55 protein-coding genes and 1 pseudogene (1 of these 56 cut by a window edge) are annotated in these 54,949 nt (G+C 70.0%); 12 read left to right on the top strand and 44 right to left on the bottom strand.

Going from position 1 to position 54,949, the window contains the following annotated elements:
• Positions 1–1,830: the start of an excinuclease ABC subunit UvrA gene (gene uvrA / locus EZ242_RS10180; protein ID WP_135285059.1), read on the bottom strand. 4,071 nt of this gene lie to the left of the window's left edge; the window shows 1,830 of its 5,901 coding nt (coding positions 1–1,830); the start codon lies at positions 1,828–1,830; its stop codon lies off the left edge, out of view.
• 231 nt (positions 1,831–2,061) lie between these two features.
• On the opposite strand from uvrA, the gene EZ242_RS10175 reads away from it, so the two are divergent.
• Positions 2,062–4,941, top strand: a complete 2,880-nt coding sequence (locus tag EZ242_RS10175) for an ATP-binding protein (protein WP_135285058.1) — start codon at positions 2,062–2,064, stop codon at positions 4,939–4,941.
• 64 nt (positions 4,942–5,005) lie between these two features.
• Positions 5,006–5,917: pseudogene (locus EZ242_RS10170) on the top strand (methyl-accepting chemotaxis protein); the annotation flags it as partial.
• Positions 5,918–6,094: 177 nt separating this feature from the next.
• On the opposite strand, the gene EZ242_RS10165 reads toward EZ242_RS10170, so the two are convergent.
• The 4 genes from EZ242_RS10165 to EZ242_RS10150 all read right to left on the bottom strand — a co-directional run bounded on the left by EZ242_RS10165 (position 6,095) and on the right by EZ242_RS10150 (position 9,477).
• Complete coding sequence (locus tag EZ242_RS10165) at positions 6,095–8,212, bottom strand: sodium:solute symporter family protein (RefSeq protein ID WP_135285057.1); 2,118 nt, start codon at positions 8,210–8,212, stop codon at positions 6,095–6,097.
• Between the two features lie 4 nt (positions 8,213–8,216).
• Positions 8,217–8,474, bottom strand: a complete 258-nt coding sequence (locus EZ242_RS10160) for a DUF4212 domain-containing protein (protein WP_135285056.1) — start codon at positions 8,472–8,474, stop codon at positions 8,217–8,219.
• Between the two features lie 131 nt (positions 8,475–8,605).
• Entirely contained in the window at positions 8,606–9,181 is a 576-nt protein-coding gene (locus EZ242_RS10155) for a tetratricopeptide repeat protein (RefSeq protein ID WP_135285055.1), read from the bottom strand.
• Positions 9,181–9,477 carry a hypothetical protein gene (locus EZ242_RS10150; RefSeq protein WP_135285054.1) on the bottom strand — a complete coding sequence of 99 codons (297 nt, stop codon included), beginning with the start codon at positions 9,475–9,477 and terminating at the stop codon, positions 9,181–9,183. The genes EZ242_RS10155 and EZ242_RS10150 overlap by 1 nt, the downstream gene beginning before the upstream one ends.
• Before the next feature lie 135 nt (positions 9,478–9,612).
• Here EZ242_RS10150 and EZ242_RS10145 point away from each other — a divergent pair, with 135 nt between their 5' ends.
• Both EZ242_RS10145 and EZ242_RS10140 read left to right on the top strand, forming a co-directional pair.
• Entirely contained in the window at positions 9,613–11,508 is a 1,896-nt protein-coding gene (locus EZ242_RS10145) for a DUF294 nucleotidyltransferase-like domain-containing protein (RefSeq protein WP_135285053.1), read from the top strand.
• Positions 11,505–12,149 (top strand): 3'-5' exonuclease, encoded by a 645-nt coding sequence (locus tag EZ242_RS10140; protein WP_135285052.1) that lies wholly within the window; start codon positions 11,505–11,507, stop codon positions 12,147–12,149. Before EZ242_RS10145 ends, EZ242_RS10140 begins: the two co-directional genes overlap by 4 nt.
• Positions 12,150–12,282: 133 nt before the next feature.
• Here the strand turns inward: EZ242_RS10140 and EZ242_RS10135 are convergent, their stop codons facing one another.
• The 12 genes from EZ242_RS10135 to EZ242_RS10080 are packed head-to-tail and all read right to left on the bottom strand — an operon-like array spanning position 12,283 to position 21,798.
• Complete coding sequence (locus tag EZ242_RS10135) at positions 12,283–12,921, bottom strand: 2-hydroxychromene-2-carboxylate isomerase (protein ID WP_135285051.1); 639 nt, start codon at positions 12,919–12,921, stop codon at positions 12,283–12,285.
• Positions 12,918–13,157, bottom strand: coding sequence for a DUF1289 domain-containing protein (locus tag EZ242_RS10130; RefSeq protein WP_135285050.1), 240 nt, complete (start codon positions 13,155–13,157; stop codon positions 12,918–12,920). Before EZ242_RS10130 ends, EZ242_RS10135 begins: the two co-directional genes overlap by 4 nt.
• Positions 13,154–13,654 carry a YbaK/EbsC family protein gene (locus tag EZ242_RS10125; RefSeq protein WP_135285049.1) on the bottom strand — a complete coding sequence of 167 codons (501 nt, stop codon included), beginning with the start codon at positions 13,652–13,654 and terminating at the stop codon, positions 13,154–13,156. The genes EZ242_RS10130 and EZ242_RS10125 overlap by 4 nt, the downstream gene beginning before the upstream one ends.
• Positions 13,655–13,662: 8 nt before the next feature.
• On the bottom strand, positions 13,663–14,568 hold the full coding sequence (locus EZ242_RS10120; RefSeq protein ID WP_135285048.1) for a hydroxymethylglutaryl-CoA lyase: 906 nt from the start codon (positions 14,566–14,568) through the stop codon (positions 13,663–13,665).
• Positions 14,569–14,581: 13 nt separating this feature from the next.
• Positions 14,582–15,502, bottom strand: coding sequence for a 2-hydroxyacid dehydrogenase (locus EZ242_RS10115; protein ID WP_135285047.1), 921 nt, complete (start codon positions 15,500–15,502; stop codon positions 14,582–14,584).
• Between the two features lie 21 nt (positions 15,503–15,523).
• Complete coding sequence (locus EZ242_RS10110) at positions 15,524–17,518, bottom strand: acetyl/propionyl/methylcrotonyl-CoA carboxylase subunit alpha (protein WP_135285046.1); 1,995 nt, start codon at positions 17,516–17,518, stop codon at positions 15,524–15,526.
• Complete coding sequence (locus EZ242_RS10105) at positions 17,519–18,163, bottom strand: DUF4126 domain-containing protein (RefSeq protein WP_135285045.1); 645 nt, start codon at positions 18,161–18,163, stop codon at positions 17,519–17,521.
• Between the two features lie 8 nt (positions 18,164–18,171).
• Entirely contained in the window at positions 18,172–18,948 is a 777-nt protein-coding gene (locus EZ242_RS10100) for an enoyl-CoA hydratase/isomerase family protein (RefSeq protein WP_135285044.1), read from the bottom strand.
• The gene (locus EZ242_RS10095; protein WP_135285043.1) at positions 18,945–19,481 is read right to left on the bottom strand and encodes a DinB family protein; all 537 of its coding nucleotides are present in this window, start codon (positions 19,479–19,481) and stop codon (positions 18,945–18,947) included. The genes EZ242_RS10100 and EZ242_RS10095 overlap by 4 nt, the downstream gene beginning before the upstream one ends.
• 18 nt (positions 19,482–19,499) lie before the next feature.
• Positions 19,500–19,901 (bottom strand): type II toxin-antitoxin system VapC family toxin, encoded by a 402-nt coding sequence (gene vapC / locus EZ242_RS10090; RefSeq protein WP_135285042.1) that lies wholly within the window; start codon positions 19,899–19,901, stop codon positions 19,500–19,502.
• On the bottom strand, positions 19,888–20,151 hold the full coding sequence (locus EZ242_RS10085; RefSeq protein WP_135285041.1) for a type II toxin-antitoxin system VapB family antitoxin: 264 nt from the start codon (positions 20,149–20,151) through the stop codon (positions 19,888–19,890). Before EZ242_RS10085 ends, vapC begins: the two co-directional genes overlap by 14 nt.
• Before the next feature lie 39 nt (positions 20,152–20,190).
• Positions 20,191–21,798, bottom strand: coding sequence for a carboxyl transferase domain-containing protein (locus EZ242_RS10080; RefSeq protein WP_135285040.1), 1,608 nt, complete (start codon positions 21,796–21,798; stop codon positions 20,191–20,193).
• A gap of 107 nt (positions 21,799–21,905) precedes the next feature.
• Here EZ242_RS10080 and EZ242_RS10075 point away from each other — a divergent pair, with 107 nt between their 5' ends.
• Complete coding sequence (locus EZ242_RS10075) at positions 21,906–22,964, top strand: AraC family transcriptional regulator (protein WP_240787044.1); 1,059 nt, start codon at positions 21,906–21,908, stop codon at positions 22,962–22,964.
• Positions 22,965–22,975: 11 nt separating this feature from the next.
• On the opposite strand, the gene EZ242_RS10070 is transcribed toward EZ242_RS10075, so the two are convergent.
• Positions 22,976–23,335 carry a four-helix bundle copper-binding protein gene (locus EZ242_RS10070; RefSeq protein ID WP_135285039.1) on the bottom strand — a complete coding sequence of 120 codons (360 nt, stop codon included), beginning with the start codon at positions 23,333–23,335 and terminating at the stop codon, positions 22,976–22,978.
• A gap of 158 nt (positions 23,336–23,493) precedes the next feature.
• On the opposite strand from EZ242_RS10070, the gene EZ242_RS10065 reads away from it, so the two are divergent.
• Positions 23,494–23,895, top strand: coding sequence for a cupin domain-containing protein (locus tag EZ242_RS10065; RefSeq protein ID WP_135285038.1), 402 nt, complete (start codon positions 23,494–23,496; stop codon positions 23,893–23,895).
• Here EZ242_RS10065 and EZ242_RS10060 read toward each other — a convergent pair.
• On the bottom strand, positions 23,862–24,440 hold the full coding sequence (locus EZ242_RS10060) for a restriction endonuclease (protein WP_135285037.1): 579 nt from the start codon (positions 24,438–24,440) through the stop codon (positions 23,862–23,864). The genes EZ242_RS10065 and EZ242_RS10060 overlap by 34 nt on opposite strands.
• A 45-nt stretch (positions 24,441–24,485) precedes the next feature.
• On the opposite strand from EZ242_RS10060, the gene EZ242_RS10055 reads away from it, so the two are divergent.
• The gene (locus EZ242_RS10055; RefSeq protein WP_135285036.1) at positions 24,486–24,791 is read left to right on the top strand and encodes a SemiSWEET transporter; all 306 of its coding nucleotides are present in this window, start codon (positions 24,486–24,488) and stop codon (positions 24,789–24,791) included.
• Here the strand turns inward: EZ242_RS10055 and EZ242_RS10050 are convergent.
• Positions 24,754–25,011, bottom strand: coding sequence for a hypothetical protein (locus EZ242_RS10050; RefSeq protein ID WP_135285035.1), 258 nt, complete (start codon positions 25,009–25,011; stop codon positions 24,754–24,756). The two genes, EZ242_RS10055 and EZ242_RS10050, sit on opposite strands and share 38 nt — an antisense overlap.
• Before the next feature lie 135 nt (positions 25,012–25,146).
• Here EZ242_RS10050 and EZ242_RS10045 point away from each other — a divergent pair, with 135 nt between their 5' ends.
• Entirely contained in the window at positions 25,147–26,964 is a 1,818-nt protein-coding gene (locus EZ242_RS10045; protein ID WP_167784706.1) for a sensor histidine kinase, read from the top strand.
• Positions 26,965–27,017: 53 nt separating this feature from the next.
• Here the strand turns inward: EZ242_RS10045 and EZ242_RS10040 are convergent, their stop codons facing one another.
• The 14 genes from EZ242_RS10040 to EZ242_RS09975 are packed head-to-tail and all read right to left on the bottom strand — an operon-like array spanning position 27,018 to position 39,521.
• Entirely contained in the window at positions 27,018–27,434 is a 417-nt protein-coding gene (locus tag EZ242_RS10040) for a YkvA family protein (protein ID WP_135285033.1), read from the bottom strand.
• A 2-nt stretch (positions 27,435–27,436) separates the two neighbouring features.
• Positions 27,437–28,108, bottom strand: a complete 672-nt coding sequence (locus EZ242_RS10035) for an HAD family hydrolase (protein WP_135285032.1) — start codon at positions 28,106–28,108, stop codon at positions 27,437–27,439.
• A complete protein-coding gene (locus EZ242_RS10030; RefSeq protein ID WP_135285031.1) occupies positions 28,105–28,512 on the bottom strand; it encodes a YchJ family protein in 408 nt (135 codons plus the stop codon). The genes EZ242_RS10035 and EZ242_RS10030 overlap by 4 nt, the downstream gene beginning before the upstream one ends.
• Before the next feature lie 3 nt (positions 28,513–28,515).
• Positions 28,516–29,976 (bottom strand): TrkH family potassium uptake protein, encoded by a 1,461-nt coding sequence (locus EZ242_RS10025; RefSeq protein WP_135285030.1) that lies wholly within the window; start codon positions 29,974–29,976, stop codon positions 28,516–28,518.
• 9 nt (positions 29,977–29,985) lie between these two features.
• Positions 29,986–31,380 carry a Trk system potassium transporter TrkA gene (trkA, locus tag EZ242_RS10020; protein WP_135285029.1) on the bottom strand — a complete coding sequence of 465 codons (1,395 nt, stop codon included), beginning with the start codon at positions 31,378–31,380 and terminating at the stop codon, positions 29,986–29,988.
• Complete coding sequence (locus tag EZ242_RS10015) at positions 31,377–32,504, bottom strand: acyl-CoA dehydrogenase family protein (RefSeq protein WP_135285028.1); 1,128 nt, start codon at positions 32,502–32,504, stop codon at positions 31,377–31,379. Before EZ242_RS10015 ends, trkA begins: the two co-directional genes overlap by 4 nt.
• A 3-nt stretch (positions 32,505–32,507) precedes the next feature.
• Positions 32,508–33,176 carry an SDR family oxidoreductase gene (locus EZ242_RS10010; protein ID WP_135285027.1) on the bottom strand — a complete coding sequence of 223 codons (669 nt, stop codon included), beginning with the start codon at positions 33,174–33,176 and terminating at the stop codon, positions 32,508–32,510.
• A gap of 8 nt (positions 33,177–33,184) precedes the next feature.
• Positions 33,185–34,366: an acetyl-CoA C-acyltransferase gene (locus EZ242_RS10005; protein ID WP_135285026.1), complete on the bottom strand. Its 1,182-nt coding sequence runs from the start codon at positions 34,364–34,366 to the stop codon at positions 33,185–33,187.
• Positions 34,359–34,880, bottom strand: coding sequence for a hypothetical protein (locus EZ242_RS10000; RefSeq protein WP_135285025.1), 522 nt, complete (start codon positions 34,878–34,880; stop codon positions 34,359–34,361). Before EZ242_RS10000 ends, EZ242_RS10005 begins: the two co-directional genes overlap by 8 nt.
• Positions 34,877–36,697: a bifunctional isocitrate dehydrogenase kinase/phosphatase gene (aceK, locus tag EZ242_RS09995; RefSeq protein WP_135285024.1), complete on the bottom strand. Its 1,821-nt coding sequence runs from the start codon at positions 36,695–36,697 to the stop codon at positions 34,877–34,879. Before aceK ends, EZ242_RS10000 begins: the two co-directional genes overlap by 4 nt.
• 10 nt (positions 36,698–36,707) lie before the next feature.
• On the bottom strand, positions 36,708–37,358 hold the full coding sequence (can, locus tag EZ242_RS09990; RefSeq protein ID WP_135285554.1) for a carbonate dehydratase: 651 nt from the start codon (positions 37,356–37,358) through the stop codon (positions 36,708–36,710).
• A gap of 21 nt (positions 37,359–37,379) precedes the next feature.
• On the bottom strand, positions 37,380–38,558 hold the full coding sequence (locus EZ242_RS09985) for an isovaleryl-CoA dehydrogenase (protein WP_135285023.1): 1,179 nt from the start codon (positions 38,556–38,558) through the stop codon (positions 37,380–37,382).
• Between the two features lie 24 nt (positions 38,559–38,582).
• A complete protein-coding gene (locus tag EZ242_RS09980) occupies positions 38,583–39,047 on the bottom strand; it encodes a PaaI family thioesterase (RefSeq protein ID WP_135285022.1) in 465 nt (154 codons plus the stop codon).
• 45 nt (positions 39,048–39,092) lie between these two features.
• Positions 39,093–39,521 (bottom strand): MerR family transcriptional regulator, encoded by a 429-nt coding sequence (locus EZ242_RS09975; RefSeq protein WP_135285021.1) that lies wholly within the window; start codon positions 39,519–39,521, stop codon positions 39,093–39,095.
• A gap of 117 nt (positions 39,522–39,638) precedes the next feature.
• Here EZ242_RS09975 and EZ242_RS09970 point away from each other — a divergent pair, with 117 nt between their 5' ends.
• Entirely contained in the window at positions 39,639–40,694 is a 1,056-nt protein-coding gene (locus EZ242_RS09970; protein ID WP_135285020.1) for an MBL fold metallo-hydrolase, read from the top strand.
• Positions 40,695–40,709: 15 nt separating this feature from the next.
• Here EZ242_RS09970 and EZ242_RS09965 read toward each other — a convergent pair whose 3' ends face one another.
• The 9 genes from EZ242_RS09965 to EZ242_RS09925 all read right to left on the bottom strand — a co-directional run bounded on the left by EZ242_RS09965 (position 40,710) and on the right by EZ242_RS09925 (position 49,804).
• The gene (locus EZ242_RS09965; RefSeq protein WP_135285019.1) at positions 40,710–41,612 is read right to left on the bottom strand and encodes a M48 family metallopeptidase; all 903 of its coding nucleotides are present in this window, start codon (positions 41,610–41,612) and stop codon (positions 40,710–40,712) included.
• Positions 41,584–42,357, bottom strand: coding sequence for a lysophospholipid acyltransferase family protein (locus tag EZ242_RS09960; RefSeq protein WP_135285553.1), 774 nt, complete (start codon positions 42,355–42,357; stop codon positions 41,584–41,586). The genes EZ242_RS09965 and EZ242_RS09960 overlap by 29 nt, the downstream gene beginning before the upstream one ends.
• Positions 42,358–42,379: 22 nt before the next feature.
• A complete protein-coding gene (gmhB, locus tag EZ242_RS09955) occupies positions 42,380–42,940 on the bottom strand; it encodes a D-glycero-beta-D-manno-heptose 1,7-bisphosphate 7-phosphatase (protein ID WP_135285018.1) in 561 nt (186 codons plus the stop codon).
• A 101-nt stretch (positions 42,941–43,041) separates the two neighbouring features.
• Positions 43,042–45,153, bottom strand: coding sequence for a glycine--tRNA ligase subunit beta (gene glyS, locus EZ242_RS09950; RefSeq protein ID WP_135285017.1), 2,112 nt, complete (start codon positions 45,151–45,153; stop codon positions 43,042–43,044).
• Between the two features lie 4 nt (positions 45,154–45,157).
• Positions 45,158–46,063 carry a glycine--tRNA ligase subunit alpha gene (gene glyQ / locus EZ242_RS09945; protein ID WP_135285016.1) on the bottom strand — a complete coding sequence of 302 codons (906 nt, stop codon included), beginning with the start codon at positions 46,061–46,063 and terminating at the stop codon, positions 45,158–45,160.
• A 75-nt stretch (positions 46,064–46,138) separates the two neighbouring features.
• On the bottom strand, positions 46,139–47,665 hold the full coding sequence (gene lnt, locus EZ242_RS09940) for an apolipoprotein N-acyltransferase (protein ID WP_135285015.1): 1,527 nt from the start codon (positions 47,663–47,665) through the stop codon (positions 46,139–46,141).
• Positions 47,665–48,564 carry an HlyC/CorC family transporter gene (locus EZ242_RS09935; RefSeq protein ID WP_135285014.1) on the bottom strand — a complete coding sequence of 300 codons (900 nt, stop codon included), beginning with the start codon at positions 48,562–48,564 and terminating at the stop codon, positions 47,665–47,667. Before EZ242_RS09935 ends, lnt begins: the two co-directional genes overlap by 1 nt.
• Before the next feature lie 90 nt (positions 48,565–48,654).
• The gene (locus EZ242_RS09930; protein ID WP_135285013.1) at positions 48,655–49,311 is read right to left on the bottom strand and encodes a GNAT family N-acetyltransferase; all 657 of its coding nucleotides are present in this window, start codon (positions 49,309–49,311) and stop codon (positions 48,655–48,657) included.
• A gap of 13 nt (positions 49,312–49,324) precedes the next feature.
• Positions 49,325–49,804, bottom strand: a complete 480-nt coding sequence (locus EZ242_RS09925) for an Lrp/AsnC family transcriptional regulator (RefSeq protein ID WP_135285012.1) — start codon at positions 49,802–49,804, stop codon at positions 49,325–49,327.
• 156 nt (positions 49,805–49,960) lie between these two features.
• On the opposite strand from EZ242_RS09925, the gene hppD reads away from it, so the two are divergent.
• Entirely contained in the window at positions 49,961–51,118 is a 1,158-nt protein-coding gene (gene hppD, locus EZ242_RS09920) for a 4-hydroxyphenylpyruvate dioxygenase (RefSeq protein ID WP_135285011.1), read from the top strand.
• Between the two features lie 22 nt (positions 51,119–51,140).
• Here the strand turns inward: hppD and EZ242_RS09915 are convergent, their stop codons facing one another.
• Complete coding sequence (locus EZ242_RS09915) at positions 51,141–52,061, bottom strand: esterase/lipase family protein (RefSeq protein WP_135285010.1); 921 nt, start codon at positions 52,059–52,061, stop codon at positions 51,141–51,143.
• Between the two features lie 122 nt (positions 52,062–52,183).
• Between EZ242_RS09915 and EZ242_RS09910 the strand changes: the two genes are divergently transcribed.
• On the top strand, positions 52,184–53,869 hold the full coding sequence (locus tag EZ242_RS09910) for an AMP-binding protein (RefSeq protein ID WP_135285009.1): 1,686 nt from the start codon (positions 52,184–52,186) through the stop codon (positions 53,867–53,869).
• 16 nt (positions 53,870–53,885) lie between these two features.
• Positions 53,886–54,809: an MBL fold metallo-hydrolase gene (locus EZ242_RS09905; protein ID WP_135285008.1), complete on the top strand. Its 924-nt coding sequence runs from the start codon at positions 53,886–53,888 to the stop codon at positions 54,807–54,809.
• The last annotated feature ends 140 nt before the right edge of the window (positions 54,810–54,949 follow it).

Raw genomic sequence — 54,949 nt, 5'->3', positions numbered from 1 at the left:
GTCACCCGTGAGGGTCTCGGCCTCGCGCAGCGCGTCGGTCGTGCCGTCGAAGACCACCTGCCCGCCCCGCTCGCCGGGACCCGGTCCCATGTCGATCATGCGGTCGGCGGCCAGCATGACGGCCGGGTCGTGCTCCACCACCACCAGCGTGTTGCCCGCGTCGCGCAGGCGCTTCATGGCCTCGGTGATGCGGTGGATGTCGCGCGGGTGCAGGCCGATGCTGGGTTCGTCCAGCACGAAGAGGGTGTTGACCAGCGAGGTGCCCAGGGCCGTGGTGAGGTTGATGCGCTGCACCTCGCCGCCGGAGAGCGTGCGGCTCTGCCGGTCCAGCGTGAGGTAGCCGATGCCGACATCCACCAGGTACTTCAAGCGCGTATTGATCTCCTCGTACAGCAGCCTGAGCGCCTGCTGCTCCCCCTCTCCCCCGGGGAGGGACAGGCGCGCGAAGAAGCTGCGCAGCCTGTCGATCGGCATCAGCATCAGGTCGTGCAGGCACAGCCCCGGCAGGGTTTCGAGCTGCTCGCGAGACCAGTCCACCCCGCGCGGCAGGAAGCGCTGCGCCGGCTCCAGCACGGCGTCCGCGTCGTCCTTGCTGCCCAGGCGCCACAGCAGCGGCTCGGTCTTCAGGCGCGCGCCGCCGCAGACCTCGCAGGGCGTGTAGCTGCGGTACTTGGACAGCAGCACCCGGATGTGCATCTTGTAGGCCTTGCTTTCCAGGTACTGGAAGAAGCGCTTGATGCCGTACCACTGCTTGTTCCAGTTGCCCTCCTTGAAGTGGGGCGTGCCGTCCAGGACCCAGGCCTTGTGCTCGGCGCTGAGCTTGTACCAGGGCGTGTCGCGCGGGATGCCGGCGGCCTCGGCGTGGCGCAGCAGGTCGTCCTGGGCCTCGGACCAGGCGGGGGTCTGGATCGGCTTGATGGCGCCGGAGCGCAGCGTGAGCTTCTCGTCCGGAATGACCAGGCCCCAGTCCACCCCGATCACGCGCCCGAAGCCGCGGCAGGTCTCGCAGGCACCCACCGCGGAGTTGAAGGAGAACATGGACGGGATCGGCTCCGCATAGCGCAGCTCGCTGTCCGGGCAGTGCAGGCCGGTGGAAAAGCGCCAGATCTCGTGCCCGTCCTCCGACACCTGGGCGTAGACCGACAGCCGCCCTGCCCCGCGCTTGAGCCCCACCTCGATGGCCTCGATGGCGCGCACCTTCTCGACGTTCTGGATCCGAAATCGGTCCGCCACGATGTCCAGGACCTTGCGAGGCCCCGTGGGCGTGGCGACCTCGCGCTCGGCCTGGATGCGCGTGAAACCGCTCGCCGCCAGCCACTGGTCGATCTGCTCGGCGCTGGTGTCGGCGGGCAGTTCCACCGGGAAGGTGAGCACCAGGCGCGGGTCGCCTGCCTGCGTGCGCGCCATCAGCTCGGCGTAGATGGATTCCGGCGAGTCGTGCCGCACGCGCTGGCCGGTCTTGCGGTCGAACAGCTCCGTGGCGCGCGCGAAGAGCAGCTTGAGGTGGTCGTTCAGCTCCGTCATGGTGCCGACGGTGGAACGGGAGGACCGGACCGGGTTGGTCTGGTCGATGGCAATGGCCGGCGGCACGCCCTCGATGCGATCCACCGCGGGCTTGTCCATGCGGTCCAGGAACTGCCGGGCGTAGGCCGAGAAGGTCTCCACGTAACGCCGCTGGCCCTCCGCATAGAGCGTGTCGAAGACCAGGCTGGACTTGCCCGAGCCGCTCGGCCCGGTGACCACGGTCAGCTCGCCGGTGCGCAGGTCGAGGTCGAGGTTCTTGAGGTTGTGCTGCCTGGCGCCGCGGATGCGGATCAAACCCTGGGTCATGTGGGGGAGCGGTAGGGGGTGGGGGAAAGGGGCCAAGCATTCTAAGAACGCCGGCCTGCCGGCTCAGGCGTGGGGCCAAGCCCACGCCCGGCAGCGCCTCGGACCGGGAATAGTTCGCCAGCCGCACGATTAGGGAAACGCCCTGCGAGCTCTGACAGGGGCCCGGCCAAAGCTCATCAGTATCCTGTCAGGCTTCGCCCGGCGCATCGCGCATGCGCGCGGCTCCCTTGCATGAAACGCCTCACTCGCCTTCGTCTTTCCGCCCGCATCACGCGCTTGCGCACCGTGGCCGCCCTGTCGGGCGGGCTGGCGCTGCTGCTGGTGGCGGTCTGGAGCCTGACCCTGGAGCGCGTGGTGTACGAAGCCCGCGAGGCCGAGGAAGCGGAGGTCACCCAGGTCGGGCGCCTGTCGCTCGCCTACGAACAGCAGGTGCGGCAGCTGCTCGCCGGCCCGACGGCCGCCTTGCGCCTGCTGACCGCGGACCCGGCCTCGTGGCGCGACCTGCTGGCCCAGACCCGGCCCGTGCCCCCCGCATTCGCGGCCGCCGGTCTGCCGGTGTCACTGGCCGACGCCACGGGCACGCCGGTCGGCGCGGCGCCGGCGCTGCCACCGGACTGGGCGCAGGGGCTGATCGCCCTGCACCAGCAGCACCCGCAGGCGGCGGCATTGATCCAGCAGCCGATCATGGACGCGCAGGGCCGCTGGGTCACCACGCTCTCGCGGGGGCTCTGGGACCAAGGTCGCCTGCAGGGGGTGGCCTACACGCCGGTCGATCCCGGCGCGCTGCTGGCCTTCTTCGCGCTCGGTGGCCTGGCGCCCCAGGACACCGTGACCCTGTTCGACCCGAGCGGTATCGTCCTGGCGCGCCGCAGCGGCGCCGGGCAGGACCGCTTCGGTCTCGACGTCGGCCAGTCGGCCTTGGCGAAAGCAGCCGCCCAGGGCCTGCGCCGTACGCTGTTCACGACCAGCCCGGTGGACGGGATCGAACGCGCCTACAGCCTGCGGCCGCTGCCCGAGCACGGACTCACGGTGGCCGTGGGCCTGGGACGCGCCCAGGCCATGGCGCCGGTGCGGGACCGCGCCCAGCGCTACCTGGTGCTGGCGAGCCTGCTCACGGTGCTGGGCGTGGTCGCGGTGGTGGGGCTCGGCGCCGCCTGGCTGCGCCACCAGCGCAGCGTGGCGCGCCTGCGGCGCAGCGAACGGCATTACCGGGCGCTTACGCAGCTTTCGGCCGACTGGTTCTGGGAGACCGACGCCCAGCACCGCTTCACGCACCAGACCGCGGCGCCGCGCCACGCCGGCGCCCAGGTGCCGGTGCATTTCGGCCTGACGCGCTGGGAGCAGCCGGGCGTGCTGGGCAGCGCCGAGGACTGGACGCGCCATCGCGAGGACCTGGACCGGCACCGCGCCTTCTTCGACTTCGAAGTGCGGCGAATCGACGCCGCCGGACGGCTTCGCGTCGCGCTGATCAGCGGCATGCCGGTCTTTGATGCCGAGCAGCGCTTCCTCGGCTATCGCGGCATCGGCCACGAGATCACCGCCCAGCACGAGGCGCGCGAGGCGCTGCGCGAAAGCGAGGAAGGCTATCGCCTGGTGTTCGAGAACACGCGCGACGGCCTGATGATCGGCCGCAGCTTCGGCCAGGTCGACCAGGTGAACCCCGCCGCCTGCCAGCTGCTGGGCCGCAGCGAAGCGGAACTGTTGCAACTGGGGCTCTCGGTGCTCGACGGACCGGACAGCCCGCTGCGCCAGGTGCTGGAAGAGGCGCGCCGCACGGGCCACGCCCAGGCCACGTTCACCGTGCGGCGGCCGGACGGCCTGCAGGCACACCTGCAGGCCAGCTTCGCGCACTACCTCGACAGCGGCGATCGGCGCCGCAGCAGCGTGCTGCTGCACGACCTGACCGAGCGCCACCAGGCCCAGCGCAGCCAGGCGGAGCTGGCCGAACAGCTGCGCCAGTCGCAGAAGATGGAAGCGCTGGGCAGCATCGCCGGCGGCATCGCGCACGATTTCAACAATGTGATCGCCGCGATCATGGGCAATGCGCGCCTGGCCACGTCGGCGCTCGCCGGGTCCGGGCCGGCGGCTCGCTACCTGGACGAGATCGCGCGGGCCGGCCTGCGAGCCCGCGAACTCGTGCGCCGGATCCTGACCTTCACGCGCCAGCAGCCGGCGGTGTTCGAGCGCCAGCCGCTCGGGCCCGTGGTGCGCGAGGCGGTGGACCTGCTGCGCGCCACCCTGCCCTCGGGGGTGCGCATCACGCTGCAGGGCGACGAGGAGCCCTTCGAGGTCATGGCCGACGCCAACCAGATCCACCAGGTGGTGATGAACCTGGGCACGAACGCCTGGCAGGCCATGTCCGGCCGCGGCGGTCGCATCGACATCCGGCTGGCCGCGCCCCCGGGCTCGGGCTGGGTGGTGCTGTCGGTGCAGGACGACGGCGCCGGCATGGACGCGGGCACGCAGGCCCGCATGTTCGAGCCCTTCTTCACCACCAAGCGCGAGGGCGAAGGCACCGGCCTGGGACTGGCCGTGGTGCAGAACATCGTGCGAGCCCACTTCGGCGAGATCGCGGTGGACAGCCGGCCGGGCCAGGGCACGCGCATGGAGGTGCGCCTGCCCGTGGCCTGCGAAGCGGAAAACACCGGCTTCGCGCCCCTGCCCGCCCGCGAGGTTCCGGTGGCTGAAACGCAGCCCGTCCCGCTGCCGTCCGGCGCCGGCGGCGGGCGGCACATCGTCTATGTGGACGACTACGAGGCCATGGTGGTCATGGTCAGCGCCGTGCTGCAGGCGCAGGGATTCCGCGTCGCGGGCTTCCACCGCAGCCTGGAGGCACTGGCCTACGTGCGGCGCCAGGGCAGCGCCGTGGACCTGCTGATCACCGACTACAACATGCCGGACCTCTCCGGCCTGGACCTCGCCCGCGAGCTGCGCGCCCTGCGCCCGCAGCTGCCGATCATCGTGGCTTCTGGGCATGTGACCGACACGCTGCGAGAAGGCGCGCTGTCGGCCGGCGTGAGCTGCCTGTTCGACAAGCCCGCCGGCATCGACGCGCTGTGCCGCCGGGTGCACGAGCAGCTGGCGCAGGACGACCCGCTCACCGGCTTCTGAGGCCACTCCGGCACCCGCCCGGATGACACGAAGCGGCAACAAACGACCGGAACGCACCGGCTTTGTGCGCGGCAACGCCGAGGGCGTGGCCACCGCGTCGGGCCAGATCTCCCAAGGCACGACCGACCTGTCCAGCCGCACCGAGGAACAGGCCTCGGCGCTGGAGCAGACCGCCGCCTCCATGAAGGAGCTGGCCGGCACCGTGAACCAGAACACCGCCAGCGCCCAGGACGGCAACCGCCTGGCGACCGAGGCCTCGGCCGTCGCCGAGCGGGGCGGCGAGGTGGTCAGCCGCGTGGTGGACACCATGAAGGGCATCAACGACAGCTCGCGCCGCATCGCCGACATCATCAGCGTGATCGACGGCATCGCCTTCCAGACCAACATCCTGGCGCTCAATGCGGCCGTGGAAGCGGCGCGGGCCGGCGAGCAGAGACGCGGCTTCGCGGTCGTGGCCGGCGAGGTGCGCACGCTCGCCCAGCGCAGCGCCGACGCGGCCAAGGAAATCAAGTCCCTCATCACCGACAGCGTGGAACGCGTCAGCCAGGGCAGCGCCCTGGTGGACGAGGCCGGTGCCACCATGAGCCAGGTGGTGGCCTCGATCCAGCAGGTGGCGCAGATCATGGGCCGCATCAGCGCCGCGAGCGTCGAGCAGAGCGCCGGGGTGGCGCAGATCGGCGAAGCCGTCACGCAGATGGACCAGGCCACGCAGCAGAACGCCGCCCTTGTCGAGGAAAGCGCCGCGGCCGCCGACAGCCTGCGGCAGCAGGCTCAGCAGCTGGTCGAGGCCGTGGCGGTGTTCAAGCTGGAGGCCGGCTCGGCGCGCATGGCGCCGGCCGTCCTGTCGGCACCCGACATCGCACCGCGCCAGGACGTGCCCACGCTGCGGGCCGTCCCTGCACCGGCACGGGCTGCCCGGACGACCGATTCCTCCCGTCCCGTGGCGACGGGTACCGACGACTGGAACAGCTTCTAGCCCCCGGGGCGCGTCAACCGGGTGGCGTTCCTGCCCGGCCCACGCGCCAGGCAGACCGACAAGCAAGAAGGCGGGCCGAGGCCCGCCTTCTTGCTTTTGCGGGAGTCGTGGAGACCCCCTTCACGATCCGGGTCGGCGGTTCACCACCGACCCGCTCGCCTCATGCCGACCCGAGGCTCAAGCCGCCTTCAGGTTGGGATAGCGCACGTGCTCGACCAGCTCCTGCACCCGGGCGCTGGGCGCAGGGGTGATGAGGCTCACGAGGATGATCACGGCAAAGCCCACCGGCACGCCGAAGAGGCCGGCCGAGATGGGCTGGATGCCCCACCACAGCTCGATCGGCCCGGTCACGCCGAAGATGCCGCGCAGCCAGGGTTGCGTGGTGACCATGTAGTAGAAGGTCACGCCCAGGCCGAGGGCCATGCCCAGGGAGGCCGCGATGCCGGTGGCGCGCTTCCAGAAGATGCCCAGGACCAGCGCCGGGAAGAACGCCGCCGCCGCGAACGAGAACGCCGCCGACACCAGGAACAGGATGTCCGCCGGTTTCTGCGCCGCCACGTAGGCCGCGCACAGCGCCACGATCAGCAGCAGCACCTTGGAGATGGTCACCCGGCGCGCCGTGGAGGCGTTGGGGTCCAGCATCTTGTAGTACAGGTCGTGCGAGAGCGCGTTGGCGATCGTCAGCAGCAGGCCGTCGGCGGTGGAGAGCGCGGCGGCCAGGCCGCCGGCGGCCACCAGGCCCGAGATGACGTAGGGCAGCCCACCGATCTCCGGCGTGGCCAGCACGATGATGTCGCCGCCGATGCTCATCTCGTTGAGCTGGAAGACGCCGTCCCGGTTCACGTCCGTCACCGACAGCAGGCTCGGATCGACACGGTTCCAGGCGTTGATCCAGTTGGGCAACTGGTCGAAGGGCGTGCCCACCAGCACGTTGAAGACCTCGTACTTGACCAGCACGGCCAGGGCCGGCGCGGTGAAGTACAGCAGGAAGATGAAGAACAGCGACCAGCTCACCGACTCGCGCGCTTCCCTCACGCTGGGCGTGGTGTAGTAGCGCATGAGGATGTGCGGCAGGGCGGCCGTTCCCACCATCAGGCAGAAGATCAGCGCGAGGAAGTTGCGGCGCGACTCGTTGAAGGTCTTCTGCGCCGCCGCGTCGCCGTCCGGGTTGCCCGAGAACTGCTGCGCGTGCGGCGGCATGCCGTTGAGCGGCTTGGCCTTGTTGTCCGCGGCCGTCTTGGCCGACGTCCAGGCGCGGCGCGCGGCATCCGGGTCCTTGGGCAGGGCGGCCAGCTCGCGCTCGGCGGCATCCAGCTCGGCGGCCGGTGCGTTGGAGGCGCGCAGGTCGCTCACTCGCTTGGTGAGCGCGTCGCGGTCGGCGGCCAGGGCGGCAGCCGGATCCTTCAGCTTCTCGGCCAGGGCGGCCGAACGCTGCGAGAAGATCTGGCGGACTTCCAGTTCCTTGGGGTCGTTGGCCAGGCGCCTTTCGGCTTCCGTGACCTTCTGCAGCTGCGCGCCGTAGATGGCCTGCGGCACCGGCACGCTGGTCTGCTTGACCGACAGCCACACGACCGGAATGAGGTAGGCCACGATCAGCACGATGTACTGCGCCACCTGGGTCCAGGTCACCGCGCGCATGCCGCCCAGGAAGGAGCACACCAGGATGCCGCCCAGGCCCAGGAAGATCCCCAGCTCGAAGGCCACGCCGGTCAGGCGCGAGGTGATGAGGCCCACGCCGTAGATCTGCGCCACCACGTAGGTGAAGGAGCAGAGGATGGCCGCGCAGATGCCCAGGAAGCGGGGCAGGTTGCCGCCGTAGCGCTCACCCAGGAAGTCGGGAATGGTGAACTGCCCGAACTTGCGCAGGTAGGGCGCGAGGAACAGCGCCACCAGGCAGTACCCACCCGTCCAGCCCATGATGAAGGCCAGGCCCGAGTAGCCGGTGAGGTAGAGCGTGCCCGCCATGCCGATGAAGGAGGCCGCGGACATCCAGTCGGCGCCGGTGGCCATGCCGTTGTAGACGGCAGGCACGCGGCGGCCGGCGACGTAGTACTCGGCCGCGTCGCTGGTGCGGCTCATGATGCCGATGCCGGCATACAGGCCGATGGTGGCCAGCAGAAAGGTGTAGCCGATCCAGCGCCGTGGCAGGCCCATGAATTCGAGTACGGCCAGCACCAGCACGAAGGCGAGGAAGCCGCCGACGTACCAGGTGTAGACCTTGTTCAGGTTGGCCTTGAAGGCCCGGTTCGATTCGGCCGTGGCGACGCTGCCATCGGCTCCGAAGATTCCAGCCATGGTGTCACTCCTCCTCGGCCACGCCGTGCTCGATATCCAGCTTCGCCATGTAGCGGGCGTAGTACCAGATGATCAGGCAGTAGATGATCAACGCCCCCTGCGCGCCCATCCAGAAACTGAAAGGCCAGCCGAAGAAGTTGAAGTTCAGGTCGCGCGCGAAGTAGCTCACGACGAAGGTCACCACGAACCAGATTGCAAGCAATATGGCCGTGATGTTGAGGTTTTTCCGCCAGTAGTGGCGGTGTGTTTCCGATAGCTGCATGTCTCCTGCCTCAAGTGCTCGCCCGGGGGGCGGATCGCGACCGCCTGCGATTGCTCGCGGGCCTGCCACCGGTCGCGGCTGTGCGGCAGCCGCCCGGCCCCCGCCGGTACGGCGCTCCCCCCGCTCTCGGGTCAGGCGGACTGGGCAGTGCTCAGTCCGGTCTCACGTTCGAGCTGGGCGGCCACCTTGGGCTCGAACCCGCGGAGATGGCGAATGATCTTCGCTGCCTCCTGGGGCTCTTGCCGGTCGACATGAACCCGGGCCAGCTGGTACCAGCCGTAGGGGCTCATGGGTTGCAGTTCGGTGTTGCGGCGCAGGGCGTCGACGGCTTCGTCGAAGCGGCGCAGGCGAATGAGGACCAGGCCGAGGCCATACCAGGCGCGATCGAGCTTGGGCGACAGGCGCGTCGCTTCGCTGAAGGCGGCAAGCGCCTCCTCGAGTTGCCCCGCCTTCTCCAGCATGAAGCCCAGGTTGAACCAGGCGGCGGCGGCCTGCGGCGTCTGCTGCACCAGGGCGCGCTGAAGGGCGAGCGCTTCCTCGGCGTGGCCCCGCTGGTCTTCGAGCTGCGCGCGACTGGCCAGGGCATGCGCGTCGTCCGGCACCAGCGCGCAGATGGCTTCGAAGGCGCGCAGCGCCCCCATGCGATGGCCGACCATGAGCGCCAGGCGCCCCTGCCAGCGCAGCCAGCCAATCTGCAGGCGATGCATCAACGACACTGGGCGACTCCGATCTGAAGGCAGATCTGGATGCGCCACAGGGTGACGACGATCCAGGTGAAGGCGAGGAGCAGGAAGGCGACCAGCGGTACGTGCCGGTCGAGCACCACCTTGGGGGACAGGCGCCGCGCGGTCCACGTGAAGGGCCGCACCATCATGTCCAGCACCTGCCAGAAAAGGTTCTGCTCCCGCTTGGCGCCGGCCAGCAGTCCCAGCACCCAGCGTCCGAGCAGCGCCATGAGGGCGATCTCGGCCACCAGCTTCACCAGGGTCAGGACAGTCAGCATCGTCGGGCGGGGTGCATCGCTGCGGACTGTCGAAACAGCGGCTTACCCGTTTCTTACACGCCCGGCTTTCCGGGGCCGCCCGAGGGTTTCCACGGAGGACGCGCTGCATGGGACGGCCGCCATAGTCGGGGCGCCATGACCGACGCCAAGGAGCCGCCGCTCTCGTCGCCCGCCCTGCCGCTGCTGCGCCAGCTCGGCGCGCAGCTGGCGCGCTGGCCTCCTTTCGCGCAAATGCCGCGCGAGGAGCTCGAGTGGTTCCTCGCCCACGCCGAGCAGCAGTACTACGCGCCGGGCGACGTGCTGGTCGATCCCGCCGCGGGCGTTCCACCTTTCCTGTTCCTGGTGCGACAGGGCACGGTGCAGCGGCGCCACGGATCGCCCGAGACCGGCGACTCGCTGGCCTTCGGACCGGGCGAGCTGCTGCCCGTGGCCGCCCTGCTCGCGCAGCGCCCGGTGCGCGCCCGCTACAGCGCGCTGGACGATGTGTTCGTGCTGGCGCTGGGCGCCGCCGACATGGAGCAGCTGGCGCAGCGCAGCGTGGTGTTCGCCGAGTTCCTGCGTGACCGCATCCAGTCGCTGCTGGCGCGCTCTCGGCAGGCCCTGGCGCTGCAACTGTCCTCGCAGGCGCTGGCAGAGCAGGCTTCGGAGACGCCGCTGTCTCAACTCGCCCGCGGCGAGCCGGTGCACTGTTCGCCGCAGACGTCGCTGCGCGAGGTGCTGCGCATCCTGCAGGAGCGCCACCTCGGCTCGATGCTGGTGACGGACGCCCAGGGCCGGCTCCAGGGCATCTTCACCCGCCACGACCTGCCCCGCCTCGTGCTGGCGCCCGACTTCGACCTGGACGCCCCTGTCGGGCGCGTCATGAGCCAGCCGGTGCACGCCCTGGACGAACAGGACACCGCGCAGGACGCCGCCCTCCTCATGGGCGAGCACGGCATCCGGCACGTGCCGATCACGCGGGGCGGGCGGCTGGCGGGCGTGGTCTCCGAGCGCGACCTCTTCGCCTGGCAGCGCACCAGCGTGCAGCAGGTGGGCGCACGCATCCACGCGGCGCGCGAGCTGGACACGCTGCTGCCCGTGGCGGCCGACATCCGCGCGCTGGCCCGCAACCTGATGGCCCAAGGCGTGCAGCCACGCCCGCTGACGGAGTTGATCAGCCGCCTGAACGACCTGTTCACGCGCAGGCTCCTCGGCCTGGGCGCGGCCCGGGACGGCATCGAGCTCGGCCGCCTGTGCTGGCTGGCCCTGGGCTCGGAGGGGCGCGGCGAGCAGACCATCGCCTCCGACCAGGACAACGCGCTGGTGCTGCCCGACGGCCTCGACGAGGCCGAGCAGGCGCGCATCCGCCGATGGGCCCGCCGCATGAACGAGGCGCTGGACGCCGCCGGCTACCCGCTGTGCCGCGGCGGCATCATGGCGGGCGAGCCGGCCTGCTGCCTGCTCGTGTCGCAGTGGCTGGCGCGCTTCGAGCGCTGGATCGACCACGGCAGCCCCGAGGACCTGCTGGCAGCCAGCATCTTCTTCGACCTGCGGCCGCTCGCCGGTGATGCGAGCCTGGCCGAGCCGCTTCGGCAGCGCATCGAGCAGCGCGTGCGCGCCACGCCCCGTTTCCTCCATCTGCTGGCGACCAATGCCCTCGCGCACCGCCCGCCCCTGGACTGGACCGGCCGGCTGGAGCTGGACGAGGGCTCGGGCCTCGACCTCAAGCTGCAGGGAACCGCCCTCTTCGTCGATGCGGCGCGCATCCTCGCCCTTTCGCAGGGGGTGCGCGCCACCGGCACGCACGATCGGCTGGCCGAGGCCGGCCAGGCCATGCAGCTGCGCGCGTCGGAATGGCAAAGCTGGGCCGGTGCCTTCGACTACCTGCAGGGACTGCGACTGCGGGTCCAGCTCGAGGCAGCCGACGGCGGCCAGAACCCCAACCGGCTCCAGGCACCGTCGCTCAGCGAGATCGACCGGCGCATCCTGGTGGCCAGCCTTGCGCAGGCGCGCAGCCTGCAGGAGCGCCTGCGACTGGACTGGGTGCGATGAAGCCGCTGCTGCCGTGGTGGCCCGCGAAGCGCGAGGCGGCAGCCACCGAACGCTGGCTGGTGGTGGACGTGGAGGCGACCGGCCTGGATGCACGGCGCGCGGGCCTGCTGGCCGTGGCGGCGCTGGGCCTGCGGGTGGAGTGGTCCAGCCGCAGGCTCTCGCTGGTGCTCGGCGACAGCTTCAGCGTGCGGCTGCACCACCGCGTCCCGGTGCCCGACAAGGGCAACGTGCTGGTGCACGGCATCGGCGTCGATGCGCAGGCCCAGGGCCTGGAGCCGGCGCAGGCCCTGCAGGCCTTCGCGCGCTTCGCCGCGGGCGCGCCGCTCCTGGCCTTCCACGCCGATTTCGACCGCCAGCTGCTGGCACGCCACGCCCGCGCGCTGCAGGTGCAGGGGCTCGACCTCCCCTGGCTGGACATCGCGGCCCTCTGCGCCTCGGCCTACCCGGAACTGCGCGCCCGGGCGCTGGACGACTGGCTGGCCCACTTCGGCATCGAGTGCCTGGCGCGGCACGATGCCATGGCCGACGTGCTGGCGACGGCGGACCTGCTGCAGCGGATCTGGCCTGTCGTCGGCCGCGAGTGCGCGAACTGGCGCGCGGTGCAACGCTTCGCGGCGCGCGCCCGCTGGCTGCGGGGCTAGAAGGCACCTTCCCCCTCTGGGGGAAGGCAGGGATGGGGGCTCGCTTGAAGTGGCGTGGTCGGCTCGCGCGGCCCCCGCCCCTACCCTCCCCCAGAGGGGGAGGGCGTTGCCAGGCGCATCTCGGCGAGCCAGCTCACCCCGAACGGCGCACGCCCGGCCGTGCGCCCGCCTCGTGCCACTGCGGGCTGTCGAACCAGGCATCGCCTTCCAGGAAAGCTCGCAGCATGGGCAGTGCGTCCAGTCCCCAGAAACGGTGGCCGTCCACCTCGAAGGTGGGCACGCCGAACACGCCGGCCGCGATGGCCGCGTCGGTGTTGGCGCGCAGTTCGGCCTTGACCTGCGCCCCGTCCGGATCGCGGGCGGGCGCGAGCTGCGAGCGCAGTCCCGCCAGCCGCTGCGGGTCGGCGGCGTCGCCGCCGCCCAGCCAGGCGTGCCGGAACACCGTTTCGGCCACGTAGCGGTTGATGCGTCCCCCCTCGCCGCAGGCCAGCGCGAGCCGCAGCAGGGACAGCGGATTGAAGGGATGCACGGCCGGCAGGTGCAGCGGCACGCCCAGCGTGCGCGCGGTCCAGAGGACCTGCCGGTAGGTCCATTCGCGCTTGGCCGGGATCTCCGCCGGGCCGAGCTGGCCGTGGTGCCGGAGCATGGCGGCGAAGAGCACCGGCCGCAGCTCCACTTCCCAGCTCAGGCCCTCCAGCGCCCGCGGCAGCTGCTCGAACGCGAGGAAGGCGTAGGGGGACACGAAATCCAGGTGGAAGACGATGCGCTTCACGCCGCGTCCCCGCCACGCGCACGGGCCTCGATGCGTGCCCACACGGCCCGCTTGGCGGGCTCGGGCAGGCCCCCCCAGGCCGCGATCTCGTCCAGGGTGCGCAGGCAGCCCTCGCACAGCCGCTGCTGCGGGTCCATGCGGCACACCGAGAGGCAGGGCGAGGGCACCGCTTCGTCCTGGGGGGCGCTGCGGACGATGCGTGCCCGCAGCAGCAGCTCGCGCGCGCGCGGATTCATGCGCCGCCCTGCACCACGTCCACGACCGGCGCGCCGGTCAGGCGCTCCAGGTCGGCGGGCTGCAGCCGGAAGACGCCGTGCGGATGCCCGGCGGCCGCCCAGATCTCGTCGAAGCGGAACAGCTCGCGGTCGATGAGCGTGACGGGGGCGCTGGCATGCGCGACCGGCGCCACGCCGCCGATGGCGAAGCCCGTGCGCGACTTGACGAAGTCCGCGTCGGCCCGGCCGATCACACCGACCAGCGACTGGACCTTGGCCTCGTCCACGCGCCGGTCGCCCGAGGTGACCACGAGCACCGCGACGTCATCCTCGCGGCGGCGGAAGATGATGCTCTTGGCGATTTGCCCGAGCTGCACGCCCAGCGCGTCGGCCGCCTGCTGCGCGGTGCGCGCCGCATCATCGAGGCGCTGCGGCAGGTGGGCATGGCCGCTGGCGCGCAGCACCTGCGCCACGCGCTGCATGCCTTCGGGAAGGGAGGAGATCTCGGGTCCGTTCATGCTCGGGATCATTGCCGCTTGTTGAGGATGGCCGTGGCCGCGCGCGAATTCGGCGGCCGCTGCAGGTGGGCGCTGATGGAGGCGCCGGCGTCCACCAGGGCCTCCAGGTCGATGCCGGTCTCGATGTCCAGGCCGTGCAGCATGAAGACCACGTCTTCGGTGGCGACATTGCCGGTCGCGCCCTTGGCATAGGGGCAGCCGCCCAGTCCGGCCACCGAGGCGTCGAACTGCCACACGCCGAGCTCCAGCGCCGCGAGGGTGTTGGCCAGCGCCTGCCCGTAGGTGTCGTGGAAATGGCCGGAGACCTCGTCCAGCGGAAAGTGCCGCAGCGCCGCCTCCAGCGCGCGCTGCACCTTGCGCGGCGTGCCCACGCCGATGGTGTCGGCCACGCCCAGGTGCTGCACGCCGATGTCCTTCATCTGCCGCGCGACCTGCGCCACCCGCTCGGGGGCGATCTCGCCTTCATAAGGACAGCCCACCGCACAGGACAGCGCCGCACGCACCTTGATGCCGTGCCGCCGCGCCGCCTCGACCACCGGAGCGAAGCGCTCGATGCTCTCGGCGATGGAGCAGTTGATGTTGCGCTGGCTGAAGGCTTCGCTGGCCGCACCGAACACGACGACCTCGTCCGGTCGCGTGGTCAGGGCCGCCTCGAAGCCTTTGAGGTTGGGCGTGAGCACCGAATAGCGCACGCCCGCGCGCCGCTCGATGCCGGCCATGACCTCGGCGGCGTCGGCCATCTGCGGCACCCATTTCGGGCTGACGAAGCTGGTGACCTCGATCTCGCGCAGCCCGGCCCGCTGCAGGCGGTGCACCAGTTCGATCTTGACCGGGGCGGGAACGGGCTGCTTCTCGTTCTGCAGGCCGTCGCGGGGGCCGACATCGACCAGCTTGACGCGGGAAGGCAGTTGCATGGATGGTTCCTCCTCAATAGCCGCGCGAGGGGTCCACCACGCCGGCGATGGCTTCGCCGCGCTCCAGAGCGCGGATCTTGCGCGCGATCTGCGCGATGCTTTCATCCCGCAGCGTGCGCGCCGAGGTGTGGGGCGTGAGCACCAGGCGCGGCTCGCGCCAGAAGGGGTGCTCCGGCGGCAGCGGCTCGGTGCGGAAGACGTCCAGCGTGGCGCCGGCGAGCTGGCCGCTGTCCAGCAACGCGAGCAGGTCCGCCTCCACGAGGTGGGCGCCGCGTGCGACGTTGATCAGGTACGCCCCGGGCAGCAGGCGCCCCAGCGTGTGGCGGTTCAGGATGCCCTCGGTCTGCGGCGTGAGCGGCAGCAGGCAGACCAGCACGCGGGTGCCGGCGAGGAAGTCGTCGAGCTGCTCGTCGCCCGCAAAGCAGGCCACGCCTTCCACGGTGCGGGGCGAGCGGCTCCAGCCGCGCACCGGAAACTCGAACTGCCGCACGGCCTGCGCCACCCGCTGGCCCAGCACGCCCAGGCCCAGGATGCCCACGGGGTAGTCCTCGCGCAGGCGCGGGCGGCGGAAGGACCAGCGGCCTTCGGCCATGTCGCGCTCGTAGCCGGCCAGCTCCCGGAAGTGCCGGATCAGCGCATGGCAGACGTACTCGGCCATCTGCACGCCCATGCCCGCGTCGTCCAGCCGGACCACCCGGGCCGCGGCGGGAAGGCGCAGCTTCATGAGCGCATCGACGCCGGCGCCGATGTTGAAGATGCCGCGCAAGCCGGCCTGTTCGTCCAGGAACTGCTGCGGCGGCGCCCAGACCACCGCATGGTCGGCGGCCGCAGCGCCGGGGTGCCACTCCTCGATCTCGGCCTCGGGCAGGGCCGCGCGCAAGCCCTGGAGCCAGGGCTCGGCACGGGTGTCGGTGCAGCAGAAGCTGATTCGCATGGGCCGATTGTCGGTGGCGCCTCAGGCGGTCGTGAGCCTGAGCAACTCCGCGCCTTCGGCCACCTGGTCACCGGGCGCGTAGAGCAGCTCCGCCACCGTGCCGTCGGCCGGTGCGGCGATGGTGTGCTCCATCTTCATGGCTTCCATCACCGCGAGCGCCTGGCCCTTGCGCACGGTGTCGCCCGCGCGCACGGCGAAGGAGACCAGCTTGCCGGGCATGGGGGCGGTCAGCCGCCCTGCCTCGGCATGGCCTTCGCCGGCGTGCGCCAGCAGGTCCAGCGAGACGATGGCGGCTGCACCCTGGTCGGTGAACACGTGGTCCACCTCGCCCTGCGTGTAGACCGTGATGCGTTCGCGCGCATCGCCCAGGCGCAGGTCCAGGCCGTGCTCCCCCGTGGGGTCGAAGGCGAGCGCCAGCGGGTTCCCGCCCACCTCCAGGCGCAGGCCACCGCCGTGCTCATAGACCAGCTCGGCGCCGGCGGGCTCGCCCTCGAACTCGAAGGCGAATCGACGCCGGGCGGGGCCATGCGAGCGCCAGCCGTCACGGCGGCTGAAGGGGTCCGCGCCCTGCAGATGCTGCTCCTCGCGCAAGGTGGCGGCAACCGCGGCGGCGGCGGCCAGCGGCAGCGACACCGGGTGCTGGCCGAAGAGCGCGTCGCGCTCCCGCGCGATGAGGGCCGTGTCCAGCCGCGCCGTGGCGAAGGAATCGCTGCGCACCACCTGCCGCAGGAACTGCACGTTGGTGGACAGGCCGACGACGTGGAAGCGGGCCAGGGCGGCGTCCAGCCGGGCGAGCGCCTCCTCGCGCGTGGCGCCGTGCACGATGAGCTTGGCCAGCATGGAGTCGTAGAAGGGAGAGACCGTGTCGCCCTCGCGCACGCCGTCGTCGATGCGCACCGGCGCCCGCTCGAAGCTGGCGGCGGGCGGCTTGCGATAGACCTGCAGCGTGCCGGTGGAGGGCAGGAAGTCGTTCTCGGGGTTCTCGGCGCAGATGCGCGCCTCGATGGCGTGGCCGTCGATGCGCAGCGCGTCCTGCGACAGCGGCAGGGGCTCGCCGGCGGCCACGCGCAGCTGCCACTCGACCAGATCCAGGCCGGTGATGGCCTCGGTGACGGGGTGCTCGACCTGCAGCCGCGTGTTCATCTCCATGAAGAAGAAGGACATGCCGGCTTCGGACTGCTCGACGATGAATTCCACCGTGCCGGCGCCCACGTAGCCGACCGCGCGGGCCGCGGCCACGGCCGCCTCGCCCATCTGGCGGCGCAGCGCGGGGGACAGGCCCGGCGCGGGCGCCTCCTCCAGCACCTTCTGGTGGCGCCGCTGGACCGAGCAGTCACGCTCGAACAGCCACAGGTAGTTGCCGTGCCGATCGCCGAAGACCTGGATCTCGATGTGGCGCGGACGCTGGACGTATTTCTCGACCAGCACGCTGTCGTCGCCGAAGCTGCTGGCAGCTTCGCGCTGGCAGGAGGCGAGCGCGGCGTCGAAGTCGGCCGCGCTCTCGACGGCGCGCATGCCCTTGCCGCCGCCGCCGGCACTGGCCTTGATCAGCACCGGGAAGCCGATGCGCTCGGCCTCGGCGCGAAGAAAGGCGGGCTCCTGGCGGGCGCCGTGGTAGCCGGGCACCAGCGGCACGCCGGCGCGCTCCATGAGCTGCTTGGCCTCGGCCTTCAGGCCCATGGCCTGGATGGCCGAGGCCGGCGGGCCGATGAAGACGATGCCCGCCTCGGCGCAGGCCTGGGCGAAGTCCTCGTTCTCGCTGAGGAATCCGTAGCCGGGATGGATGGCCTGCGCGCCCGTGCGCCGCGCGGCCTCGATGATGCGCTCCCAGCGCAGGTAGCTCTCGCGCGGCGGGCTGGCGCCGATGGCCACGGCTTCGTCGCAGGCGGCGACGTGCTTGGCGCCAGCATCCGCCTCCGAATACACCGCGACGGTGCGAATCGCCAGGCGGCGCGCGGTGGCCGCGACGCGGCAGGCGATCTCGCCGCGGTTGGCGATCAGGATCTTCTGGAACATTCAAAGCTCTCCGGCGGGCGGGCGGCGCCGGCCCGCGACAAGACGCTGCACTTCCTGCACCACCGTGCGCAGGAACTTGAACAGCACGACGATCAGCACCACGCCGATGGCGATGCTCAGCGCCAGCACGAGTGCGAACAGCAGCGGATTCGTGGCGGACAGCCACAGCATGAAGACGACGAAGCCGTCCTCCAGCAGCGAGATGCCCACGTTGCTGAAGGGCTCGGGCGAGGTGTTCACCGCCGCCCGCGTGCTCATCTTGGCCGTGTGGGCGGTCGCGGCCAGTCCGCCCCCGACCAGGGCGGCGATGGTGGCCATGGCCGCACCGTCGGCGCCCAGCGTGCCGGCGGCCAGCGCGGCGCCGGCGGGGATGCGGATGATGGTGTGCACCGCATCCCAGAGCGAATCGACCAGCGGGATCTTGTCGGCGAAGAACTCGACGAAGAGCATGAAGCCGCTGGCCCCCAGCACCGCCGGGTGCTGCAGCACCGCGAGGCCCGGCGGCAGCTCGATCCAGCCGGTGGTGCCCGCCAGCCCGGTGAGGAACAGCACCGCGTAGAGCCGGATGCCGCTGGCCCAGCCGAGCGCAGCGGCGAGCGCCAGCAGCTCGGGCGCGTTGTCGGGGAGGGTCGAGAAGATGTCCATGGGGACGACTACTGCCAGTTCGGGCGGCGCTTGTCCAGGAAGGCCTGGATGCCCTCGCGGCCTTCGGCACTGGCGCGGATGTCGGCGATGCCTTCGACGGTGCGCTGCACCAGCGCGGCGCTGATCTCCTGGCCGGCCACGTCGTGCAGCAGCTTCTTGCAGGCCCGCGTCGCCTGCGGCCCGGCCTGGACCAGGGCCCGCGCCAAGGCCTCCACGCGCGCGTCCAGGTCCTGCGCGGCGACGACCTCGTGCACGAAGCCGATGCGCAGCGCCTCGGCCGCGTCGAAGCGTTCGGCCGTGAGGAAGTAGCGGTGCGCCGCGCGCGGGCCCATGGCGCGGATCACGTAGGGGCTGATGGTGGCGGGGATGAGGCCGATCTTCACTTCGCTCAGGCAGAAGCCGGCCTGGTCCGAGGCCACCGCCATGTCGCAGGCCGCGACCAGGCCCATGCCGCCGGCATACACGTCGCCCTGGACGCGCGCGATGGTGGGCTTGGGGCAGCCCCAGATCAGCTCCAGCATGCGGGCCAGGGCCGAGGCGTCGTCGATGTTCTCCTCGCGGCTGAAGGTGGCCATGCGCCGCATCCAGTTCAGGTCCGCGCCGGCGCAGAAGGCCGGGCCGCGAGCCGCGAGGACGATGGCGCGCACCTCCGTTCGCTGGCCCAGTTCGTGGAAGACGGCCCCGAGTTCGGCGATGAGCTCGTCGTTGAAGGCGTTGCGCACCTCGGGCCGGTCGAGGGTGACGGTGGCGATGCCGTCCTGGAAGCCGAGCTGCAGGTGTTTCATAGGGTCTTCGGGGATGGTGCGCCGAGCGCGCGCGCACCTTGTTGCAGGAGGTAGATCCAGTCCAGCTCGGGCCCGGGCCGCCCCAGGGCCGTGAGGGCGGCGGTGATCTGCCCGCGGTGGTGGGTGGCGTGGTTGAACACATGGCCCAGCGTCGGCGCGAGCGGGACCACGACGGCTTCGCCGTTGCCGCGCCGGTAGCGCAGCTCGCCGTCGAAGGCGGCCGCCGGCTGCGCGGCGATCCAGGCCTGCCAGCGGGCCGCGGCCGCGAGCAACTCGCGGGCGAGCTCGTCGCGGTCGGCGTGCAGCTCGGCGTCCAGCCGCAGCGTGGGGGACTCGCCGTCCATCACGCGCGCCTGCCACAGGCGCTCGGCCACCAGGAGGTGGTTGAGCGTGCCGTGGATGCTGCGGAAGAACAGGCCCAGGTCGCGGCGCAGCAGCTCGCCGGAGAGCTCGCGCAGGTGCGGCTCCAGCAGCCTCTGGCTGGCCCAGGCGTGGTAGGCCGCGAGCTGCCGGAAGTAGTCGTGCAGGGTCATGGCCGCATCCGTTGCCGCTCAATGGCGCCAGGTGCGCAGGCCGCGAAGCTCCTCGAAGGCGTCGAAGTCGCGGTCGCGGTGCAGGAGGATGTACTCGTTCTCGATGCAGAAGGTGGCCAGCAGCACGTCGATGCCACGGCGCACCGTGCGGCCCGAGGCGCGAAGGCCGCGGTAGTGCCTTGCCGCCTCCAGCGCGAGTCCCCGGTCGCAGGTGGACTCCACGTCCAGCCCTTCGAGCAGGACCCGCGCCTGCCGGAACTCGCGCTCGTGGCGAAAGCCCCGCAGCACCTCGAAGAGAACCAGGTCGGGGACGACCAGGCGGACCTCCCCCTCCTCCAGCAGGCGCTCCAGCGTGGCCTGCTGCGGGCCGGGTCGGCCGCTGAAGAACTCGATCCAGACGCTGGAATCAACGACGACCACGGCTGCTCCGCGCGAGCGGCTTGGCGGTCTCCTGCACCCGAAGCGGCGTGGCGGGCGTGTCGGCCGTCCAGTCGATGCCTTCGTCGCCCTCCCAGTGCAGGCGCCCCTTCCACTTGAGGATCTCGCGGTAGGTGGCCTGCCGCGCGAGCAGCGCGAGCCCCGCCTCGACGGCTTCCTTCTTGGTCTTGAACGGGCCGGCCTGCAGGGCCTTCGCCATCAAGTCGTCGTCGATGTCGATGTTGGTGCGCATGATGTGTATGGAATCTCGATTTCACGCACATGCTACACCTTACATGCGGAAAACGCCAAAGCGCGACTCCGGCGTGGGCGAATTCAGCGCGGCCGACAGGCCCAGCGCCAGCACCCGCCGGGTGTCGGCCGGGTCGATCACCCCGTCGTCCCACAAGCGCGCACTCGCGTAATAGGGGTGCGACTGCTGCGCGAACTGGTCGAGCAGCGGCTGCTTGAACGCCGCCTCCTCCTCGGCGCTCCATCGCCCGCCCTTGGCCTCGATGCCGTCGCGCTTGACGGTCGCCAGCACGCTGGCGGCCTGCTCGCCGCCCATCACGGAGATGCGTGCGTTGGGCCACATCCAGAGGAAGCGCGGCGAATAGGCCCGGCCGCACATGCCGTAGTTGCCCGCGCCGTAGCTGCCGCCGATGATCACGGTGAACTTGGGCACGGCCACCGTGGCCACCGCCGTGACCATCTTGGCGCCGTGGCGCGCGATGCCCTCGTTCTCGTACTTGCGGCCCACCATGAAGCCGGTGATGTTCTGCAGAAACACGAGCGGCACCTTGCGCTGGCCGCACAGCTCGATGAAGTGCGCGCCCTTCTGGGCCGACTCCGAGAACAGGATGCCGTTGTTGGCCACGATGCCCACCGGCATGCCCTCGATGTGCGCGAAGCCGCACACCAGCGTCGCGCCGTAGCGGGCCTTGAACTCGTGGAACTCCGAGCCGTCCACGATGCGCGCGATGATCTCGCGCACGTCGAAGGGCTTGCGCGTGTCGGTGGGCACCACGCCGTACAGCTGCGCCGGGTCGTAGCGGGGCGGGCGCGGCGGCTGCAGTGCCTGCGCATGCTGCTTGCGCCGGTTGAGGCTGGCCACGGCCTGCCGCGCGAGCGCCAGCGCGTGCAGGTCGTTCTGTGCCAGGTGGTCGGCCACACCCGACAGGCGCGTGTGCACGTCGCCGCCCCCCAGGTCCTCGGCGCTGACCACCTCCCCCGTGGCGGCCTTCACCAGCGGCGGGCCGCCCAGGAAGATGGTGCCCTGCTCCTTGACGATGATGGCCTCGTCGCTCATGGCCGGCACGTAGGCGCCCCCGGCCGTGCACGAGCCCATCACCACCGCGATCTGCGGGATGCCCAGGGCCGACATGTTGGCCTGGTTGTAGAAGATGCGGCCGAAGTGGTCGCGGTCCGGGAAGACCTCGTCCTGGTTCGGCAGGTTGGCACCGCCGGAATCGACGAGATAGATGCAGGGCAGGCCATTCTGCTGCGCGATCTCCTGCGCCCGAAGGTGCTTCTTCACGGTGACCGGGTAGTAGGTGCCCCCCTTGACGGTGGCGTCGTTGCACACCACCACGCAATCGACGCCGCTCACGCGACCGACCCCCGCGATCAGGCCCGCACAGGGCGCCTCGCCGCCGTACATGCCGTGCGCGGCCAGGGGGGCGATCTCCAGGAAGGGCGTCCCCGGGTCCAGCAGCATCTGCACGCGCTCGCGCGGCAGCAGCTTGCCGCGCGCCGTGTGCCGTGCGCGGGCGGACTCGCCCCCGCCGGCGGCAGCAAGCGCGACCTGGGCGCGCAGGTCCTCGACCTGGCGGACCATGGCCTCGGCATTGGCCTGGAACTCGGCGGAGCGGGGGTTGAGCTGCGACTCGATGGCAGGCATGGGTCTCCTCGGATGCGAACGGCGGATGACCGAGCTTAGGAAAAACCGCGTGGCCTGGGCCTGCCATCGAGGTTGCAAATCGTGCCAGACGATTCCACACTCGCCCCATGCCCGGCCGACCCGCCACCGCCCTTGCAGCCGCCCCGTCCGCCTCGATCCCGATGGCCTATGCCAGGACCATCGCGCAGGCCTTCCGGCGTCGCGGCCTGGACCCCGCCGCGGCGCTGGAGGCGGCACAGATCACGCCACCCGTGTTCCAGGATCCTGGCGCCTGCATCTCGGCCCGGCAGATGGAGCTTCTGTCCGGCGCGGCCATGCAGGCGCTGGACGACGAGGCGCTGGGCGCCTTCAGCCGGCGGCTGCCCTGGGGCAGCTACGGCATGCTGGCGCGCGCCTCGATCACCGCACCGGAACTCGGGCTGGCCTTGCGACGGTGGTGCCGCCACCATGCGCTGCTGACCGACGACCTGCGGCTGCACCTCGAACTCGCGGGCGAGTCCGCCCGGCTGGACATCGAGGAAGGCCCGGCCCATCGCTGCCTGGCCCCCGACGCCCGCGAGCTGAGCCTGGTGCACCTGCTGCGCAACGTGCATGGCCTGGCCTGCTGGTTCATCGATTCGCGCATACCTCTGCAGGCCGTGGACCTGCCCTTCGCGGCCCCGGCGCATGACGCGGCCTTCGCGCACATGTTCCCCGGTCCCGTGCACTTCGGCGCCCCGCGCGCCGGGCTGCGCTTCGATGCGCGCTACCTCGACCTGCCGCTGCGGCGTGACGAAGCCGCGCTCTCCCAGATGCTGCAGCGGGCGCTGCCGCTCACCGTCTTGCAGTACCGGCGCGACCGCCTGCTGGTGCAGCAGGTGCGGCAGGTGCTGCGTGCCGGTGGCGAAGCCGCTCGCAGCGCCGGAGGCATCGCGCGCGCCCTGAACCTGTCCGCGCGCACCCTGCACCGGCAGTTGCGGGAAGAAGGCGCGCTCCTGCAGCAGCTGCGCGACGAGGTGCGTTGCGAGCAGGCCCGCGAGCTGCTGTGGCGCAGCGATCGGCCGGTCAAGCAGGTGGCCGCGGCCGTGGGCTTTCGCAACGAGAAGAGTTTCATCCGCGCGTTCCGCCAGTGGACCGGCAGCGCCCCCGCGGCGTTCCGGGCCGCGGCCTCGCAGCTTCGGACCTGAACCGCAGCGCCTCAGGCGACCGCACCAGCGGTGTTCGCCATCCGCTCGCAGGCTTCGGCGCAGTGGCGGCAGGCTTCGGCGCACTGCTGGCAATGGTCGGCCTCGTGCTGGCCGCATTCGTCGCCGCAGCTGCGGCAGATCCGTGCACACAGGCGGCAGGTCTCGGCGGCATGCTCGCTGCCGCCGGCCATGAAGGCCGCGGCGAGCTGGCAGATCTGCGCGCAGTCCATGTCCAGCGCGATGCAGCGCGCCATGGATTTCACGTCCGGCTCCTGCAGGCAGGCGGCGGCGCAGTGGTGACAGGCGACCGCGCAGGCATTGCACGCGGCGATGCAATCGGCCCATCGGTGCATGGCGTCCTGGATGCCCATGGCGTGCTCCTCGAAATCGGGAGTCCAGTCTAGGAACGCGCGCAGCGTAGCGGCGGCAAGGAGAGCGATGTCTTACCGGGTACGCACTCGGTAACCAGGGGTGCCGGAAGGCCACGCGAAGATAGGAGCACTCGCTTCGCTACACACACCGACGATCCATGGCCCTGCCGCACGCCCAGCTGCTCGAGACGATCAACGTGAGTCCGCTCGGTCCCAAGCTGGTGGATTCCTTCAGCACCAGCCTGATCAAGACCGAGCACGTCCAGCTCCTGCACCTCGTGCTGGCCGCCCGCGAGGACCAGCCTGACCGCCACGTGGACCAGGAGTGCGTGATCCACTGCCTGGAAGGCCAGGTGGAGGTGGTCACGCCGGGCGGCACGCGCAGCCTGGGCCAGGGCCAGCTGGTGGTGCTGCCCGCCCGGCAGAAGCACCACTTGCGCGCGCGAACGGATTGCGCCGTGCTGATGACCCTGCTGCTGGACAACGGCGACGCCGCGCACGGCGGCGGCTCGGGCGCGCGGACGCTTCAGGACGAACCGGGCAGTCCGCGCAACAGCTGAGCCAGCTCGGGCGCGTGCAGCACCTGCACGGAATGGCGCTTGGCCAGGCTGCCCGCCTGCGGACTGAGTTCGCCCAGCGCGACATAGACGCCGCCGCTCGCATCCCGCTCGCGCATGGCCTTCACCAGCGCCTGCAGCATGTCCTCGCCGTGCCGGGCGGCTTTCCAGCGCTTGGCGCTCACCAGGGCCTTGCGGCCGGGACGCTGCAGCAGCAGGTCCACGCCGCCTGCCGCCGGCTCCACCGACCATCCCTGCCGCTCGAAGCCGCGGGCCAGCAGCGCCGAAAACTCCGTCCAGCCCATGGCCGACAGACGCTGCGCCAGTGCGTCCACCTGGCGGGCGCTGGGCAGGCGCCACTGGCGCTGCAGCGCCACCAGCCCCAGCCCCACGAAGGGCAAGGCCCCGGCAGCGCCCACGAGGCGCAGCTGCTCGGGCAGCAGGGCCTGGGAGATCGCGAGCAGCACGAGCGCCAGCCCGATGCTGATCCACCACGGCGAGCGCAGCAGGACCGCGAAAAGCGAATTGGGGGCCATCCGGAACTTCATGGGGGCGGATTGTCGCGCACGCTCCTGAGGGACAATCCGCCGACCATGCCCGCGACCGACCTGATCGGCTACACCGCCGCTGCCCTCACCACCGTGTCCTTCGTTCCGCAGGTGTGGCAGACCTTCCGTTCGCGCGACGTGAGCGGCATTTCGCTGGCGATGTACAGCCTGTTCACCACCGGGATCGCCGCATGGCTGCTCTACGGCGTGCTGCAGGGGGTCTGGCCGCTGATCGTGGCCAACGGCATCACCCTGGCGCTGGCCTGCGCCGTCCTGGTGATGAAGCTGCGCTTCGGCTGCGGCGGCGCGAGGCCTACAACAGGACCGCCTGCAACCCGCGGCGAGTGCTGAAGGCCTGGTACTCGGACGGGCTGAGCACCACCGGGTCGCCCACCGGGTCGCTGCCGTCCAGGCGGGACATGCGCACCAGGTACCAGTCGGCGATGTCGCCATTGCGGATGACCGCTTCGCAGAGCCAGACCTGCCCGTGGTCGTCGCACTGCACCAGTCCCGGCCGGGGAAGCGACGGCGCGGCGGGGAAGGAAGGACTGGGACGGGAAGGGGACCGCATCGTGATGGGCTCCACAACAAATTTTTACGGCTGGGCCATATTAGGAACAACACTCCTACAAGCTTGTAGGACAAGGCCGCATGGCGATGCCGGCTCGCGCCGATGAGCAAGCCAGCTCGGATAGCATCGCCGGCGATGTCAGATCCTCCCGGCAGCCGGCCACTGCGGACCTATCTCATCCGGCTGGCGCTGCTGGGGCTGGTGCCGCTCGCCGTCTTCGCTGCCGTGGCGCTGTACATCGCGGCGCAGGTGCATCGCAACGAGCTGGCCCGCTCCACGCTGGACCTGTCGCGCGCCGTTGCCAGCGCGGTGCAGGCGGAGCAGGACGGGACCATGTCGGCACTGGCCAGCCTGTCGCGCTCACCCGAGCTGCTCAACGGTGATGTGCCCGGCTTCTATCGGCACGCCCGTCGCCTCATGGAAGTGCAGTTCGAGTGGAGCGCCATCACGCTGACGGACGCGCAGGGGCGCGTGCTGTTCTGGACCAGCATGCCCCTGGGCGAGCAGCCTGACACGCCGAACGAGCCGGCCAGCGTGCGGGCCGTGCTGCAGACCGGCCGCCCGGCCCTGGGGCCTGCGATCCGAAACGCCCAGGGCGAGCCCTCGTACGCGGTCCGCTACCCGGTGGTGCAGGACGGTCGGCTGCGGTACGTCCTGAGCGCGGTGATCACGCCGGAGCGGCTGCTGCGCATGCTGCAGCGCCAGCGCGTTCCTTCGGACTGGGTGATCGCCATCCTGGATCCGCAGCTGCGGGTGTTCGCCCGATCCCGCGGGCAGGAGCAGTACGCCCTGCGTGAAGCCACGCCGGCGCTGCGCCGACTGCTGTCCACCGGCAAGCGCGAAGGCAGCGGCATCGCGGCGGCGCAGGAAGGCAGTGCCGTCGTGACCGGCTTCAGCCGCACGCCGGATTCCAACTGGCTGGTGGCCGTCGGCGCGCCGACGACGCCCCTGGCGCAGGCCTTCACGCCGACGCTGGCGCTCTACGTCGCCGGCGTCCTCGTCTCGCTTATGATCTGCGCGGGGCTGGCGCTGCGCACGGCCCGGCGTGTCTCCGAGGACATCCGCGAGGTGGCGCAGGCTGCGACCGGCCTGGGCCAGGGGCAGCCCGTGGCGATCGTGCCGAGCCGGATCGCGGAGGTCGAGCGGCTCGGCGCCGCACTGCGCGACGCAAGCGGCAAGCTCCAGACCGCGCAGGCGGCACAAGGCGAGGCCCTGACGCAGGCCGAGGAAGCCGGCCGGGCCAAGGACGCGTTCCTGGCCATGCTGGGCCACGAGCTGCGCAACCCGTTGGCACCCATGGTGTCAGCCATGGACCTGCTCGACCTGCGCGCCGATCCGGCCTCGGCGCGCGAACGGGCGATCCTGCGTCGGCAGATGGACCACCTGCGCCGGCTGGTGGACGACCTGCTCGACGTGGCGCGCATCGCCCGCGGCCTGGTGGAGATCGCGCGCGAGCCGGTCGATCTCGCCGCCGAGCTGCGTGCTGCCGTGGAGGACCTGCGCGAGGCGCACGCCCTCGGGCCCGACCACCTGCGCTGGCACAGCGCGCTGGCGCAGGCCTGGATCGTCGGCGACGCGCAGCGGCTGGTGCAGGTGTTCTCCAACCTCATCGCCAACGCGCTGCGCCACGGCGGCGAGCGCCCGGTCACCGTGAGCCTGTCGCAGCAGGCCGGCATGTTCCGCATCGCCGTGGAGGACGAGGGCGACGGCATGAACGCCGGCACGCTCGCCCACGTGTTCGAGCCCTTCTACCAGTCCCCCGCGAGTCCGGCCGAGCGCCGCGGCGGCCTGGGCCTGGGCCTGGCCATCGTGCGGTCGATCGTCGAGGCGCATGGCGGCCGCGTGCTCGCGCACAGCGAAGGACTGGGCCAGGGCAGTTGCTTCGAGGTGCTGCTGTGGCCCTCGCAGGACCACGTGCACCAGGCGCAAGACCCGGTCGCGGCGAGCGACTGAGCACTGCGCGCACCGGGCTCGGTCAGCCGCTGCCGGACTGGTTCGCAGCGTCTTCAGCCCCACCAGGCCAGCTTGCCGGGCTCCAGCCACCACCACAGGGCCAGCCCCAGCGCGAGCCAGACCGCGAACACCAGCAGGGCGCCCTGCCAGACCGAGGGCTTGCGCCCGGTCAGCTGCATCCATTCGTCGGCCCGGGTGCGGCATTGCGCCAGCACCACCGGCGGAATGAGGCGCACCGCCAGCCAGATCAGCGCCGGCAGGAGCAGCACGTCGTCCACGTAGCCCAGGACCGGGATGAAGTCGGGCACCAGGTCGATCGGGCTGAGGGCATAGGCCACCACGATGAAGGCCAGCACCTTGGCCGCTCGCGGCGTGTCCGGATGCCGCAGCGCGAACCAGAGCGCGACGCCGTCTCGCTTCAGGCGCGCCGCCCAGGCCCGCAACCGCTCGGACAGACCCGCTTGCGCCATGCTCAGGCCACCCGCCGGGGCAGTTCGGCCAGGTCGGTGATGACCTCTGCGGCGCCGGCCGCGCGCAGGGCGGCGGGGGCGTCGTGCCCGGCCTCCGGCGGGCCATAGCCGATGACCGTGGCTCCCGCGGCAACCCCGGCGGTCACGCCCGTGACGGTGTCCTCCACGACCACGCATCGGCGCGGATCGGCCCCAAGCGATGCGGCGGCCGCGAGGTACACGTCCGGATGGGGCTTGGAGCGGGGCTGGTCGTGGCCGCTGAAGACGTGCCCCTCGAACCAGCGCAAGAGGCCCGTCTTGTGCAACTGCAGCCGGACCTTGAACAGGTCCGCGCCGGACGCGCAGGCGATGCGGCCGCCATAGAGGCGGTGCACGGCTTCGACCGCCTCGGGCGCGTGGCGGATCGGCACCAGCCTTTGCAGCAGGCCCTGGTTGCGGCGCTCGCGGAACTCGGCCAGCCAGGCTTCGGTGAGCGGCCGGCCGGTGTGCGCCTCGATGCGCGCGCGCTCGTCGCGCACGGCCTTGCCCACGAAGATGCGCATGCACTCCTGCGGCGTGAGCTTCCAGCCGCTTTCCTCCAGCATGTCGCGCAGCACGCCGTTGGTGATGGGCTCGCTGTCCACCAGCACGCCGTCGCAGTCGAACAGCACGGCCTCGAAACGCGGCGCGCTCACAGCAGATCCCCGTCGACGTAGAACCAGCGGCCGGCCTCGCGGCGAAAGCGGCTGCGCTCGTGCAGCCGCAGCGCCGGGCCGCTGCGCGGACGCGAACGGGCCACGAACTCGACTTCGGCCGTGTCGGCGGACGTGGCGCGGTGCGCGCGCAGCTCCAACCCCAGCCAGCGCTGCTGCGGATCGAGGGCCAGCTCGGACGGACGGGTGGAGGGGTGCCAGCTCGAAAGCAGGTAGGCGGCGTCGCCGAGCACGAAGGCGCTGTAGCGCGATCGCATCAGCGCTTGCGCGTCGGCGGCATCGCGCGTGCCGTGCAGCGCGGGGCCGCAGCAGTCGCCCAGGGCGAGCGCATGGCCCCGCGCATCACGGCGTCCACAGGGGCAAGGCGGGTGAGGGTCATGGAGCACGCGCTATTTTCGCCAGAAGGCCGCCGTGAAAAGTACCAGGACCGACAGGAGTTCGAGCCGGCCGAGCAGCATGGCAAAACTCAGCACCCAGAGCTGGAAGTCGGACAGGCCGGCGAAGTTGCCGGCGGGCCCCACTAGGCCCAGGCCCGGGCCGATGTTGTTGACGCAGACGATGACGGCCGAGAAGCCCGTGACCAGGTCCAGGCCCGAGAGCAGCAGCAGCATGGTCAGGCCCACGATGCTGGCGCCGTAGATCAGCATGTAGGCCAGCACGTTGGCGATGACCACCGGCGCCACCGTGGTGGCCCCCAGGGTGACGGGGTTGACCACCCGCGAGTGCAGGATGCGCACCAGTTCGCGGCGCGACTGCTTGACCAGCAGGATCATGCGGATCATCTTGATGCCGCCGCCGGTGGAGCCGGCGCAGGACGCAAAGCAGCCCAGGAAGATCAGCCACACCGGCGCGAACACCGGCCAGGCGGCGTAGTCGGTGGAGGCATAGCCCGTGGTCGTGGCCAGCGAGACGACCTGGAAGGCCGCCATGCGAAGCGCCTGCAGGAAGCTGCCGTAGACCTCGTGCTCCAGCAGCAGGACCGTGATGACGAGGATGGACAGCGCCAGCACCGCTGCATAGGCCTGCACTTCCTGGTCACGCAGCAGCGTGTTGAGCGACCGGTTGCGCCAGACGATGAAGTAGCGCGCGAAGCTCACGCCCGACAGCGCCATGAAGACGATGGCCACCAGCTCGATGGCGGGCGAATCGAAGTAGCCGAAGCTCGCGTCGTGCGAGGAGAAGCCACCCAGCCCCATGGTGCTGCACATGTGCATGAAGGCGTCGGCCCAGCTCATGCCGGCCCAGCGATAGCACAGGAGGCACAGGACGGACAGCACGAAGTACACCGTCCACAGCCCGCGGGCCGTCTCCGCGATGCGCGGCGTGAGCTTGGATTCCTTCAGTGGCCCGGGTGCCTCGGCCCGGTACAGCTGCATGCCGCCCAGGCCCAGCAGTGGAAGCACCGCCACCACCAGCAGGATGATGCCCAGGCCCCCGATGTACTGCAGGAAGCATCGCCACACGTTCACCGAGGTCGGCAGATGGTCCAGCCCCACCAGCGCGGTGGCACCGGTCGCCGTGAGCGCGCTCATGGACTCGAAATAGGCGCGCGCCAGGTTCACGTCCGGGACGGTGAACATGAGCGGCACCGCGGCGCAGGCCGGCAGCAGCACCCACACAAGCGTGACCAGCAGGAAGCCGTCCTTGGGCTGCAGTTCGCGGCGCCAGCGGTGCACCGCCACGCCCAGGGCCAGGCCGGCGGCGAGGGTGAGCACGAAGCCGCCGACCCAGACGTTGCGAAGCACCGGCTCGTCCAGCGCCAGCGCCCAGATGAGCGGCACCAGGAAAGCGAGCGAGAAGCCCACCAGCACGCGCGAGACCAGCACCAGGACCGGGCCGAACAGGTTCATGGGTCGGCGTCAGAAGAAGGTGGCGCTGACCTGGAACATGCGCTCGACTTCGCGGACCTGGCGTTTGTGCGGAATGAAGATCACGAGGTGGTCGTCGGTCTCGATGACCAGGTCGTGCGCCGGCATCAGCACCTCCACCGCCGGCTCCTCGCCACGCACCACCATGCCGACCCGCACGCCGCGCGGCAGCGCGGTCTCGATCTGTTCAACCGTGCGGCCCACCAGTTTGGAGGTGCGTGCATCCCCGCGCGCCACCCCCTCCAGGGCCTCGGCGGCGCCGCGGCGCAGGCTGTGCACCGCCACCACGTCGCCGCGCCGCACGTGCGCCAGCAGTTCGCCGATGACGGTCTGCGCCGGCGAGACGGCGATGTCGATGGTGCCGCCCTGGATCAGCTCGGCATAGGCGCGCCGGTTGATCAGCGACAGGACGCGCCGCGCGCCCAGCCGCTTGGCGAGCATGGCCGAGAGGATGTTGTCTTCGTCGTCGCTGGTGAGCGCGAGGAAGAAGTCCATGCTGGCGACGTTCTCGTCGGCCTGCAGTTCCTCGTCGGTGGCATCGCCGTGCAGCACCAGCACCTCGCCCGGCAGCTCGGTGGCCAGGCGCTGGCAGGCGAGCTCGTTGCGCTCGATCAGCTTGATCTCGCACTGGCCGGCCAGGCGGCGCGCGAGGCGCGAGCCGACGTTGCCGCCGCCGGCCAGCATCACCCGGCGCACCGGCTGGTCGGTGCCGTGGATGGCCTGCAGCACGTGGCGCAGCCGGTCGCGCTCGGCGAGCATGAAGACCTCGTCACCCGCGCGCATGCGGGTGTCGGCCTCGCAGACCAGTTCGGACTCCCGGCGGTAGATGGCCACCACGCGCATGGGGGCATCCGGAAAGCGCCGGCGGAAGTCACCGATGGTGCAGTCCTCCAGCGCACTGCCCCGCAGCACCCGCACCGCCACCAGGTGTGCGCGGCCCTGTCCGAACTCCAGGACCTGGAGCGCCTCGGGATAGTCGATCAGCTTCTGGATGTAGCGGACGATCGATTCCTCGGGGCAGATCACGTGATCGACCGCGAAGCCGTCGCGTCCGAGCAGCTCGTCGCCCTCCTGGAACTGCGCGGAGCGCAGGCGCGCCACGGTGGTGGGCACGTTGAAGCGTTCGTGCGCGACCTTGCAGGCCACGAGGTTGGTTTCGTCCCGGGTGGCGCAGGCCACCAGCATGTCGGCGTCGCGCATGCCGGCACGCTCCATCACGTCCGGGTGGATGCCGTTGCCGGCGACGCCGCGCAGGTCCAGCCGCTCCTCCAGCCAGCGCAGGCGCTGCGGGTCGGGGTCGATGACGGTGATGTCGTTGCGCTCGGAGACCAGGCTCTCGGCCACGCTCTCGCCCACGCGGCCGGCGCCCAGGACGACGATTCTCATAGGGCCCGCTGGATGATGATCTTCTGCACGTCGGACGTGCCTTCGTAGATCTGGCACACGCGCACGTCGCGCCAGATCCGCTCGACCGGAAAGTCGTTCACGTAACCATAGCCGCCCAGGGTCTGGATGGCCATGCTGCACACGCGCTCGGCCATCTCGCTGGCAAAGAGCTTGGCCATGGCTGCCTCCTTCAGGCAGGGCCGCTCCGCGTCGCGCAGGCTGGCGGCGTGCCAGATCAGCTGGCGCGCCGCCTCCAGTTGCGTGGCGGCGTCGGCCAGCCGGAAACCCACGGCCTGGTGGTTGAAGATGGCCGTGCCGAAGGCCTCGCGTTCGCGGGCATAGGCCAGCGCCACCTCGTAGGCGCTGCGCGCCATGCCCAGGCTCTGCGCCGCGATGCCGATGCGCCCTCCCTCCAGCGCGCTCAGCGCGATGCGGTAGCCCTCGCCTTCCTGGCCGATCAGGTGGTCCGCCGGCACGCGGCAGTCCTCGAAGCGGATCTGCGCCGTGTCGCTGGAATGCTGGCCCACCTTGTCCTCCAGGCGCGCAACCACGTAGCCCGGCGTGCGGGTGGGCACCACGAAAGCACTCATGCCCTTCTTGCCCGCGCCGCGGTCGGTGACGGCGATGACGATGGCCAGGTCACCGTGCTTGCCGGAGGTGATGAACTGCTTGACGCCGTCGATGACCCATTCGTCGCCCTCGCGCCGGGCGGTGGTGCGCAAGGCCGAGGCGTCGCTGCCGACGTGGGGCTCGGTCAGGCAGAAGGCCCCCAGCAGCTCGCCCTGCGCGAGCGGCACCAGCCAGCGCTGCTGCTGCTCAGGGCTTGCGTAGCGCATGAGGATGGCATTGACCGGGCAGTTGGTCACGCTGATGGCCGTGCTGGTGCCGCCGTCGCCGGCGGCGATCTCCTCGAGCACGAGCGCCAGGCTCACGTAGTCCAGGCCGGCGCCGCCCAGCTCCTGCGGCACCACCACCCCGTAGGCGCCCAGCGCCGCGAGGCCGCGGTGCGCCTCGCGCGGAAAGGTGTGCTCGCGGTCCCAGCGGGCGGCCTGCGGCCAGAGCTGCTCCTGGGCGAAGGCACGCACGGCGTCGCGGATCATTTCCTGGTCGGGGCTCAGCAGCATGGATCACCAGCTCTCAAAACGTCGGCCATCGTAGTCGAGGAAGGCGCCCCGCTGCGCCGGCCCGGCCGCGGCCAGCGTGGCACGCAGGGCCGAGACGCTCTGCGAAACGTCCAGCGGGGCCGAGGGTCCGCCCATGTCGGTGCGCACCCAGCCCGGGCTGAGCGCCAGCAGCACGGCTCGCGGATAGTCGTGCGCCGCGGCGGCGACGACCATGTTCAGCGCCGCCTTGCTGGTGCGGTACACCCAGCCGTAGCTGGAACGCGTGGTGCCGATGCAGCCCATCTGGCTGCTGATGAAGCCGAAGCGGCCCTGCGCCGCCTCCACCAGCGGCGCCACCACCGGGATCAGCTGCATGGCGCCGAGCACGTTGGCATGCATCACGCGATCGAAGGCCTCGCGCGCGGGCGGCACCGTGGCGCCGTCGGTGCTGTAGACGCCCGCCACGTACAGGGCGACGTCGAGCTTCTCGCCGTCGAGTTGCCAGCCCAGGCCGCTGACGCTGGAGGCGTCGGTGACGTCCAGCCGCAGGGCCTGCGCCCCCACCGCCTGCAGGCGCGCCAGCCCGTCGTCGCTGCGCGCGGTGGCGATCACGCGGGCGCCCTCGGCGGCGTACTGGCGCGCGAACTCCAGCCCGATGCCGCGGGAGGCGCCGATCACCAGCACCGTCGCCATGGCGGACTTCAGAGCAGCTCGATGGCCATCGCCGTGGCTTCGCCGCCGCCGATGCACAGCGTCGCAACGCCGCGCCGGCCGCCGCGCGCCTGCAGCGCGTGGATCAGGGTCACGAGGATGCGCGCGCCGGAGGCGCCGATGGGGTGGCCCAGCGCGCAGGCGCCGCCGTTCACGTTCACGATGTCGTGCGGCACTTTCAACTCCGCCATGAGGGCCATGGGCACGACCGCGAAGGCCTCGTTGACCTCCCACAGGTCCACCTCGCCCACCTTCCAGCCCGTGCGCGCGAGCAGCTTCTGCGTGGCGCCGACCGGCGCGGTGGTGAACCAGTTGGGTTCCTGCGCGTGCATGGCGTGGCCGACGATGCGCGCCAGTGGCCGCGCGCCCATGCGCTGCGCGGTGGCCTCGCTCATCATGACCAGCGCCGCGGCGCCGTCGTTGATGCTGGAGCTGGAGGCGGCGGTGATGGTGCCGTCCTTCTTGAAGGCCGGCTTGAGCGTCGCGATCTTGTCCAGCTTGACCTTGCCGGGGCCTTCGTCGGTGCTCACCACCGTGTCGCCGGCGCGCGTGGTGACGGTGACCGGCGTGATCTCGCGCGCGAAGGCGCCCGATTCGGTGGCCGCCTTGGCACGCTGCACGCTGGCGATGGCGAAGGCGTCCTGCGCCTCGCGCGTGAACTGGTATTTGGCCGCGCAGTCCTCGCCGAAGGTGCCCATGGAGCGGCCCGGCTCGTAGGCGTCTTCCAGGCCGTCGAGCATCATGTGGTCGTAGACCTTGTCGTGGCCCATGCGGTAGCCGCCGCGGCCCTTGAGCAGCAGGTAGGGCGCGTTGGTCATGCTTTCCATGCCCCCGGCGATCATGACCTCGTGGCTGCCGGCCAGCAGCATGTCGTGGGCCAGCATGGCGGCCTTCATGCCCGAGCCGCACATCTTGGACAGCGTGACCGCGCCCGTGCCCTTGGGCAGCCCACCCTTGAAGGCGGCCTGGCGCGCGGGCGCCTGGCCCTGGCCGGCCATGAGGCAGTTGCCGAACAGCACCTCGCCCACGGCATCGGCCGGGATGCCGGCCCGTTCGACGGCCGCGCGGATGGCGGCGCCGCCGAGGTCGTGCGCGGCGAGCGGGGCGAAGTCGCCCTGGAAGCTGCCCATGGGGGTGCGGGCGGCGCTGGCGATGACGATGGAATCAGGCATGGGGAACTCCTTCCGTGAATCGGTGGGGAAAGAAAAGCGCGCCACCTTCTTCCTCGGCGACGCGTTGCAGGTAGGACTGGAACTCGGGGTCCTCGCCGCGCAGCAGCAGCGGCAGGGCGTTGCGGAAATCCTCGCGGCGGCACCATTCGCGCATGAAGTCGTCCCAGCTGTTCCAGCGGCGCCGCTCGGTTTCGCTCATGCGTTCCTTGTGAGCCACCAGGAACGCACGCTCGAACAGCGAGATGAGCATGTCGAAGATGACCAGCATGCGCTCGCGCTGCTCGGGCGTGGGGTTCAGCAAGGGCGCGGCGGTGCGCAGCTGCAGGTCGGGGTGGCGCAGCACCACCTTGAGGAAGTCGTTGTAGGCGTCCGCCAGGAGCTGGTAGGCCTCCTCTTCCTCGTTGTCCCGCTCCTTGCGCTGCTCCCAGGCGAAGAAGGCGATGGCTACCGGCAGGCCCAGTGCGGTGACGATGTAGCTGGCCAGTTCCCAGTCGTCGCGCGAAATCGTGATCATGCGGCCTGCTCCTCGCGCACCGGGGGGTGGTTTCCGAAGCGCTTGTCGGCATCGTAGGGAAAAACGTCGAAGACGTGGCCCGAGAGGATGCGCTCCTTGTGGCTTTGCCAGAAGGCCGGATCGAGCAGGTCCGCGTGGTGGCGCATGAAGACCTCGCGCACGGCGGGGTTGCCCAGGAGAAAGGGGCCGAAGGTCTCGGGGAAGACGTCGCGCGGGCCCACCGGCCACCAGACTTCACCGGACATCTCCTCCTCCTCGTTGCGCGGCGCGGGCACGCGGCGGAACTCGCAGTCGGTGAGGTATTCGATCTCGTCGTAGTCGTAGAAGACCACCTTGCCGTTGCGCGTGACGCCGAAGTTCTTCCACAGCATGTCGCCGGGAAAGATATTGGCCGCCACCAGGTCCTTGATGGCGTTGCCGTATTCGACGACGGCACGGTCCACCTGCTCGGCGGCGCCCGCGTCGAAGGCCTCCTGCAGGTAGATGTTCAGCGGGATCATGCGCCGCTCGATGTAGAGGTGCTTGATGATCACCTCCTCCTTGCCGTCGCCGTCGCGGTCGGAGATTTCCAGCTGGCTGGGCGCGTGGCGGCGGATCTCCTCGATCAGCTCGTCCTCGAAGCGCTCGCGGGCGAAGGCGACTTCGCTGTATTCCAGCGTGTCGGCCATGCGGCCCACGCGGTCGTGCTGCTTGACCAGCAGGTACTTGCCCTTGACCTGCTCGCGCGTGGTGTCCTTCTGCAGCGGGAAGTGGTCCTTGATGATCTTGAAGACGTAGGGAAAGGACGGCAGGTCGAACACCAGCATGACCATGCCCTTGATGCCCGGCGCGGTGCGGAACTTGTCGCTGGAGTGGCGCAGGTGGTACAGGAAGTCGCGGTAGAAGAGCGTCTTGCCCTGCTTGGCCAGCCCCAGTGCGTTGTAGATCTCCGCGCGCGGCTTGCGCGGCATGAGCGAGCGCAGGAACTGCACGTAGGCCGAGGGCACCTCCATGTCCACCATGAAGTAGGCCCGCGCGAAGGAAAAGAGCATCTGCAGCTCGTCCTCGCCGAAGAGGCAGGCGTCGATCACCAGCCGGCCTGCCTCCTCGTCCTCGCGATGCAGGATGGGAAGCGCGAAGGGCACCTCGTTGAAGCCGTTGATGATCTTGCCCACCACGTAGGCACCCTTGTTGCGGAAAAAGAGTGAGGAGAGCACCTGGATCTGGAAGTTGGCGCGCAGCTTCACCTGCGCCAGGCGCGCTGCCATGGCCTGCAGCACCCGGCCGGTGTCGCGCTGCAGGTCGTCGAAGGGGCACTGCAGGCGGAAGTTGTCGACGATGCGCACCAGCGTCTCGTGCAGCGTGTCGCGCGTGGGGTAGTAGGCGCGGTAGGTGGCGGTGGCGGCGGGCTCGTCGTTCTCGATGTACTCCGTGCTGACGGCGGGCCGCACGAAGATGAAGTCGTTGTGAAAGTAGGTGCGATGCAGGATCTTGGTGGTGACCGAGTTGAAGAAGGTCTCCGCCAGCTCCGGCTGGTGGTGCTCGATGAGCAGGCCGATGTAGTGCAGCTTGATCTGCTGCCACACCTCCATGGGCTGCTCGTGGGCGCGGAACTCGGTTTCGAGCCGCTGCGAGGCCTCGCGCACGCGAAGGTCGTAGAACTCGATGCGCTCGCGCTGGGCGCGCTGCTGGCCGTGCCAGTCGGACCGTTCGAAACGCTCCTTGGCGCGGGCCGACTCCAGCCGGAACAGCCGGTAGTGGCGGTCGAAGCCGTCCATCAGCGCCTGCGCGATCGCATAGGCGAGCGGCGAGTCCAGGCGCTGCGGAAAGACGGCCATCGGGACGGGTTCAGGCGCGGCGAACGCTCGCGACCATGTCGACGGCTTCGCGGTAGCAGGCGTCCAGCTGCTCGGCCCCGCTGGCGCTCATGCGCAGGTCCTTGAGCAGTCCGTCCGAGAGGCCATACACCCAGCCGTGCAGCGTCAGGGGCTGGCCCCGCGACCACGCGTCCTGCACCACGGTGGTCTGGGCCACGTTCACCACCTGCTCGATGACGTTGAGCTCGCACAGCGCGTCGCCCCGGTGCGCGGCAGGCACCTGGTCGAGCAGCGCACGATGGCGGTCCATCACGTCCTTGACGTGGCGCAGCCAGTTGTCGGCCAGGCCGACGCGCACGCCCTGCAGGGCCGCCAGCACGCCGCCGCAGCCGTAGTGGCCCACCACCATGAGGTGCTCGATCTTGAGCTGGTCCACCGCGAACTGCACGGTGGACAGGCAGTTGAGGTCCGTGGGCACGACCACGTTGGCCACGTTGCGGTGGACGAAGACCTCGCCCGGCTCCAGGCCGGTGATCTGGTTGGCCGGAACGCGCGAATCACTGCAGCCGATCCACATGTAGCGGGGTTTCTGCTGCGCTTTCAGCCGCGTGAAGAAGCCGGGCCGTTCGCGCTCCATCTGCGCAGCCCACTGGCGGTTGTGTTCGAAGAGGTCGTTGAGCATGGGTGCAGGGGTCACGGCGTCTCAGGCGGTTTCGGAGAAGAGCTCGCGTCCGATCAGCATGCGCCGGATCTCGCTGGTGCCGGCGCCGATCTCGTAGAGCTTGGCATCGCGCCACAGGCGCCCCAGGGGATAGTCGTTGATGTAGCCGTTGCCGCCGAAGACCTGGATGCCCTCGCCCGCCATCCAGGTGGCCTTTTCGGCGCACCACAGGATGACCGAGGCGCAGTCCTTGCGCACCTGGCGCACGTGGGCGTCGCCCAGCTGGTCCAGGTTCTTGCCGACCGTGTAGCAGAAGGCCCGCGCGGCCTGCAGCACGGTGTACATGTCCGCGAGCTTGCCCTGAATGAGCTGGAACTCGCCGATGCTCTGGCCGAACTGCTTGCGCTCGTGCACGTAGGGCACGACGTTGTCCATCACCGCCTGCATGATGCCGATGGGACCGGCGGCGAGCACGGCGCGCTCGTAGTCCAGGCCCGACATCAGCACCTTGGCGCCGCCGTTGAGTTCGCCCAGCACGTTCTCGGCGGGCACCTCCACGTCCTGGAACACCAGCTCGCCGGTGTGGCTGCCACGCATGCCCAGCTTGTCCAGCTTCTGCGCGACGGAGAAGCCGCGCATGCCTTTCTCGATCAGGAAGGCGGTGACCCCGCGCGCGCCCAGCTGCGGCTCGGTCTTGGCATAGACCACCAGGGTGTCGGCGTCGGGGCCGTTGGTGATCCACATCTTGCTGCCATTGAGGACGTAGTAGCCGCCCTTGTCCTCGGCCTTGAGCTTCATGGAGATGACGTCCGAACCCGCGCCCGGTTCGCTCATGGCCAGGGCGCCCACGTGCTCGCCGGAGATGAGGCGCGGCAGGTACTTGCGCTTTTGCGCCTCGCTGCCGTTGCGGTTGATCTGGTTGACGCAGAGGTTGGAATGCGCGCCGTAGGACAGGCCCACCGAGGCCGAGGCGCGCGAGATCTCCTCCATGGCCACCATGTGCGCGAGGTAGCCCATGTCGGCGCCGCCGAACTCCTGCGGCACGGTGACGCCCAGCACGCCGAGCTCGCCCATCTTGCGCCACAGGTCCATGGGGAACTGGTCGCTGCGATCGATCTCCGCCGCGCGGGGCGCGATCTCGTGGTCGGCGAAGGCGCGAACGGCGTCGCGCAGGGCGTCGATGTCGTCGCCGAGCTGGAAGTTCAGGCCGGGCAGGCTCATGGGCAAAGGCTCCCTGGAAAGGTTTCAGTGAAGGATGTTGTCGCGGCCGGTGACGGCCATGAGCGTGGCGCCCATGGTCGCAACCAGCTTCTCCCCGCCCTGCGCGTCGATGGCCCAGGCGCGGCCTTCCGTCACGGTGACGGTCCGGCCGGGCTTGACGACCTCGCCGCAGAGGCGAAAGCGCAGGCCCTGCGCGGGCGCGAGCAGGTTGATCTTGAACTCGATGGTGAGCACGCCCGCCTCGGCCGGCATCAGCGTGGAGCCGGCGTAGCCGCAGGCCGAGTCCAGCGCCGTGGCCAGCATGCCGGCGTGGATGAATCCGTGCTGCTGCGTGAGCGCCGTCGCATAGGGCAGCAAGAGGGTGACGCGGCCGGGCTCGATGGCGTGCAGCTGCGCGCCGATGGTGGCCATGGCCGCCTGCCGGGCAAAGCTGGCGCGCACGCGCGCTTCGAAGTGCGGGTCCTTGGGCTCGAAGCGCAGCGGTTCCATGGCGGGCCTGTGGTGGATTGCAGTGTGTTGACGTTGACGTAAACGTCAATTATGGCCGTTGACCTTGCGCCGGGGCGCGGCCTTGTCGGTGCGGGCAAGCAGGGCCCGGGCCTCCTTCTCGTGGGCCTTGACCTCGTCGAGGTTGGCCTGCAGGTCCGCCAGCTGCTCTTCCAGCTGCTTGCGGTGCTGGTCCAGGATGGCCAGGAACTTGCGCAGCTGCGGCCCGGTGTCCCGCGGGCTGTCGTACATGTCGATGAGCTCGCGGGCTTCGGACAAGGACAGGCCCAGCCGCTTGGCGCGCAGGGTGAGCTTCAGGCGCGTGCGGTCGCGCGCGCTGTAGAGCCGGTTGCGCCCGCCCGGGCCGGTGCGCTGCGGCTGCAGCAGGCCCATGTCCTCGTAGAAGCGCATGGCCCGCGTGGTGAGGTCGAACTCCTTCGCCAGGTCGCGGATGGTGTAGGTGACGGGTGTGGCCATCGAAGGTGGGGGCATGTGCTGCCGGGGACATCGGGCGCGAGGGGTGGCGCCTAGAATCGCGATTACATCTGACGTTTACGTCAACGTCAATCAGCGACGCCGACCCTGCCCCCTTCCATGAACGCCCTCGAACAGCAACTCACCTACCCCCTGGGCGACGCCCTGCCCGCCACCGGAACGACCATGGAGGTGGCGCCGGGCGTGCGCTGGGTGCGCATGGCGCTGCCCTTCGCGCTGGACCACATCAATCTCTGGCTGCTGCGCGACCGGCACGAAGGCCGCGAAGGCTGGACGGTGGTGGACTGCTGCATCGCGAAGGACGAGGCCAAGGCGCAGTGGGAGCAGGTGTTCGCCAGCGAGCTGCAGGGCCTGCCCGTGCTGCGCGTGATCGTCACGCACATGCACCCGGACCACATCGGCCTGGCGTCCTGGCTGTGCGAGCGCTGGAACTGCCGCCTCTGGATCAGCGCCACCGACTACTTCGCGGCGCGCGTTGCCTCGGCCAGCACCACGGGCTTCGGCGGGGAGGCGGCGGCCCGCTTCTTCTCCTCGCACGGCCTCACCGACCCCGCGGCGGTGGACAAGGTGCGGGCGCGCTCCAACTATTACGCGAGCATGGTGCCCAGCGTTCCGCGCGAGTTCGAGCGCCTGCGCGAGGACCGTGTGCTGGACATCGACGGCCGGCCGTGGCGCTGCATCGCGGGCTACGGGCATGCGCCCGAGCACATGTCCCTCTACTGCGAGCCGCTGGGCGTGCTGATTTCCGGCGACATGATGCTGCCGCGCATCTCCACCAACATCAGCGTGCAGGACCTGGAGCCCGAGTCCGACCCGCTGAGTGCCTTCCTGGCTTCAATCGAGCGCATGCGCGAGCTGCCGGCCGACACGCTGGTGCTGCCGTCGCATGGCAAGCCCTTCATCGGGCTGCACCGGCGCATCGAGCAGTTGCAGGACCACCATCGCGAGCGCCTGGCCGAGGTGCTGGAGGCCTGCCGGGCCGCGCCGCGCAGCGCGGCCGAGATGCTGCCGGTTCTGTTCAAGCGACCGCTGGACCTGCACCAGACCACCTTCGCCATGGGCGAAGCCATCGCCCACCTGCATGCCTTGTGGCGAAGCGGCCAGTTGCGCCGCGAAGCCGACGCCGACGGGGTGTGGCGCTTCGGGGTGCGCTGAGGCCTGCCCCGCCCCTCACCAGGGCGGCAGCGGTTCCGACTTGAGCTCGGCGCGCAGCTGCGCGTACTCGGGGACCAAGGTGCCCACGGTGTCCCAGAAGCGGGGGCTGTGGTCCATGACGCGCAAGTGGCTGAGCTCGTGCGCGACCACGTAGTCGATCACGGCCAGGCGGAACTGCACCAGCCGCCAGTGCAGCCGGATGGAGCCGTCGCTGCGGGCCGTTCCCCAGCGGGTGCCTGCATTGCTCAGGCTGAGCTTGCTCCAGCGCACACCGAGCCGGGCGGCGTAATGGTCCAGCCGGAGGGTGAAGATGCGCGTGGCCTGCCGCATGAGCCAGGCCTGCACCGCGTCGCGCACCTGGTCGGCGCTGGCGTGCTGCGGCAGCCCGACGTGCAGCGTGCGGCGGACGAGCCCCGGCAGGGTCTGCTCGTCCGTGCGCAGCACCGCGCCGACGCCGTCGAAGGCATGGCGCGGGTCCAGCACCACGATCACCGGCTCGCCCAGGAAGGAGACGGTGGCGCCGTCCTTCCATTCGATGCGCGCGGCCTCGCTGCGCTGGCTGCGATCGCGCAGCTCACCGAGCTTGCGCACGATCCAGGCCGCCTTCTTCTGGAGCGCGGCCTCGATCTCGTACAGCGGCACCCATTTGGGCGCGCTCACCACCAGGCCTTCGGCACCGACGGTGAAACCGATGTGGCGCCGCCGCGCGCGGCGCAGTTCGTAGGCGACGCGCACGCCCTCCAGCACCGCCTGGCGGTTGGCTCGCGGGTGCAGGAAGCGCACCGGCTCCAGCACCTGGTCCAGCGGCTCGGCGGGCGGAGCCGCGACCTGGGGTGGAGGTGGGGGTGGGACCGCCACCGGCTCGGGAGCCGGCGACGGATCGAACAGGTCAAGAGTGAGCTGCAGCAGCCGGTGCATCGCGCTCGGTCCTGACGTAGGCCTCGGGGTCCAGGCGGCGCATCTCGGCCTCGATCCAGGCCTCGACCTCGCGCATGAGTTCTTCCGGATCGCGGCCTTCGCTGGGCATGAGCGGGCCGATGGAGACATCGACCACGCCGGGTCGCTTGATGAAGGCCTTGCGGGGCCAGCACCGGGCGGAGGTGACCGCCACCGGGATCACCGGCGCGCCGGTGGCGACCGCCAGCCGCGTGCCGCCGCTCTTGTAGACGCCGGCCTGGCCGCGCGGAATCCGCGTGCCTTCCGGGAACATGATGATCCAGATGCCCTGGGCCAGCAGGCGCTTGCCTTGCGCGACCACCTTGCCGAAGGCCTTCGTGCGCTGGCCACGGTCGATGTGGATCATGTCCAGGCGGCCCATGGCCCAGCCGAAGAAGGGAACCTGGAGCAGCTCCTTCTTGAACACGTAGGCCAGCGGGTGCGGCATGAGCGTGGGCATGAGGAAGGTCTCGAAGGTGGACTGGTGCTTGACCAGCAGGATGGCCGGGCTGGTCTCGCCCTGGGGCAGGTGGGCCATGCCCGTGACGCGCACCTGGATCCCGAGGAGCACGCGCGCGCCGTCGATGGCCCAGCCCAGCCAGCGCGCGGCCATCCAGTACAGCGGAATGCCGCGCACGCGCAGCGAGGCGACCAGCATGATCAGGGCCCAGGGGATCACCGTGACCAGCATCCACAGGGCATGCAGAACGGAACGCAGGAAATTCAGCATCGGAAAACGAAGAAGGAAATCAGCGGGACTCGCCCGAGCGGGCGATCAGGTGCTCGGCGAAGGCCGCGAGGTCCGCATGCGTGCGCGTGCCTGCGGGAAAGGTGTCGGGAAGCGGCCGGTCGCGAAAGGCCGCGCCCTGGCCGGTGAGGACGAGGTGCGGTTCGCATCCGGCCGCCACACCGGCCTGCAGGTCGCGCAGGGTGTCGCCGACCAGCGGCGTGCCCTTGAGCTCGATGCCGAAGCGCTCGCCGATCTGCTCCAGCAGGCCGGGCAGGGGCTTGCGGCAGCTGCAGTGGTCCTCGGGCGTGTGCGGGCAGAAGAAGATGGCGTCGATGCGGCCGCCATGCGCGGCCAGCAGCTTGTTCATCTTGGCGTGCATGGCGTTGAGCGCGTTCAGGTCGAACAGGCCGCGGCCCAGCCCCGACTGGTTGGAAGCGACGGCCACGCGCCAGCCGGCGTGGTTGAGGCGGGCAATGGCTTCGAGCGCGCCGGGCAGCGGCCGCCACTCCTCGGGCGACTTGATGAACTCGTCGCTGTCCTCGTTGATGGTGCCGTCGCGATCGAGGATCACCAGCTTCATGGGCGCCCCGCCTCTCCGGCGCGCCAGCCGGTGACGCGGGGTCCCGAAAACGCGGCGATCTGCGGCAGGCTGTGCATGCGCGGATTATCGGCGCATGCTCGTCAGGCAGCCAGCCGCGACAGGTCCGCGACGCGGTTCATGGACTGGTGCAGGACGGCCAGAAGGCCATGCCGGTTGCGGCGCAGGGCCGGGTCTTCGGCGTTGACCATGACATGGTCGAAGAAGGCGTCCACCGGCTCGCGCAGGGCCGCGAGGGTCTGCAGGGAGCCGGTGTAGTCGCCCTGCTCGAACTGGGCGCCAGCGGCTGCGGCGCGCTCGCGCGTGGCCGCATGCAGCGCACGCTCGGCCGGCTCCTGCAGCAGGTCGGCATCGACCTGGGCGCTGACGGGTTCCTGCGACTTGCGCAGGATGTTGGCGATGCGCTTGTTGGCCGCGGCCAGCGCAGGCGCCTCGGGCAGGCTGGCGAAGGCGCGCACCGCCGCCAGGCGCCGGGCCACCTCGCCCAGGCGCTGCGGCTTGAGCGTGAGCACGGCCTCGACCTCCTGCGCGGAATAGCCTTGCTCGCGCAACAGGCCCGCGAGGCGCTCGTAGATGAACTCCGACAGCAGCGTGGCCGTGTCCGGCGCGGCCTGCGGGAACAGGCCCACCGCCTCGGCGACGAGCGCCGTCGGCGACAGGGGCGGGTCACGTTCCATCAGCATGCGCACCACGCCCAGGGCGTGCCGACGCAGGGCGAAGGGATCCTTGTCGCCGGAGGGCAGCTGGCCGATGCCGAACAGGCCCGCCAGGGTCTCGAGCTTGTCCGCCAGCGCCAGCACCAGGCCCGCTTGCCCGCGCGGCAGGCTGTCGCCGGCGAAGCGGGGCTTGTAGTGGTCCTCGATGGCGTCGGCGATCTCGGCGTCCAGGCCGTCGGCGAGCGCGTAGTAACGCCCCATGGTGCCTTGCAGCTCGGGAAACTCGCCCACCATGTCGGTGAGCAGGTCCGCCTTGGCGAGGCTGGCCGCCTGGTCGGCTTGCCAGGCCAGGTGGTCGTTGCCCAGCTGCGCGCCGATGGCCTGCGCGAGCTGGCGCACGCGCTGGGTGCGCTCGCCCTGGGTGCCGAGCTTGTTGTGATAGACCACGCGCGCCAGGCCGTCGACCCGCGTGGACAGCGGCTTCTTGCGGTCCTGGTCGAAGAAGAACTTGGCATCGGCCAGGCGCGGGCGCACGACCCGCTCGTTGCCGCCGACGACCGCGGAGGGGTCCTCCGGCCGGATGTTGCTCACCACCAGGAAGCGGTGCGTGAGGCGCCCCTCGCCATCGACCAGCGGGAAGTACTTCTGGTTGGCCTTCATCGTGAGGATGAGGCACTCCTGCGGCACCTGCAGGAACTGCGGCTCGAATTCGCACAGCAGCACATTGGGGCGCTCCACCAGCGCGGTCACCTCGTCCAGCAGGGCCTCGTCCTCGATGGGACGCACGCCGCCGCCCACGCGCTCGGCCGCCGCCGCGAGCTGGCGCACGATCTCTGCGCGACGCGCCTCGAAGCTCGCGATGACCGCGCCCTCGCGCGCCAGCGTGTCCGCATAGGCGTCGGCATGTGAAATGCGCACGACATCGCTTGCGGCCTCGAAACGATGGCCCTGGGTGGTGTCGCCGGCAGCCAGGCCCAGCGCCCGTACCGGCACGACCTCGGCGCCGTAAAGTGCCACCAGCCCATGCGCCGGCCGCACGAACTTCACGTCGGTCCAGCCGTCCGCCAGCTGGTAGGTCATGACCTTGGGAATGGGCAGGCCGGCGAGCGCCTCGGACAGGGCTTTCTGGAGGCCCTCGGCGAGGGTGGCGCCACGCAGCCGGCTGTCGTGGAACAGGGCTTCGGTCTTGCCGTCGGCGGCGCGCCGCAGCTCCCCGGCCGCCGATTCGGCCAGGCCGAGCGACTGCAGCTTCTTGAGCAGTGCGGGACTGGGGCGGCCCTGGGCATCCAGGCCGACGCTCACCGGCATGAGCTTCTGGGCCAGCGTGCGCTCGGGCGCCCGCGGCGCGATGGCCGTGAGGTGCGCGGCCAGCCGGCGGGGCGAGGCATAGGCGGTGACCACCGTGGCCTCGCTGGCCAGGCCCTGCGCGCGCAGCTGCTCGGCCAGCCCCTCGGCGAAGGCGTGGCCCAGCTTCCTGAGCGCTTTGGGGGGAAGCTCTTCGACCAGGAGTTCGACGAGCAGGTTGTCGTGAGTCTTCATGATGTCAGGCGGCTTTCCGGTTCATCTGCGCGACCCATTCGGGCGGCGCCATCGGGAAGCCCAGCCGCTCGCGGCTGTCGTAGTAACTCTGGGCGACGCTGCGGGCGAGCGCGCGAATGCGGCCGATGTAGGCGGCCCGCTCGGTGACGCTGATGGCACCGCGCGCATCGAGCAGGTTGAAGCTGTGGGCGGCCTTGAGCACCTGCTCGTAGGCGGGCAGCGCGAGCTGCTGCTCCATGAGGTGGCGGGCCTGCTTCTCGTGCGCGGCGAAAGCGGTGAAGAGGAAGTCGGCGTCGCTGTGCTCGAAGTTGTAGGCCGACTGTTCCTTCTCGTTCTGCAGGTACACGTCACCGTAGCTCAGGTCCTGGGTCCAGCGCAGCTTGTAGACGTTGTCCACGCCCTGCAGGTACATGGCCAGGCGCTCCAGCCCGTAGGTGATCTCGCCGGTGATGGGCTTGCAGTCGATGCCGCCGACCTGCTGGAAATAGGTGAACTGCGTCACCTCCATGCCGTTGAGCCAGACCTCCCAGCCCAGACCCCAGGCGCCGAGCGTGGGGTTCTCCCAGTCGTCCTCGACGAAGCGGATGTCGTTCTTCTTCAGATCGAAGCCCAAGGCCTCCAGCGAGCCCAGATAGAGCTGCAGGATGTTGGCCGGCGCGGGCTTGAGCACCACCTGGTACTGGTAGTAGTGCTGCAGCCGGTTGGGGTTCTCGCCATAGCGGCCGTCCTTGGGACGGCGGCTCGGCTGGACATAGGCGGCCTTCCAGGGCTCGGGACCGAGCGCACGCAGGAAGGTGGCGGTGTGCGAGGTGCCGGCGCCGACCTCCATGTCGTAGGGCTGAAGCAGTGCGCAACCCTGCGCGTCCCAGTAGGACTGCAGCTTCAGGATGATTTGCTGGAAGGTGAGCATCGCCGGATTTTAGAGGCCGGCCCCTCTCCACCGCCGCGCTCACCGCCGCGCTCACCGGCGCGCACACCGCCACACTCAGAGCCGCGGCGATCGCGCCCGGATCAGGGCGGCCGCCGCGACGATCATGAGGCCCCAGGCCCACAGCGGCGCCAGCCCCCAGGCCGAGACCCAGCGCGCGAAGGGCGTGAGGCCCTGGCGCCCCTCGACCTCGCCGACCAGGACGCCGCGGGTGTGCGGCGCGAGGCGATGCGTGACCACGCCGCGGTGGTCGATGATGGCGGTCGCCCCGGTGTTGGTAGCCCGCACCACGGGCCGCGCGAACTCCAGCGCGCGCATGCGGCTGATATGCAGGTGCTGGTCGATGGCCACCGTGTCGCCGAACCAGCCGATGTTGCTCATGTTGACGAAGACCGTGGGTGACTGCGCCGGGTCGGCGAAGCGCGCGCCGAGCTCCTCGCCGAAGAGGTCCTCGTAGCAGATGTTGGGCGCAAAGCGCTGCCCCTGCCACTCGAACGAGGCCTGGCCGATGCCGCCCCGGTTGAAGTCGCCCAGGGGGATGTTCATGAGGTCGGTGAACCAGCGGAACAGAGGCGGAATGAACTCGCCGAAAGGCACGAGGTGGTGCTTGTCGAAGCGATACGCCGGGGCATCGGGGCGCAGGCCGATGACGGAGTTGGTGTAGCCCTGCTCGAAGCTTCCGAGCGGCAGTCCCACCAGGGCGGCCTGCTCGCCGCGCGCGAAGCGATCGGCGAGCGCCGCCATGTAGCCTTCGGGCAGCGCATGCGGCAACAGCGGAATGGCCGTCTCGGGCGCGACCACCAGGGCCGCGCGGGCCTGCTGCAGTTCGCGCCCGTACCACTGCAGCGCCAGCGGAACGCCGGTGCCGCCCTCGAACTTCTCGTCCTGCGGGATGTTTCCCTGCAGCAGGGCCACGCTGACGCGTCCGCCCGCCTGCGCCGCCTCCAGCGTGGGAAGGGCGACGATCGCGAGCAGCAGCACGGGTGCGGCCATGGCGCCGCGCCAGGCCGCGCGCCGGCCGCTGGCCATGAGCGCCAGCAACGCGGCCAGCACCGCGGCCACGAAGCCGATGCCATACACCCCGACCCAGGGCGCCAGCTCGGACAGCGGCCCATCGACATGGGCATAGCCCGAGGCACCCCAGGGAAAGCCGGTGAAGAAGACGCCACGCATCAGCTCGGCCAGCAGCCACGCGGCCGCGAAGAGCACGGCGCCCGTCCACGCGGTGTGGCGGCCGAGTCGCCAGAACACCCAGCAGGCCAGCGCGTAGTAGCTGCCCAGGAACGCCGCCAGCAGCAAGACGGACAGGGCCGCCAGCGGCGCGGCCAGCCCGCCGTACACATGCATGGAGATGAACAGCCACCACCAGGTGGCGCCGAGCCAGCAGGTGGCGAACAGCCAGCCCAGGAGGCCCGCGCGCACGCCCGACGGCTGCCGTTCCAGCAAGGCCACGAGCAGCGCCATGGACAGCAGCTGCAGCCACCACAGCGCCTGCCCGTTCCAGGGCGCAGCGATCGACACCGCCTGGCCGACGCCGGCGAGGACCGCCAGTGCCCAGGGCGTCCAGGAGGCCGGGCGCCCCATCAGCCGGTGTCGTCTTGATCGACCGCGGGCGAGACCTTGAACCAGCGCACCGCGCCCGCCTTGGTGTGCAGCACGATGAAGTGCAAGCCACCCAGGCTGGTGTATTCGCCGCGGCGCGGCACGTGCCCCATTTCGTGGGCGATCAGGCCGCCGATGGTTTCGAAGCGCCGGTGCTCACCCTCGCCGTTGCCGTTGACGACCACCGGCTGCAGGTCCACGCCGAAGGCTTCGTTGACACGCTCGATGCTGGTGTCGCCGCTGACGCGGTAAGTGCGGTCGGCCAGGGCGAAGATGTCGCCTTCGTCCTCGGGAATGTCGAACTCGTCCTCGATCTCGCCGACGATCTGCTCGAGTACGTCCTCGATGGTGATGAGGCCGGCAACGCGGCCGAACTCGTCGATGACGATGGCCTGGTGGTTGCGGTTGCCGCGGAACTCACGCAGCAGGTCGTTCAGGCCCTTGCTCTCCGGAATGAAGGAGGCAGGCCGCAGCAGTGCGCGGATGTTCAGCTCGGGCGCGCGCTGCAGCTTGAGCAGGTCCTTGGCCAGCAGGATGCCGATGATGTTCTCGCGGTCGCCCTCGTAGACCGGGAAGCGCGAGTGCGCGGTCTCGATCACGAGGTTGAGGATGTCCTCGTAGGGCGAGTCGATGTTGACCATGTCCATCCGCGGCGCGGCCACCATCACGTCCCCGGCCGTCTGGTCCGCCATGCGGATCACGCCCTCGAGCATGATCCGGGAGTCGGCGCCGATGATGTCGTTGTCCTCGGCGTCGGCCAGCGTCTCGATCAGTTCGGCCCGCGAGTCAGGACCGGGGTGGATGAATTCGGCAAGCTTCTGCAGGAACGTTCGCTTGTCCTCTTTCTCGAGGACGGCGCGCGCAGGATGAGGGTCGGACACAGCCGTGGGGTGCAGGACGTGCGGTGGTAAAGGGACGACAAGGATAGCCCAATCGCCCCGGAAATCCGCCAGCCGGCCCGGCCGGCGCGATCAAACGCCGGACTTGTGACGCGCTTCTCGGACCCCCTGCCGGATCTCCTGCACATCCGCCAGGAACTGGCGAAAGCGTCGGGCCTGACGCTTGAGCTGGTAGTCGGTCTGCGCGACCTGCTCTTCCAGGAGCTCGCTGACGCGGCTGTCGAGCGTGGCGGGAGGCAGCCGCAGATAGGCTTCGGTTTCGCTGCCGTCGCGCTCGAGCGTCGCGCCGGCGTTGCGCGCGATCCGCAGCATGGCCGCGTTCTCGCTGAGCGCATGGATGAACAGCATCTGCACGCCCTCGTTGCGGGCATGCACGACGGCGCGGTCGAACAGCCGGGCGCCATAGCCACGGCCGCGCGCCTTCGTGAGCACGGACACGCCGAACTCGGCGCAGGCGGCCAGCTCCGAGTCGCCGGCGAAGGCCAGGTGCGCGACGGCCAGCAGCTGCAGGCGCCGGTTGTAGATGCCGAACACGTCGTCACGCTCGAAATCGAGCCCGTCCACATAGCGGCGCACCTGCTCGTCGCTGGCCATGTAGCCGAAGCGCAGGTAGCGGTCCTGCGCGTCGAGGGCCAGCAGGTGCGCGGCAATGCGCTCGCGGTGGTCGGGGCCGAGCGAGCGGATGGGAACGACGAAGGGAGTCGGCGCAGCGCCGGGCCGCGGTGCCATCGGTGCTTGGTGCCTACAAGGGGACGGCCGTGGTGGCCTTGATGCGGTCCAGCACGAAGCTGGTCTTGCAGTCCTGCACCGACGGGTGCTTGAGGAGGGTTTCCATGATGAAGCGACTGTAGTGCCCCATGTCCTCCACCACCACGCGCAGCAGGTAGTCCATTTCGCCGGTCAGGGCAGCGCACTCGACCACTTCCGGCCAGGCCTGCACGCTTGCACAGAAGAGGTCCATGGGGTTGCGCTTGTGGCTCTCCGTGTGCTTTTCCAGACGCACGTTGATGTAGGCCGTGAGGCCGAGCCCGACCGACTCCGGTCGGACCAGTGCGACGTAGCGATCGATCACGCCGGCCTCCTCGAGCCGCTTGACCCGGCGCAGCACGGCGCTGGGCGACAGCCCGACCTGTTCGCCGATGAGGTCATAGGTTTCGCGGCCGTTGGCCTGAAGGCGGCGGAGGATGGCGGCGTCGAGTCGGTCCAGGGCCGGCGCTTGCATGGCGTGGTGCGGGGAACGGGCGGGCCGCGATTGTCGCACGGCGCAGGAAAGCTGCATCACAGGCCGGGACCGCTGCAACGATGCGCAATAAAAGTGAGCGAGAAGCCTTCTAACATGCACCATTGCCTTCGGCCCAGTCCCTACGCTCGAACTGCCATGAACGCCACCGCAACCCCGACTTCAACCGCCGCTTCGGCGCCCGCGACCCCCGCCTGGGACAACCCCATGGGCACCGCCGGCTTCGAGTTCATCGAGTACGCCGCGCCCGATCCCAAGGTCATGGGCGAGTTGTTCGAGCGCATGGGCTTTCGCGCCATCGCGCGGCACCGGCACAAGAACGTGGTGCTGTACCGGCAGGGCGGCATCAACTTCATCGTCAACGCGGAGCCCGATTCCTTCGCGCAGCGCTTCGCGCGCCTGCATGGCCCCAGCATCTGCGCCATCGCCTTCCGCGTGCAGGACGCCAAGTCGGCCTACGAGCGCGCCATCTCCCTCGGTGCCTGGGGCTACGCCGGGCAGGCCGGGCCCGGCGAGCTGAACATCCCCGCGATCAAGGGCATCGGCGACAGCCTCATCTACCTGGTGGACCGCTGGCGCGGCAAGAACGGTGCGCAGGAGGGTGACATCGGCAACATCGGCTTCTTCGACGTGGACTTCGAGCCGCTGCCGGATGCGCGCGGTGCCGGCGCGCTCAATCCGGTGGGCTACGGGCTGACCTACATCGACCACCTCACGCACAACGTGCACCGCGGACGCATGGCCGAGTGGGCGGAGTTCTACGAGCGCCTGTTCAACTTCCGCGAGATCCGCTACTTCGACATCGAAGGCCAGGCGACGGGGGTCAAGAGCAAGGCCATGACCAGCCCCTGCGGCAAGATCCGCATCCCCATCAACGAAGAAGGCAACGACAAGGCCGGCCAGATCCAGGAATACCTGGACAAGTACCACGGCGAGGGCATCCAGCACATCGCCCTCGGGTCCACCAACCTGTACGACACCGTCGATGCGCTGCAGATGGCGGGCGTGAAGCTGCTGAACACCAGCGAGACCTACTACGAGCTGCTGCCCAAGCGCATCCCGCAGCTGCAGGAAGACATCGCGGCGCTTCAGCAGCGCAACATCCTGGTCGATGGCCAGCAGGGCGAGTTGCTGCTGCAGATCTTCAGCGAGAACCAGCTCGGGCCGATCTTCTTCGAGTTCATCCAGCGCAAGGGCAACGACGGCTTCGGCGAAGGCAACTTCAAGGCGCTGTTCGAGACCATGGAGCTGGACCAGATGCGCCGCGGCGTGCTGGGCCAGCAGGGCAAGGGCTGACGCCCAGGTCCGCGGATCCCGTTCAGGTGGGCCGTGTGTCCAGCACGGCCAGCGTCTGCGCCATCACCTCATCGTGGAACGCCAGTTCCACGTGGGCCGGGCCCCGCACGAGGCGGTTGTCGGCGCCGGCCAGGCGGGCCGCGGACGCCGGCATGACGACGTTGTCGCAGTGCGACCACCAGCAGGTGAAGGCACGTGCCTGCTCCGCTCGCAGGTCGGCGTGGAGCTGCCGCAACCAGTCGGAGTTCAGCCGCATCTGCCGTCCGTTCGCAGTCCGGCTGAACCCGGCCAGCCAGGTTCCCGCATGCGGGGTGCTGATGGTCACGATGGACGGCGTCGCGCCCGGCGGCTGCGTGCGCAACCAGGCGCGCAATGCGAGGCCGCCCATGCTGTGGCCCACCAGCAGCGGCTCGTGGCCGGTGGCGTGGCGGAGTTTGCGCACGGCGTCCTCCACGATCGGGGCGTAGGCATCGATCGCCTCGAAGGTCGGCTCGAGGTTCACGGCGATGAAGGCGCGGCCGTCCGCGTCCAGGCGCCGCAGCCAGGGCAGCCAGAAGCCACGATTGCAGCCGAAGCCGTGGACCAGCACCACGCCAGGGCGTCCGCGAATCCGAGGCCCATGGAGCCGATCAGGGACCGCCCGCCAGCGAAAGGGCTGCCACCAGCCGAACACCTTCAGGCCGATCAGGGACTCCACCGCCCACGCGCGCAGGCGCTCGCGCAAGGCGGCAGGCGGGGCGTCGTCCGTGTCGGCTATCCGCGGCTGCAGGACCAGCAGTTCGCACGCGATGAAGATGCTGTGGCCCAGCAGGATGAACAGGGCACCGAGCAGCGCCAGGAACGGCGAGCGCGGCCACGTCCAGATCGCCCAGGCCGCCGCCGTCGCGAGTGCAGCCAGTACGACCCCCTGCAGCAGACGAGCGGTCGTGGAAACAGTGGGCATGGCGGTCAGTATCGCGCGGCGAGGCGTGTCACCTGGGGGACCCAGGGTCGGCTGCCTTAGGAGAAGCCCCGGGACGGGACGCGGCCGCATGCTTCCAGAATCGCGGCCAAGGAGACAAAGCAATGGACAGGCATTGGCTGAAAAGCTATCCCGAAGGCGTGCCGCACGACGTGAACCCGGAGCAGTACCGATCGGTCGGCGAGCTGCTCGAGGAGTCGTTCCGCAAGAATGCGCAGCGCCGGTTTTCGGTCTGCATGGATTCCTGGATGACCTACGCGCAGCTGGATGAGCGCTCGGCGGCCATCGGAGCCTGGCTGCAGGCACAGGGGCTGGAGCCGGGCGCCCGGGTCGCCATCATGCTGCCCAACCTTCCGCAGTTTCCCGTGACGATGGCCGGCGTCCTGCGCGCCGGCTACACCTGCGTGAACGTCAATCCGCTGTACACGGCCCGCGAGCTGGAACACCAGCTGCGCGACTCCGGCGCGGAGGCCATCGTGATCCTCGAGAACTTCGCGCACACGCTGGAAAAGGTGATCGATCGCGTCCCGGTCAAGCGCGTGGTGCTCGCCTCGATCGGCGACCTGCTGGACTTCTGGCAGGCCCACTGGACCACCTTCGCGGTCCGCCACCTCGCCAAGATGGTGCCCAGCTTCCGGCTTCCGATGGATTCCGGGCGCACGGTCACCAGCTTCCGCGCCGCGCTGTCCGAAGGTGCCGGCATGTCGCTGCGTCCGGCCGCGCAGAACCTCGATTCCATCGCCTTCCTGCAGTACACGGGCGGGACCACCGGCCTGTCCAAGGGAGCCGTGCTGACCCACCGCAACATCGTCGCCGCCATCCTCCAGGCGCAGGCCTGGTTCAACCCGGCCCTCAGGCGCGTGGGCGAACCGAGCGCGAGCAACACCATCATGGCGCTGCCGCTCTATCACATCTTCGCGCTCATTCTCTGCCTGCTTGCGCTTCGCTCGGGCGCGCAGGTCACGCTGATCCCGAACCCGCGCGACATCGGCAAGTTCGTCGAGGTGCTCAAGCGCCGACCCTTTCACATGCTGCCGGGCGTGAACACACTGTTCAACGCCTTGATGCTGAATCCGCAGTTCCGCAGCATCGATTTCTCCCACTTGGTCGTCTCGCAGGCCGGCGGCATGGCCGCCTCGGAAGGTACGGCGCGCCAGTGGCAGCAGCTGACCGGCTGCGCCATGGTCGAGGGCTGGGGAATGAGCGAGACCTGCGCCATCGGCACGAACAATCCCGTCGACGCGACCTCGTTCTCCGGGACCATCGGCCTTCCCTTGCCGGGCATCGACATCGCGATCAAGGACGAGGACGGGCGCAGCCTGCCGCAAGGCGAGTCGGGCGAGATCTGCATCCGGGGGCCCAACGTGATGACCGGCTACTACAAGCAGCCCGAGGAAACGGCCCGCGCCTTCACCGCCGACGGTTTCATGCGCACCGGGGACGTCGGCGTGATGGACGCGGAGGGCTTCACGCGCATCATCGACCGCAAGAAGGACATGATCCTGGTCAGTGGGTTCAACGTCTTCCCCAACGAGCTGGAGAACGTCATCTCGCTGTGCCCCGGCGTGGTCGAATGCGCCGCGATCGGCATCCCGGACGCTGTACAAGGCGAAGCCATCAAGGTGTTCGTCGTCAAGAACGACCCGCTGCTGACGGAAGACGACGTGTCGCGCTATTGCCGCGAGAACCTGACCGGGTACAAGATCCCGAAGCACATCGAATTCCGGGAGGAGCTGCCCAAGTCCAACGTGGGCAAGATCCTGCGTCGCGAGCTGAGGGCGGCGCGTTGACCATCGGGCCTCGTTGATGTCGATCACGCAGGACCACCTGCCCGGTGTCGTCGTGCTCGAACGAGGCTGGCTGTCGTCGAACTGCATCGTGTTCGTCGAAGGTGATCGGACGGCGGTGGTCGACAGCGGCTACAGCACGCATGCTGCGCAAACCGTGTCGCTGGTCGACAAGGCCTTGGCCGGCCGGCGTCTGGATGTCCTGGTCAACACACATTTGCACAGCGACCACTGCGGTGGCAACGCAGCGCTGCAGGCCCAATACCCCAGCCTTGCCACGCTGGTGCCCCACACGCAGGTCGAAGCGGTCCGAATCTGGGATGAAGACAGGCTCAGCTACCGAGCTACCGGCCAGCGCTGCGAACGATTTGCGGCGACAGGCTCGATCGCGCCAGGCCAGCAGATCCAACTCGGTCACCGGGCCTGGGAAGTCCATTCGGCGCCGGGCCATGATCCCGATGCCGTGCTGCTCTTCGAGCCCCGGTCCCGAATCCTCATTTCGGCGGATGCGTTGTGGCAGTCCGGATTCGGCGTTGTGTTTCCGGAGCTCGAAGGCCAGCGCGCATTCGAAGAGGTCGGGGCCACGCTGGACACCATCGAGCAACTCGCGCCCGCGCTGGTCATCCCCGGCCATGGCCCGGCGTTCGAAGATGTGCGGACTGCGCTGCGCGTCGCACGGGAGCGTCTGGCCTATTTCGCCGCCAACCCGGTCAGGCACGGGCAGTACGCTGCCAAGGTACTCCTCAAGTTCAAGTTGCTCGAAGTTCAGACCATCACAGCGGTCGAATTCCATTGCTGGGCGCGCGGATGCTCATACCTCCGGCTACTCCAATCGAAATGGAATCGCGAGACGGAATTCGATGATTGGCTGGATCGTTTGATTGCAGATCTGGTCCGATCCGAGGCAGCCGTATGGGATGGCGACCATCTGCGCAACAACTGATCATCCTGCCGCCGTAATTCTGGCCCGCAAAGCAAGAAGCCCAGCACTTTCGTGCTGGGCTTCTTGGGCTGGATTAATAGCCTGACGATGACCTACTTTCACACGGGAATCCGCACTATCATCGGCGCAGAGGCGTTTCA

Source organism: Ramlibacter rhizophilus, assembly GCF_004681965.1.
In the GTDB taxonomy this organism is placed as follows: domain Bacteria; phylum Pseudomonadota; class Gammaproteobacteria; order Burkholderiales; family Burkholderiaceae_C; genus Ramlibacter; species Ramlibacter rhizophilus.
The sequence above is the reverse complement of the archived record's forward strand: the minus strand, read 5'-3'. Positions and strand labels throughout refer to the sequence as shown.

Coding starts and splice junctions, on each gene's coding strand:
- EZ242_RS10175 (WP_135285058.1), top strand. CDS start 2,062: ATGAAACGCCTCACTCGCCTTCGTCTTTCCGCCCGCATCACGCGCTTG.
- EZ242_RS10165 (WP_135285057.1), bottom strand. CDS start 8,212: ATGGCTGGAATCTTCGGAGCCGATGGCAGCGTCGCCACGGCCGAATCG.
- EZ242_RS10160 (WP_135285056.1), bottom strand. CDS start 8,474: ATGCAGCTATCGGAAACACACCGCCACTACTGGCGGAAAAACCTCAAC.
- EZ242_RS10155 (WP_135285055.1), bottom strand. CDS start 9,181: ATGCATCGCCTGCAGATTGGCTGGCTGCGCTGGCAGGGGCGCCTGGCG.
- EZ242_RS10150 (WP_135285054.1), bottom strand. CDS start 9,477: ATGCTGACTGTCCTGACCCTGGTGAAGCTGGTGGCCGAGATCGCCCTC.
- EZ242_RS10145 (WP_135285053.1), top strand. CDS start 9,613: ATGACCGACGCCAAGGAGCCGCCGCTCTCGTCGCCCGCCCTGCCGCTG.
- EZ242_RS10140 (WP_135285052.1), top strand. CDS start 11,505: ATGAAGCCGCTGCTGCCGTGGTGGCCCGCGAAGCGCGAGGCGGCAGCC.
- EZ242_RS10130 (WP_135285050.1), bottom strand. CDS start 13,157: ATGAATCCGCGCGCGCGCGAGCTGCTGCTGCGGGCACGCATCGTCCGC.
- EZ242_RS10125 (WP_135285049.1), bottom strand. CDS start 13,654: ATGAACGGACCCGAGATCTCCTCCCTTCCCGAAGGCATGCAGCGCGTG.
- EZ242_RS10120 (WP_135285048.1), bottom strand. CDS start 14,568: ATGCAACTGCCTTCCCGCGTCAAGCTGGTCGATGTCGGCCCCCGCGAC.
- EZ242_RS10115 (WP_135285047.1), bottom strand. CDS start 15,502: ATGCGAATCAGCTTCTGCTGCACCGACACCCGTGCCGAGCCCTGGCTC.
- EZ242_RS10110 (WP_135285046.1), bottom strand. CDS start 17,518: ATGTTCCAGAAGATCCTGATCGCCAACCGCGGCGAGATCGCCTGCCGC.
- EZ242_RS10105 (WP_135285045.1), bottom strand. CDS start 18,163: ATGGACATCTTCTCGACCCTCCCCGACAACGCGCCCGAGCTGCTGGCG.
- EZ242_RS10100 (WP_135285044.1), bottom strand. CDS start 18,948: ATGAAACACCTGCAGCTCGGCTTCCAGGACGGCATCGCCACCGTCACC.
- EZ242_RS10095 (WP_135285043.1), bottom strand. CDS start 19,481: ATGACCCTGCACGACTACTTCCGGCAGCTCGCGGCCTACCACGCCTGG.
- EZ242_RS10085 (WP_135285041.1), bottom strand. CDS start 20,151: ATGCGCACCAACATCGACATCGACGACGACTTGATGGCGAAGGCCCTG.
- EZ242_RS10080 (WP_135285040.1), bottom strand. CDS start 21,798: ATGCCTGCCATCGAGTCGCAGCTCAACCCCCGCTCCGCCGAGTTCCAG.
- EZ242_RS10075 (WP_240787044.1), top strand. CDS start 21,906: ATGCCCGGCCGACCCGCCACCGCCCTTGCAGCCGCCCCGTCCGCCTCG.
- EZ242_RS10070 (WP_135285039.1), bottom strand. CDS start 23,335: ATGGGCATCCAGGACGCCATGCACCGATGGGCCGATTGCATCGCCGCG.
- EZ242_RS10065 (WP_135285038.1), top strand. CDS start 23,494: ATGGCCCTGCCGCACGCCCAGCTGCTCGAGACGATCAACGTGAGTCCG.
- EZ242_RS10060 (WP_135285037.1), bottom strand. CDS start 24,440: ATGAAGTTCCGGATGGCCCCCAATTCGCTTTTCGCGGTCCTGCTGCGC.
- EZ242_RS10055 (WP_135285036.1), top strand. CDS start 24,486: ATGCCCGCGACCGACCTGATCGGCTACACCGCCGCTGCCCTCACCACC.
- EZ242_RS10050 (WP_135285035.1), bottom strand. CDS start 25,011: ATGCGGTCCCCTTCCCGTCCCAGTCCTTCCTTCCCCGCCGCGCCGTCG.
- EZ242_RS10045 (WP_167784706.1), top strand. CDS start 25,147: ATGTCAGATCCTCCCGGCAGCCGGCCACTGCGGACCTATCTCATCCGG.
- EZ242_RS10040 (WP_135285033.1), bottom strand. CDS start 27,434: ATGGCGCAAGCGGGTCTGTCCGAGCGGTTGCGGGCCTGGGCGGCGCGC.
- EZ242_RS10025 (WP_135285030.1), bottom strand. CDS start 29,976: ATGAACCTGTTCGGCCCGGTCCTGGTGCTGGTCTCGCGCGTGCTGGTG.
- trkA (WP_135285029.1), bottom strand. CDS start 31,380: ATGAGAATCGTCGTCCTGGGCGCCGGCCGCGTGGGCGAGAGCGTGGCC.
- EZ242_RS10015 (WP_135285028.1), bottom strand. CDS start 32,504: ATGCTGCTGAGCCCCGACCAGGAAATGATCCGCGACGCCGTGCGTGCC.
- EZ242_RS10010 (WP_135285027.1), bottom strand. CDS start 33,176: ATGGCGACGGTGCTGGTGATCGGCGCCTCCCGCGGCATCGGGCTGGAG.
- EZ242_RS10005 (WP_135285026.1), bottom strand. CDS start 34,366: ATGCCTGATTCCATCGTCATCGCCAGCGCCGCCCGCACCCCCATGGGC.
- EZ242_RS10000 (WP_135285025.1), bottom strand. CDS start 34,880: ATGATCACGATTTCGCGCGACGACTGGGAACTGGCCAGCTACATCGTC.
- aceK (WP_135285024.1), bottom strand. CDS start 36,697: ATGGCCGTCTTTCCGCAGCGCCTGGACTCGCCGCTCGCCTATGCGATC.
- can (WP_135285554.1), bottom strand. CDS start 37,358: ATGCTCAACGACCTCTTCGAACACAACCGCCAGTGGGCTGCGCAGATG.
- EZ242_RS09985 (WP_135285023.1), bottom strand. CDS start 38,558: ATGAGCCTGCCCGGCCTGAACTTCCAGCTCGGCGACGACATCGACGCC.
- EZ242_RS09980 (WP_135285022.1), bottom strand. CDS start 39,047: ATGGAACCGCTGCGCTTCGAGCCCAAGGACCCGCACTTCGAAGCGCGC.
- EZ242_RS09975 (WP_135285021.1), bottom strand. CDS start 39,521: ATGGCCACACCCGTCACCTACACCATCCGCGACCTGGCGAAGGAGTTC.
- EZ242_RS09970 (WP_135285020.1), top strand. CDS start 39,639: ATGAACGCCCTCGAACAGCAACTCACCTACCCCCTGGGCGACGCCCTG.
- EZ242_RS09965 (WP_135285019.1), bottom strand. CDS start 41,612: ATGCACCGGCTGCTGCAGCTCACTCTTGACCTGTTCGATCCGTCGCCG.
- gmhB (WP_135285018.1), bottom strand. CDS start 42,940: ATGAAGCTGGTGATCCTCGATCGCGACGGCACCATCAACGAGGACAGC.
- glyS (WP_135285017.1), bottom strand. CDS start 45,153: ATGAAGACTCACGACAACCTGCTCGTCGAACTCCTGGTCGAAGAGCTT.
- glyQ (WP_135285016.1), bottom strand. CDS start 46,063: ATGCTCACCTTCCAGCAAATCATCCTGAAGCTGCAGTCCTACTGGGAC.
- lnt (WP_135285015.1), bottom strand. CDS start 47,665: ATGGGGCGCCCGGCCTCCTGGACGCCCTGGGCACTGGCGGTCCTCGCC.
- EZ242_RS09930 (WP_135285013.1), bottom strand. CDS start 49,311: ATGGCACCGCGGCCCGGCGCTGCGCCGACTCCCTTCGTCGTTCCCATC.
- EZ242_RS09925 (WP_135285012.1), bottom strand. CDS start 49,804: ATGCAAGCGCCGGCCCTGGACCGACTCGACGCCGCCATCCTCCGCCGC.
- hppD (WP_135285011.1), top strand. CDS start 49,961: ATGAACGCCACCGCAACCCCGACTTCAACCGCCGCTTCGGCGCCCGCG.
- EZ242_RS09915 (WP_135285010.1), bottom strand. CDS start 52,061: ATGCCCACTGTTTCCACGACCGCTCGTCTGCTGCAGGGGGTCGTACTG.
- EZ242_RS09910 (WP_135285009.1), top strand. CDS start 52,184: ATGGACAGGCATTGGCTGAAAAGCTATCCCGAAGGCGTGCCGCACGAC.
- EZ242_RS09905 (WP_135285008.1), top strand. CDS start 53,886: ATGTCGATCACGCAGGACCACCTGCCCGGTGTCGTCGTGCTCGAACGA.